Origin of the sequence: Tabrizicola sp. (assembly GCF_041913445.1) — a bacterium.
In the GTDB taxonomy this organism is placed as follows: domain Bacteria; phylum Pseudomonadota; class Alphaproteobacteria; order Rhodobacterales; family Rhodobacteraceae; genus Tabrizicola.
Window position 1 is genome coordinate 1 of the sequence record NZ_JAYSFG010000019.1, and the last position, 52,337, is coordinate 52,337.

The 52,337-nt window shown below is 66.3% G+C and carries 63 protein-coding genes and 1 tRNA gene (1 of these 64 running past the window's edge); 42 read left to right on the forward strand and 22 right to left on the reverse strand.

The features are described from left to right. The 3 genes from ACE3Q6_RS17450 to ACE3Q6_RS17460 all read left to right on the forward strand — a co-directional run. Nucleotides 1-458 (forward strand): AAA family ATPase (locus tag ACE3Q6_RS17450; RefSeq protein ID WP_374435223.1); only part of this gene is annotated, 458 nt, incomplete at its 5' end. Continuing rightward, complete coding sequence (locus tag ACE3Q6_RS17455) at nucleotides 433-1,029, forward strand: energy-coupling factor transporter transmembrane protein EcfT (RefSeq protein ID WP_374435225.1); 597 nt, start codon at nucleotides 433-435, stop codon at nucleotides 1,027-1,029. The genes ACE3Q6_RS17450 and ACE3Q6_RS17455, both read left to right, overlap by 26 nt. Before the next feature lie 24 nt (nucleotides 1,030-1,053). Beyond that, a complete protein-coding gene (locus tag ACE3Q6_RS17460; RefSeq protein WP_374435227.1) occupies nucleotides 1,054-1,596 on the forward strand; it encodes a biotin transporter BioY in 543 nt (180 codons plus the stop codon). On the opposite strand, the gene ACE3Q6_RS17465 is transcribed toward ACE3Q6_RS17460, so the two are convergent. From ACE3Q6_RS17465 to metF, 4 genes are all read right to left on the reverse strand, one after another. Further along, on the reverse strand, nucleotides 1,585-2,658 hold the full coding sequence (locus tag ACE3Q6_RS17465) for a thiolase family protein (RefSeq protein WP_374435229.1): 1,074 nt from the start codon (nucleotides 2,656-2,658) through the stop codon (nucleotides 1,585-1,587). The two genes, ACE3Q6_RS17460 and ACE3Q6_RS17465, sit on opposite strands and share 12 nt — an antisense overlap. Further along, on the reverse strand, nucleotides 2,646-3,833 hold the full coding sequence (locus ACE3Q6_RS17470) for an AMP-binding protein (protein WP_374435231.1): 1,188 nt from the start codon (nucleotides 3,831-3,833) through the stop codon (nucleotides 2,646-2,648). Before ACE3Q6_RS17470 ends, ACE3Q6_RS17465 begins: the two co-directional genes overlap by 13 nt. Continuing rightward, complete coding sequence (gene aroQ / locus ACE3Q6_RS17475) at nucleotides 3,830-4,270, reverse strand: type II 3-dehydroquinate dehydratase (protein WP_374435233.1); 441 nt, start codon at nucleotides 4,268-4,270, stop codon at nucleotides 3,830-3,832. Before aroQ ends, ACE3Q6_RS17470 begins: the two co-directional genes overlap by 4 nt. A 145-nt stretch (nucleotides 4,271-4,415) precedes the next feature. Beyond that, complete coding sequence (gene metF, locus ACE3Q6_RS17480; protein ID WP_374435235.1) at nucleotides 4,416-5,282, reverse strand: methylenetetrahydrofolate reductase [NAD(P)H]; 867 nt, start codon at nucleotides 5,280-5,282, stop codon at nucleotides 4,416-4,418. Nucleotides 5,283-5,368: 86 nt separating this feature from the next. On the opposite strand from metF, the gene ACE3Q6_RS17485 reads away from it, so the two are divergent. Further along, on the forward strand, nucleotides 5,369-6,274 hold the full coding sequence (locus ACE3Q6_RS17485) for a LysR substrate-binding domain-containing protein (RefSeq protein ID WP_374435237.1): 906 nt from the start codon (nucleotides 5,369-5,371) through the stop codon (nucleotides 6,272-6,274). Nucleotides 6,275-6,354: 80 nt separating this feature from the next. Here the strand turns inward: ACE3Q6_RS17485 and ACE3Q6_RS17490 are convergent, their stop codons facing one another. The 5 genes from ACE3Q6_RS17490 to putA all read right to left on the reverse strand — a co-directional run bounded on the left by ACE3Q6_RS17490 (nucleotide 6,355) and on the right by putA (nucleotide 12,721). Beyond that, nucleotides 6,355-7,140, reverse strand: a complete 786-nt coding sequence (locus tag ACE3Q6_RS17490; RefSeq protein WP_374435239.1) for an inositol monophosphatase family protein — start codon at nucleotides 7,138-7,140, stop codon at nucleotides 6,355-6,357. A 75-nt stretch (nucleotides 7,141-7,215) separates the two neighbouring features. Beyond that, the gene (locus ACE3Q6_RS17495) at nucleotides 7,216-7,638 is read right to left on the reverse strand and encodes a L,D-transpeptidase (RefSeq protein WP_374435241.1); all 423 of its coding nucleotides are present in this window, start codon (nucleotides 7,636-7,638) and stop codon (nucleotides 7,216-7,218) included. Between the two features lie 108 nt (nucleotides 7,639-7,746). Then, complete coding sequence (locus ACE3Q6_RS17500; protein ID WP_374435244.1) at nucleotides 7,747-8,442, reverse strand: DUF1194 domain-containing protein; 696 nt, start codon at nucleotides 8,440-8,442, stop codon at nucleotides 7,747-7,749. 54 nt (nucleotides 8,443-8,496) lie between these two features. Then, entirely contained in the window at nucleotides 8,497-9,240 is a 744-nt protein-coding gene (locus ACE3Q6_RS17505; protein WP_374435246.1) for a rhomboid family intramembrane serine protease, read from the reverse strand. Nucleotides 9,241-9,271: 31 nt separating this feature from the next. Further along, the gene (putA, locus tag ACE3Q6_RS17510) at nucleotides 9,272-12,721 is read right to left on the reverse strand and encodes a bifunctional proline dehydrogenase/L-glutamate gamma-semialdehyde dehydrogenase PutA (protein WP_374435249.1); all 3,450 of its coding nucleotides are present in this window, start codon (nucleotides 12,719-12,721) and stop codon (nucleotides 9,272-9,274) included. 105 nt (nucleotides 12,722-12,826) lie between these two features. Between putA and ACE3Q6_RS17515 the strand changes: the two genes are divergently transcribed. Together ACE3Q6_RS17515 and ACE3Q6_RS17520 are read left to right on the forward strand one after the other, a co-directional pair. Then, nucleotides 12,827-13,288, forward strand: coding sequence for an Lrp/AsnC family transcriptional regulator (locus tag ACE3Q6_RS17515; RefSeq protein WP_374435251.1), 462 nt, complete (start codon nucleotides 12,827-12,829; stop codon nucleotides 13,286-13,288). Nucleotides 13,289-13,372: 84 nt separating this feature from the next. After that, on the forward strand, nucleotides 13,373-14,491 hold the full coding sequence (locus ACE3Q6_RS17520; protein ID WP_374435253.1) for an SRPBCC family protein: 1,119 nt from the start codon (nucleotides 13,373-13,375) through the stop codon (nucleotides 14,489-14,491). 42 nt (nucleotides 14,492-14,533) lie between these two features. On the opposite strand, the gene ACE3Q6_RS17525 is transcribed toward ACE3Q6_RS17520, so the two are convergent. Beyond that, the gene (locus ACE3Q6_RS17525; RefSeq protein WP_374435256.1) at nucleotides 14,534-15,454 is read right to left on the reverse strand and encodes a DMT family transporter; all 921 of its coding nucleotides are present in this window, start codon (nucleotides 15,452-15,454) and stop codon (nucleotides 14,534-14,536) included. A 361-nt stretch (nucleotides 15,455-15,815) separates the two neighbouring features. After that, nucleotides 15,816-16,520, reverse strand: a complete 705-nt coding sequence (locus tag ACE3Q6_RS17530) for an endonuclease/exonuclease/phosphatase family protein (RefSeq protein WP_374435258.1) — start codon at nucleotides 16,518-16,520, stop codon at nucleotides 15,816-15,818. 41 nt (nucleotides 16,521-16,561) lie between these two features. Between ACE3Q6_RS17530 and ACE3Q6_RS17535 the strand changes: the two genes are divergently transcribed. Continuing rightward, a complete protein-coding gene (locus ACE3Q6_RS17535; protein ID WP_374435260.1) occupies nucleotides 16,562-17,209 on the forward strand; it encodes a hypothetical protein in 648 nt (215 codons plus the stop codon). A gap of 24 nt (nucleotides 17,210-17,233) precedes the next feature. Here ACE3Q6_RS17535 and ACE3Q6_RS17540 read toward each other — a convergent pair whose 3' ends face one another. Next, nucleotides 17,234-18,064, reverse strand: coding sequence for an SDR family oxidoreductase (locus ACE3Q6_RS17540; protein ID WP_374435262.1), 831 nt, complete (start codon nucleotides 18,062-18,064; stop codon nucleotides 17,234-17,236). A 97-nt stretch (nucleotides 18,065-18,161) separates the two neighbouring features. On the opposite strand from ACE3Q6_RS17540, the gene ACE3Q6_RS17545 reads away from it, so the two are divergent. After that, nucleotides 18,162-18,551 (forward strand): winged helix-turn-helix transcriptional regulator, encoded by a 390-nt coding sequence (locus ACE3Q6_RS17545; protein ID WP_374435264.1) that lies wholly within the window; start codon nucleotides 18,162-18,164, stop codon nucleotides 18,549-18,551. Between the two features lie 3 nt (nucleotides 18,552-18,554). Here ACE3Q6_RS17545 and ACE3Q6_RS17550 read toward each other — a convergent pair whose 3' ends face one another. The 7 genes from ACE3Q6_RS17550 to ACE3Q6_RS17580 form a co-directional block, all read right to left on the reverse strand. Then, nucleotides 18,555-18,953, reverse strand: coding sequence for a low molecular weight phosphatase family protein (locus tag ACE3Q6_RS17550; RefSeq protein WP_374435266.1), 399 nt, complete (start codon nucleotides 18,951-18,953; stop codon nucleotides 18,555-18,557). A 62-nt stretch (nucleotides 18,954-19,015) separates the two neighbouring features. Continuing rightward, nucleotides 19,016-19,492 carry a UPF0262 family protein gene (locus ACE3Q6_RS17555; RefSeq protein ID WP_374435268.1) on the reverse strand — a complete coding sequence of 159 codons (477 nt, stop codon included), beginning with the start codon at nucleotides 19,490-19,492 and terminating at the stop codon, nucleotides 19,016-19,018. Between the two features lie 49 nt (nucleotides 19,493-19,541). Further along, a complete protein-coding gene (locus tag ACE3Q6_RS17560; RefSeq protein WP_374435270.1) occupies nucleotides 19,542-20,186 on the reverse strand; it encodes a glutathione S-transferase family protein in 645 nt (214 codons plus the stop codon). A 53-nt stretch (nucleotides 20,187-20,239) separates the two neighbouring features. Beyond that, complete coding sequence (gene hisD, locus ACE3Q6_RS17565; RefSeq protein ID WP_374435272.1) at nucleotides 20,240-21,541, reverse strand: histidinol dehydrogenase; 1,302 nt, start codon at nucleotides 21,539-21,541, stop codon at nucleotides 20,240-20,242. A gap of 137 nt (nucleotides 21,542-21,678) precedes the next feature. After that, nucleotides 21,679-22,152 carry a DUF2948 family protein gene (locus tag ACE3Q6_RS17570; protein ID WP_374435274.1) on the reverse strand — a complete coding sequence of 158 codons (474 nt, stop codon included), beginning with the start codon at nucleotides 22,150-22,152 and terminating at the stop codon, nucleotides 21,679-21,681. Continuing rightward, the gene (gene murA / locus ACE3Q6_RS17575; protein ID WP_374435276.1) at nucleotides 22,149-23,417 is read right to left on the reverse strand and encodes a UDP-N-acetylglucosamine 1-carboxyvinyltransferase; all 1,269 of its coding nucleotides are present in this window, start codon (nucleotides 23,415-23,417) and stop codon (nucleotides 22,149-22,151) included. Before murA ends, ACE3Q6_RS17570 begins: the two co-directional genes overlap by 4 nt. A gap of 4 nt (nucleotides 23,418-23,421) precedes the next feature. Continuing rightward, a complete protein-coding gene (locus ACE3Q6_RS17580) occupies nucleotides 23,422-23,595 on the reverse strand; it encodes a hypothetical protein (protein ID WP_374435278.1) in 174 nt (57 codons plus the stop codon). 111 nt (nucleotides 23,596-23,706) lie between these two features. Between ACE3Q6_RS17580 and ACE3Q6_RS17585 the strand changes: the two genes are divergently transcribed. From ACE3Q6_RS17585 to ACE3Q6_RS17595, 3 genes are all read left to right on the forward strand, one after another. Beyond that, nucleotides 23,707-23,781: transfer RNA gene (locus tag ACE3Q6_RS17585), tRNA-Thr, on the forward strand. 91 nt (nucleotides 23,782-23,872) lie between these two features. Then, nucleotides 23,873-24,163, forward strand: coding sequence for a DUF6538 domain-containing protein (locus ACE3Q6_RS17590; RefSeq protein ID WP_374435280.1), 291 nt, complete (start codon nucleotides 23,873-23,875; stop codon nucleotides 24,161-24,163). Nucleotides 24,164-24,544: 381 nt separating this feature from the next. Further along, on the forward strand, nucleotides 24,545-25,447 hold the full coding sequence (locus tag ACE3Q6_RS17595; RefSeq protein WP_374435282.1) for a tyrosine-type recombinase/integrase: 903 nt from the start codon (nucleotides 24,545-24,547) through the stop codon (nucleotides 25,445-25,447). On the opposite strand, the gene ACE3Q6_RS17600 is transcribed toward ACE3Q6_RS17595, so the two are convergent. Next, nucleotides 25,380-26,075, reverse strand: coding sequence for an ATP-binding domain-containing protein (locus ACE3Q6_RS17600; protein ID WP_374435284.1), 696 nt, complete (start codon nucleotides 26,073-26,075; stop codon nucleotides 25,380-25,382). The two genes, ACE3Q6_RS17595 and ACE3Q6_RS17600, sit on opposite strands and share 68 nt — an antisense overlap. 175 nt (nucleotides 26,076-26,250) lie before the next feature. Here ACE3Q6_RS17600 and ACE3Q6_RS17605 point away from each other — a divergent pair, with 175 nt between their 5' ends. From ACE3Q6_RS17605 to ACE3Q6_RS17680, 16 genes are all read left to right on the forward strand, one after another. Next, a complete protein-coding gene (locus ACE3Q6_RS17605; protein WP_374435286.1) occupies nucleotides 26,251-26,559 on the forward strand; it encodes a DUF2282 domain-containing protein in 309 nt (102 codons plus the stop codon). Between the two features lie 54 nt (nucleotides 26,560-26,613). Continuing rightward, complete coding sequence (locus ACE3Q6_RS17610) at nucleotides 26,614-27,471, forward strand: DUF692 family multinuclear iron-containing protein (protein WP_374435289.1); 858 nt, start codon at nucleotides 26,614-26,616, stop codon at nucleotides 27,469-27,471. After that, nucleotides 27,455-28,204 carry a DUF2063 domain-containing protein gene (locus tag ACE3Q6_RS17615; protein WP_374435291.1) on the forward strand — a complete coding sequence of 250 codons (750 nt, stop codon included), beginning with the start codon at nucleotides 27,455-27,457 and terminating at the stop codon, nucleotides 28,202-28,204. The genes ACE3Q6_RS17610 and ACE3Q6_RS17615 overlap by 17 nt, the downstream gene beginning before the upstream one ends. A gap of 6 nt (nucleotides 28,205-28,210) precedes the next feature. Beyond that, nucleotides 28,211-28,642, forward strand: coding sequence for a DoxX family protein (locus ACE3Q6_RS17620; RefSeq protein WP_374435294.1), 432 nt, complete (start codon nucleotides 28,211-28,213; stop codon nucleotides 28,640-28,642). Then, nucleotides 28,642-29,352 (forward strand): cytochrome c biogenesis CcdA family protein, encoded by a 711-nt coding sequence (locus tag ACE3Q6_RS17625; protein ID WP_374435296.1) that lies wholly within the window; start codon nucleotides 28,642-28,644, stop codon nucleotides 29,350-29,352. The genes ACE3Q6_RS17620 and ACE3Q6_RS17625 overlap by 1 nt, the downstream gene beginning before the upstream one ends. An 18-nt stretch (nucleotides 29,353-29,370) precedes the next feature. Continuing rightward, complete coding sequence (locus ACE3Q6_RS17630; RefSeq protein ID WP_374435298.1) at nucleotides 29,371-29,778, forward strand: thioredoxin family protein; 408 nt, start codon at nucleotides 29,371-29,373, stop codon at nucleotides 29,776-29,778. Between the two features lie 97 nt (nucleotides 29,779-29,875). Beyond that, nucleotides 29,876-30,418 carry a sigma-70 family RNA polymerase sigma factor gene (locus tag ACE3Q6_RS17635; RefSeq protein ID WP_374435301.1) on the forward strand — a complete coding sequence of 181 codons (543 nt, stop codon included), beginning with the start codon at nucleotides 29,876-29,878 and terminating at the stop codon, nucleotides 30,416-30,418. Further along, a complete protein-coding gene (locus tag ACE3Q6_RS17640; protein ID WP_374435303.1) occupies nucleotides 30,415-31,053 on the forward strand; it encodes an NrsF family protein in 639 nt (212 codons plus the stop codon). Before ACE3Q6_RS17635 ends, ACE3Q6_RS17640 begins: the two co-directional genes overlap by 4 nt. A 63-nt stretch (nucleotides 31,054-31,116) precedes the next feature. Next, the gene (locus ACE3Q6_RS17645; RefSeq protein ID WP_374435305.1) at nucleotides 31,117-31,251 is read left to right on the forward strand and encodes a hypothetical protein; all 135 of its coding nucleotides are present in this window, start codon (nucleotides 31,117-31,119) and stop codon (nucleotides 31,249-31,251) included. A gap of 160 nt (nucleotides 31,252-31,411) precedes the next feature. Further along, a complete protein-coding gene (locus ACE3Q6_RS17650; protein ID WP_374435307.1) occupies nucleotides 31,412-31,729 on the forward strand; it encodes an XRE family transcriptional regulator in 318 nt (105 codons plus the stop codon). Further along, nucleotides 31,719-31,910, forward strand: a complete 192-nt coding sequence (locus tag ACE3Q6_RS17655; RefSeq protein ID WP_374435309.1) for a hypothetical protein — start codon at nucleotides 31,719-31,721, stop codon at nucleotides 31,908-31,910. The genes ACE3Q6_RS17650 and ACE3Q6_RS17655 overlap by 11 nt, the downstream gene beginning before the upstream one ends. 677 nt (nucleotides 31,911-32,587) lie before the next feature. Further along, a complete protein-coding gene (locus ACE3Q6_RS17660) occupies nucleotides 32,588-33,358 on the forward strand; it encodes a recombinase family protein (protein WP_374435311.1) in 771 nt (256 codons plus the stop codon). Between the two features lie 30 nt (nucleotides 33,359-33,388). Then, entirely contained in the window at nucleotides 33,389-33,817 is a 429-nt protein-coding gene (locus tag ACE3Q6_RS17665; protein ID WP_374435314.1) for a hypothetical protein, read from the forward strand. Between the two features lie 89 nt (nucleotides 33,818-33,906). Next, a complete protein-coding gene (locus ACE3Q6_RS17670) occupies nucleotides 33,907-35,277 on the forward strand; it encodes a GAF domain-containing protein (protein ID WP_374435316.1) in 1,371 nt (456 codons plus the stop codon). 277 nt (nucleotides 35,278-35,554) lie between these two features. After that, complete coding sequence (locus ACE3Q6_RS17675; protein WP_374435319.1) at nucleotides 35,555-36,958, forward strand: FAD-binding oxidoreductase; 1,404 nt, start codon at nucleotides 35,555-35,557, stop codon at nucleotides 36,956-36,958. A gap of 11 nt (nucleotides 36,959-36,969) precedes the next feature. Continuing rightward, complete coding sequence (locus tag ACE3Q6_RS17680; RefSeq protein WP_374435321.1) at nucleotides 36,970-37,500, forward strand: cytochrome c; 531 nt, start codon at nucleotides 36,970-36,972, stop codon at nucleotides 37,498-37,500. A 161-nt stretch (nucleotides 37,501-37,661) separates the two neighbouring features. Here the strand turns inward: ACE3Q6_RS17680 and ACE3Q6_RS17685 are convergent, their stop codons facing one another. Next, nucleotides 37,662-38,138, reverse strand: coding sequence for a universal stress protein (locus ACE3Q6_RS17685; protein WP_374435323.1), 477 nt, complete (start codon nucleotides 38,136-38,138; stop codon nucleotides 37,662-37,664). Nucleotides 38,139-39,029: 891 nt separating this feature from the next. Here ACE3Q6_RS17685 and ACE3Q6_RS17690 point away from each other — a divergent pair. The 11 genes from ACE3Q6_RS17690 (at nucleotide 39,030) to ACE3Q6_RS17740 (ending at nucleotide 49,158) form a co-directional block, all read left to right on the forward strand. Continuing rightward, nucleotides 39,030-39,896, forward strand: a complete 867-nt coding sequence (locus tag ACE3Q6_RS17690) for a PhnD/SsuA/transferrin family substrate-binding protein (protein WP_374435325.1) — start codon at nucleotides 39,030-39,032, stop codon at nucleotides 39,894-39,896. 7 nt (nucleotides 39,897-39,903) lie between these two features. Continuing rightward, nucleotides 39,904-40,704 carry a phosphonate ABC transporter ATP-binding protein gene (locus ACE3Q6_RS17695; protein ID WP_374435327.1) on the forward strand — a complete coding sequence of 267 codons (801 nt, stop codon included), beginning with the start codon at nucleotides 39,904-39,906 and terminating at the stop codon, nucleotides 40,702-40,704. Next, entirely contained in the window at nucleotides 40,701-41,495 is a 795-nt protein-coding gene (gene phnE / locus ACE3Q6_RS17700) for a phosphonate ABC transporter, permease protein PhnE (protein WP_374435329.1), read from the forward strand. Before ACE3Q6_RS17695 ends, phnE (ACE3Q6_RS17700) begins: the two co-directional genes overlap by 4 nt. Further along, nucleotides 41,492-42,160 (forward strand): class I SAM-dependent methyltransferase, encoded by a 669-nt coding sequence (locus ACE3Q6_RS17705; RefSeq protein WP_374435331.1) that lies wholly within the window; start codon nucleotides 41,492-41,494, stop codon nucleotides 42,158-42,160. Before phnE (ACE3Q6_RS17700) ends, ACE3Q6_RS17705 begins: the two co-directional genes overlap by 4 nt. Further along, a complete protein-coding gene (locus tag ACE3Q6_RS17710; RefSeq protein WP_374435333.1) occupies nucleotides 42,157-43,392 on the forward strand; it encodes an alpha-D-ribose 1-methylphosphonate 5-triphosphate diphosphatase in 1,236 nt (411 codons plus the stop codon). Before ACE3Q6_RS17705 ends, ACE3Q6_RS17710 begins: the two co-directional genes overlap by 4 nt. Before the next feature lie 10 nt (nucleotides 43,393-43,402). Then, nucleotides 43,403-44,311, forward strand: a complete 909-nt coding sequence (locus tag ACE3Q6_RS17715; RefSeq protein WP_374435335.1) for a lysophospholipid acyltransferase family protein — start codon at nucleotides 43,403-43,405, stop codon at nucleotides 44,309-44,311. A gap of 84 nt (nucleotides 44,312-44,395) precedes the next feature. Next, nucleotides 44,396-45,214 (forward strand): phosphonate ABC transporter ATP-binding protein, encoded by an 819-nt coding sequence (gene phnC, locus ACE3Q6_RS17720; protein WP_374435338.1) that lies wholly within the window; start codon nucleotides 44,396-44,398, stop codon nucleotides 45,212-45,214. A gap of 49 nt (nucleotides 45,215-45,263) precedes the next feature. Next, complete coding sequence (gene phnD, locus ACE3Q6_RS17725) at nucleotides 45,264-46,160, forward strand: phosphonate ABC transporter substrate-binding protein (protein ID WP_374435341.1); 897 nt, start codon at nucleotides 45,264-45,266, stop codon at nucleotides 46,158-46,160. 141 nt (nucleotides 46,161-46,301) lie between these two features. Continuing rightward, complete coding sequence (gene phnE, locus ACE3Q6_RS17730; RefSeq protein ID WP_374435343.1) at nucleotides 46,302-47,105, forward strand: phosphonate ABC transporter, permease protein PhnE; 804 nt, start codon at nucleotides 46,302-46,304, stop codon at nucleotides 47,103-47,105. Between the two features lie 111 nt (nucleotides 47,106-47,216). Further along, nucleotides 47,217-48,539, forward strand: coding sequence for a phosphonate ABC transporter, permease protein PhnE (gene phnE / locus ACE3Q6_RS17735; protein WP_374435345.1), 1,323 nt, complete (start codon nucleotides 47,217-47,219; stop codon nucleotides 48,537-48,539). A 1-nt stretch (nucleotide 48,540) separates the two neighbouring features. Continuing rightward, the gene (locus ACE3Q6_RS17740) at nucleotides 48,541-49,158 is read left to right on the forward strand and encodes a chloramphenicol acetyltransferase (RefSeq protein WP_374435347.1); all 618 of its coding nucleotides are present in this window, start codon (nucleotides 48,541-48,543) and stop codon (nucleotides 49,156-49,158) included. On the opposite strand, the gene phnF is transcribed toward ACE3Q6_RS17740, so the two are convergent. Continuing rightward, nucleotides 49,149-49,862 (reverse strand): phosphonate metabolism transcriptional regulator PhnF, encoded by a 714-nt coding sequence (gene phnF / locus ACE3Q6_RS17745; RefSeq protein ID WP_374435350.1) that lies wholly within the window; start codon nucleotides 49,860-49,862, stop codon nucleotides 49,149-49,151. The genes ACE3Q6_RS17740 and phnF overlap by 10 nt on opposite strands. Before the next feature lie 112 nt (nucleotides 49,863-49,974). On the opposite strand from phnF, the gene phnG reads away from it, so the two are divergent. The 4 genes in view from phnG to ACE3Q6_RS17765 are tightly spaced (each overlapping or abutting the next) and all read left to right on the forward strand, a layout consistent with a single transcriptional unit that may run on beyond the window. After that, nucleotides 49,975-50,424, forward strand: coding sequence for a phosphonate C-P lyase system protein PhnG (phnG, locus tag ACE3Q6_RS17750; RefSeq protein WP_374435352.1), 450 nt, complete (start codon nucleotides 49,975-49,977; stop codon nucleotides 50,422-50,424). Continuing rightward, nucleotides 50,421-51,002: a phosphonate C-P lyase system protein PhnH gene (phnH, locus tag ACE3Q6_RS17755; RefSeq protein ID WP_374435355.1), complete on the forward strand. Its 582-nt coding sequence runs from the start codon at nucleotides 50,421-50,423 to the stop codon at nucleotides 51,000-51,002. The genes phnG and phnH overlap by 4 nt, the downstream gene beginning before the upstream one ends. Continuing rightward, the gene (locus ACE3Q6_RS17760; protein ID WP_374435357.1) at nucleotides 51,002-52,108 is read left to right on the forward strand and encodes a carbon-phosphorus lyase complex subunit PhnI; all 1,107 of its coding nucleotides are present in this window, start codon (nucleotides 51,002-51,004) and stop codon (nucleotides 52,106-52,108) included. Before phnH ends, ACE3Q6_RS17760 begins: the two co-directional genes overlap by 1 nt. Continuing rightward, nucleotides 52,105-52,337, forward strand: partial view of a histidine phosphatase family protein gene (locus tag ACE3Q6_RS17765; protein ID WP_374435359.1) — the start only. 358 nt of this gene lie beyond the right edge of the window; the window shows 233 of its 591 coding nt (coding positions 1-233); its start codon is at nucleotides 52,105-52,107; its stop codon lies off the right edge, out of view. Before ACE3Q6_RS17760 ends, ACE3Q6_RS17765 begins: the two co-directional genes overlap by 4 nt.

Below are 52,337 nucleotides of genomic sequence, written 5' to 3' on the forward strand. Positions count from 1 at the left end.
TCCTTTTCCCGACGGTCGAAGAGGAGCTGTCCTTTGGCCTCGCGCAGCAGGGTGTGCCGCAAGCCGAAGCCCGGGACCGCGCGCGGGAGCTGCTTGCGGCAGAGGGGCGCGCCCACTGGGCCGAGGCTCCGGTCTCGACGCTCAGCCAGGGGCAGCGCCATTACCTATGCCTTCTCGCGATCCTGCTGATGCAGCCACGGACAATCCTGCTGGATGAGCCGCTGGCGGGCCTCGACCTGCCCACTCAGGCGCGGCTTGCGCGGCGGTTCGCCGGGTTGCCGCAGCGGCTGGTGACCATCACGCATGATCCGGCGGTGCTGGAGGCGGCAGACCGGGTCCTGTGGCTGGAAGCGGGTCGGGTCGTCGCCGATGGCCCGCCCGCCGCGGTACTGCCCGCCTTCACCGCCGAGATGGCCCGGATCGGAGAGCACGATGCTGACGCTGACCTCGCCGGTTAGGACCTGGGCGCATCCCTTGCCAGCCGGAGGGAAACTTGCAGCCCTGGCGGTGGCAACGACGGCGCTGTTCCTGGTGGACGCGCCCTGGGTGCTGACAGCCGCCGGCGCGGCAGTCGCGGGGCTTTATCTTTCGGCGGGACCAGGCTTTGCGCGGACCGGCCTGCGGCAGCTCTCGCCGCTTTGGCCCTTCGTGGTGATCGTCGGGCTTTGGCACTTCTGGACCGGGGACGTCGCGGACGGAGTGGCGATCCTGCTTCGGATGGTGACCGCAGTGGCGCTGGCGAACTTCGTCACCATGACCACGCGGCTGTCGGACATGCTGGCGGTGTTCGAGCGTCTGGCGCGGCCGATTTCACCCATCCTGCCGCCAAGGAGACTGGCCCTGGCCTTCGCGCTGGTAATCCGGTTCATCCCGGTGATGCTGGACCGGATGGCGCTGATCCGGCAGTCGTGGTCGGCGCGGTCTCCCCGCAGCCCGCGCTGGCGGGTGATGGTCCCGGCAACGCTGGCAGCCCTCGAGGACGCGGATCGGGTGGCCGAGGCCTTGCGGGCGCGGGGCGGGGCGGGGTAAGGGGTCTGACCGACGGAGGACCCCATGGAACGCAGCCTGACCCACATCGCCCTGTTCGCCGCGCTGATCGCGGTCCTTGGACTGGTTCCGAAGATCGATCTTGCCGCCGGGGTGCCGATCACCGCGCAGTCGCTGGGGATCATGCTTTGCGGCACGGTGCTGGGCGCCAAGCGCGGTGCGCTGGCGGTGCTGTTGTTCCTCGCGCTGGTTGCTGCCGGCCTGCCGCTCCTGTCGGGCGGACGCGGCGGGATCGGCGTCTTTGCGGGTCCCTCGGTCGGCTTCCTCGTGGGCTTCCCCGTCGCCGCCTTCGTCGCGGGCTGGGTGATGGAGCGGACGACGCTTTCCCCCGCCGTCGCTGCCACTGCTGCCTCGGTCATCGGCGGGATCGGGGTCATGTACGTCTTCGGGATCATCGGCATGTCGGTGATGCTGGACAAGACGCTGTCGGAGGCGGCCTTCCTGTCCTTCGCCTTCCTGCCGGGCGATGTGGTTAAGGCCGTGATCGCGGGCCTCGTGACGCAAAGCCTGTCGCGGATGCGCCCGGCCTCGCTCTTGTCACGCGCCTGAGGCTTCCACCAGAAGCGCCGTCCCGATCCCCCCCGCCGCCGCGATGGCGGCGAGGCCCCTGCCCTGCTTCAACCCGTGGAAAAGCCGCACGCCAAGTATCGCGCCTGACGCCCCGATCGGGTGCCCGCGTGCAAGCCCGCCGCCGCTGGGGTTGACGATCTGCGGATCAAGCCCCGCGCCATCGATCACGGCAAGCGCCTGGACGGCATAGGCCTCCATGACCTCGGCCTGTGACAGCGGCTCGCCCCCCCAGATGCGCCGGATCGCGGCGACGGGGGCGAGGCCCGGTTCCTCGGGCCTGCAGCCCAGCGTGGCACCGGCGAGGAGCGCGAGGCCCCTGCCCTTTGCGACGCGGTCGCTGACGACAAGGCAGACGGCGGCCGCGTCAGCGGCAACGGCAGCGGTGGCGGTGGTGATGCTGCCCGTCAGGACCGGGGCCTTGGCGAGAAGCCTTGGGCCAAGGTCGCGCGGGAAGGTGTCGCGGGTCACACCGTTCAGCGGGACGATCTCGGCCGAGAGGTCGGCGGCAAGCGCCTTGGCGTGGCTTTGGGCCGCCCAGGCCTCCTGGCGGTCGCGGGGGATATGCAGGCGGCGGGCCAGCGCCTCGGCCGCTTCGGCCATGTCGGGGTCGCGGTCGGGCCAGGGGGTGAACGGCGCCTGGTCATAGGGCTGCGGCAGGCCGCCGTCCGGGTCGGTGGCAAGGCGCAAGGGCCGGCGGGAGTAGCTTTCCACGCCCCCGGCCAGGACGACCTCGGCGGCCCCGGAGTCGACCAGGGCCTTCGCCAGCAGGATCGCGTCCAAGCCCCCCGCGCATTGCCGGTCGGTGGTGAGGCCGGCGACGGTTTCTGGCAGGCCCGCGGCCAAAGCAGTTCGGCGGGCGGGGTTGCCTCCCGCGCCGAGGGCGTTCGAGAGGATGACTTCGTCGACCTGGGCCGGGTCGACACCCGCGTCGGCAAGGCAGGCTTGCAGGACGGGGGCGGCGAGATCCTCGATCCTGAGGCGCGCAAACGCCCCGCCCCGCGGAACCACGGCGGTGCGGCGGGCGGCAATCAGGCGAGCCAAAGCGTTGCCTCCAGCGCCTTGAGGTCGGTCTTGCCGGAGGGGAGCACCGGCCAATCCTCGCGCCAGATCAGGGCCTTGGGGGATTTGAGCGGGCCGAGTTGCTGGCGGAGGGTGGTGAGGATGGCGGCCTCTTGTGCGGGGTCGCCTTGCAGGATGGCGATCAGGGCGTGGCCGCGTTTTGCGTCTGGGACGGGCAGGACGGCAGCGCGGGTGATGCCGGGAAGGCTGTGGAGGAAAGCCTCGATCTCTTCGGGAAAGACGTTCTGGTCGGCCACGGTGACCATCCGCCCGGCGCGGCCTTTCAGGATGAGGAAGCCGTCCTGCATCTCGCCGATCTCGCCCACGGAAAGCCAGCCGTCGCGCCAGCGGGTGGTGGGGGAGCCTCCGGCGGGGATATTTGGACAAAGATGAAAGGCGTAGCCGAGGAAGAGGTAGGGGCTCTGGACCCAGACCTCGCCACCGGAGTCGAGGTGGAGGTCGACGCCGGGATAGGGGCGGCCGACGGAATCCTGGGGTGTGGTCTCGTCGGCAAGGGTGATGAAACTTGTCTCGGCGGCGCCGTAGAACTCGCGGATCTGGGCGTTGGGGGCGAGGGTGGCGAGGGCGGTGCGGAGCGCGGGGTCAAGCTTGGAGCCGCCGACGAGGATCAGTCGCAGGTCCGGAAGCGCGCCGGGCCCGAGGAGCAGGCGCAGTTGGGCCGGCGTGGCGTAGAGGTGGGTGATCTTCCGGTCGCTGAGCGCGGTGCGCTGGCGGTCGGGGCGGAGGTCGGCAAGGAGGTGGACCTCGGCGCCGAGGTGCAGGCCCTCGATCGCGCCGTAAAGCGAAAGCGAGTGGATCAGGCGGCCAAGGGTGGCCATGCGCGCGCCCGGGCCGATGCCGAGGTCCGCATTGACCGCGAAGCTCGCGGTCCAGGAGGCTTGCGTCCGCCGGATGCGGCGCGGTTGACCCGTGGAGCCGGAGGTCAGGGTTTCCAGGATCGGCTGCTCGTGCGGGTCGGGTGGCGGCAACTCGTTCGCGCCGATCCGGAAGGCCGGGCGGCCGATGGCGGCAGCGAGTCCCTGAGGGGTGTCGGGGAAGGTGGTGCCTTCTGGCGACCGGGCGCTCTCTCGCAGGATTTCCGTCCCCGTGCTGTCGAACAGCCGGGCCTCCGGGTGCCAGCGGAAGCTTTCGCTCATGCCTTCAGAAGCGAGGCGATCCGGCGCAGCGCCAGGAGATAGCCCTCGGTCCCGCAGCCGACGATCACCCCGTCCGCGCGGTGGCTGATGTAGGAATGGTGCCGGAAGGGCTCGCGCTTGTGGATCTGCGAGATGTGCACTTCCATCACGATCCCGTCGAAGGCGTTCAGCGCATCAAGGATCGCGACCGACGTGTGCGAATAGGCGCCAGGGTTGATGATGATCGCGGCCGAGGTCCCCCGCGCCTCCTGGATCCAGTCGACCAGCTGGCCTTCGTGGTTGGAATGCAGCGCCTTCAGGGCAAGGCCCAACTCCTCGGCCAGATCGGAAACCTTGTCTGCCACATCCTCCAGTGTCTCGCGCCCATAGATCTCGGGCTGGCGGAGGCCAAGGAGGTTGAGGTTCGGGCCGTTCAGAAGGGTAACGAGCTTGGGCATGGCGGCGTCCGGTCAGGGTCCGCGCGAGATTAGCCGATATGTCCGGGGCGGCAACGGCCAAAAAGATGGCGGCTTTCCGGGGCCCTGCCCAAGGACAGGTCGGAAAGCCGCCCAGGGAGACCACGGTCACCCAAAAGGGCCGATGTCAGGCCACTTTCTCCAGCACCACCTCGGGCTTGATGCCAAGGGCATGGACCACTTCCCGGGTCAGGTGCGGGCGGTTCAGGGTGTAGAAATGCAGATCCTCGACCCCGCCCTGGATCAGGCGGTCGCAGAGCTGGGTGCACTGGGTCAGCGCCAGGAGGTCCTCGCGTCCGTCGCGCGCGGCGGTGGCGAAGGCCTCGTCCAGCCGGGCGGGGACCGAAGTGCCGCAGCGGCGGGCGAATTTCTTCGCCCCTTCCCAGGAGGTGATCGGCAGGATGCCCGGGATGATCGGCGCGGTGATCCCGGCCTTCACGCAGGCATCGCGGAAGCGGAAGAAGGTGTCGGCCTCGAAGAAGAATTGGGTGATCGCGCTGGAGGCACCCGCATCGATCTTGCGCTTGAGCCAGGTCACGTCGGCGCTACTGTCGGCGGCGTCCGGGTGCGGCTCGGGGTAAGCGCCCACGCGAATCTTGAACTTGCCGGTTTTCGCCAGCTTCTCGACCAGTTCGACCGAGTTCGCGAACCCCAGCGGGTGCGGGACGAAGCGCTGCGCGCCCTTTGGGGCGTCACCGCGGAGCGCAACGATTTCCGTGACGCCGGCCGCCGCATAGGCTTCGGCGATGGCCAGCGTCTCGGTCTGGGTGGCATCGACGCAAGTCAGGTGCGCCGCGACCTTCAGGCCATAGTTGCGGTGGATGGTCGAGACGGCCTCATGCGTCAGCGTCCGGGTCGTGCCGCCCGCGCCATAGGTGACCGAGACGAATTCGGGCTGCATGGGGGCGAGCGCCTGCACCGTCTCCCACAGGCGGAACGAGGCGTCCAGCGACTGCGGCGGGAAGAATTCGAAGCTGATGCGGGGGCTGGGCATGGTCGTCTCCTTGATTGCACCCCTTGTCGCAGATTCAGGGATGTGAGACCAATTCATAATACTCACCATCTTGATGAGGTTCGTTCATGTATATCGAGCTGCGCCACCTGCGCACGATCCGCGCCATCCAGCAGGCCGGGGGCCTCGCCCGCGCCGCCGACATGCTGAACATGACGCAGTCGGCGCTTTCCCATCAGGTGAAGGGGCTGGAGGACCAGGCCGGGATGGAACTGTTTGTCAGGCGGTCCAAGCCGATGCGGCTGTCGGCGGCGGGGGTGCGGATGCTGCGCGCGGCGGAACGGATCCTGCCCGAGATCGACGCAATGGAGGAAGAGTTCCGCGCCCTTCGCGCCGGGCGCACGGGCCGCCTTCACATCGCCATCGAATGCCACGCCTGTTTTGACTGGCTGTTCCCAGTGCTGGAGATGTTCCGCCACGCCTGGCCGGAGATCGACGTGGACATCCGGGCGGGTCTGGCCTTCGAGGCGCTGCCGGCGCTGAACCGCGAAGATGTGGACCTGGTGATCTCGTCCGACCGCGAGCCGCCGCCGGGGATCGTGTTCAACCCGCTTTTCGACTATCACCCGACCTTCGTCGGATCGTCGCAGAACCCCTTGGCATCCAAGGATTTCATTACCGCCGAAGATTTCCGCGACCAGGTGCTGATCACCTACCCGGTCAGCCGGGACAAGCTGGATGTGTTCACGGAAATCCTCACGCCCGCCAAGGTAGAACCCCGCGCCCAACGCACGGCGGAACTGACGGCGGTGATCCTGATGCTGGTCGGGTCGAACCGGGGGGTGGCGGTGCTTCCCGACTGGGTGATGCGCGAGGTGAAGACCAACGCGGATTACATCACGCGGCCCCTGGGGCCGGAGGTGGTGACGAAGCGGATGTATGCCGCGACGCGCGAGGAGGATGCGGCCAAGCCCTATATCGCGCATTTCCTGCGGCTCGCACGGTCCGAGCCGGTGAAGCTGCAGCGCGGGTGATCGGCCGGGGCCGGAATTTTTGAGAATTCCGGTTCGGAGCCTTCAAAGGCTCCGGTCCGATTTCTTCGAAGAAATCGGCGTCAGGCCCGGATCGTGTCCGCCATCGCCTTGAAGAGCGAATCGTTCGCGGCGATCAGCGCGCCGTCCAAGGGGTCGGTGCCTTCGCGCAGGCCCTCGACCAGTCCGCCGGCTTCCTTCACCAGCAGCACCCCGGCCGCGACGTCCCAGGCGGAAAGCTCACGCTCCCAGTATCCGTCGAAGCGGCCCGCCGCGACATAGGCGAGGTCCAGGGATGCTGCCCCCCAGCGGCGGACGCCGGCACAGGCCGGCATCAGGCGGCCGAGGTCCTTCAGCATCGCCGGCAGCGTGGATTTCGCGCCGAACGGCACGCCGGTGGCAAAGACCGCCTCATGCATCGCCCGGCGGGCCGAGACGCGGAGGCGGCGGTTGTCGTTCAGCCAGCAGCCCGCGCCCTTCTCGGCCCAGAACATCTCGTCCTTGGCCGGGTCGTAGACGACGCCCGAGACGATCTCGCCCTTGTGCTCCAAAGCGATCGAGACGGCCCAATGCGGCATGCCGTGAAGGAAGTTGGTGGTCCCGTCCAAGGGATCGACGATCCAGCGCCGGGTCGGGTCGGCACCCGCCGCGCCGCCGGTTTCCTCGCCCAGCCAACCATAGGTCGGGCGGGCGCCCATCAGCTCTTCCTTGATCAGCCGCTCCGCCTCACGGTCGGCCTTGGACACGAAATCGCCCGGCCCCTTGGTCGAGACCTGCAGGTTTTCGACCTCGCGGAAGTCCTTGACGAGGCTGCGGCCCGCCTTGCGCGCAGCCTTGATCATCAGGTTGAGGTTGGCCGAGCCCTGCATGTATCCGCTCCACGTCGTTCCAAGCCCGGCGCTATAGCGGGTCGGGCGCTGGAAAGGAAGGGGGCCGGACGGGGCCTACTGGACGATCACCACACGCATGTTCTCCATGCCCTCGGCCTTGACCATCTCGAACAGGATCTTCGCGTTGTCGGGGTGCAGCCTTACGCAGCCATGGCTGGCGGGCTGGCCCAGGCGCTTGATCTGGTCGGTGCCGTGGATGGCGTAGTTGCCGTCGTAGAAGATCGCGAAGGGCATCGGTGCGTTGTTGTAGCGCTTGGACCGGTGGTGCCGCGACAGGAACTCGGGCGAATAGGTCCCAGGCGGGGTGATCTTCCCGGCCTTGGCCGTCGACACCGGCCAGGTAAAGAGAAGCCTGCCCTCGTGATAGACTTTCATCAGCTGCGAGGTGATGGAAACATGGGCCACGATACGCTCGGCCAGGGCAACGCCGGGCATGAGGATCAGGGCCAGGAAAAGCGCGGCAAAATGGCGGCGCATGGCGACCTCCGAATGCGTCGATGAATACATCCGGAAGAATTCCCGGACCCCACCATCAGTCAATGAAAAACCGGCGGATTTCGGGTCGGGATTTCCACATCTTTGACGTTATCCGGGCCAACCGCCCGACGCCCCTCCGCGCATGAGGCCGATCATCGGGCCCTCCAGCTCGCGCAGAAGCTTGCGGCGAAGTGTCTGGGGATAATCCTCCTGCCGGGGCGCGAGTTCCACAAACGCCCCGGGGCCGCGTATCACCTCGCCCGCGTAGTAGTCGAGGATGTCCGATTCATGCTCGCCCACGGCAAGGCCATTGACGGTGATCCCGGTGAAATCCTCGCGCTCATAGGTGCGCGCGACCGAGATGCCGTCGTTGTTGCGCCCGTCGCCCGCCACGTCGATGACCCGGCGGTCGCAGTCCGGCGCGTCGCCCATCAGGTCAAGCCCGTAACTCAGCGCATCGCCCAGCGCGGTGGCCAGCGGCGCGGCGGGGCGCGGGGTGCGGCGGACCTCCCAGATGGCGGCGTCCAACGCCTCGGGGCTGTCGAGGATCACCCAATCCTGCACCAGGTCCTGATAGCCCCGGCCCGACCAGTAATAGATTGCCAGCGCCACATGCCCCTCGGGCCCGAAGATCGCGGCGCGGACGTCCCGATCCTGCAGCGCGCCGGCCAGCCCCTCGGTCTGGATCACGTAATCCTGCGAATCGATGGACCGCGAGACATCGACCGCCAGGGCCAGCGCAAGGCGGCAGTCGGCCCCGGCGGGCGTGGCAAGGCAGGTGGCGCAGAGGACAAGGCGCAGCATCGGCGGACCTCCCCACGCGCGATCCTACGTCGGGACTGCCGGCGCGCAAAGAGCTCAGCGCTTGCGGCGGACGAGGGGGATGTTCGACCGGGCGGCCTCGAACTGGGTTTCGGGATGTGGTGGATGGCCCTCGGTCTTTTGCCAGAAGGCCTGCGCGCCGCGCCGCAGCCAGACGGGCAGCGCCAGGACCAGCCCCGCGACGAAGCCGCCGACATGCGCCCAATAGGCGACGCCGCCCGCATCGCCGGGGATCGAAACGCCCGAGAAGATCTGGATCGCCAGCCAGATGCCCAGGACGATCCATGCCGGAATCGCGAAGATCCGGAAGAAGATGACGAAGATGAACAGGACGTCGACCTTGGCCTTCGGGAACAGCAGGAGATACCCCCCCATCACCCCCGCGATGGCCCCCGACGCGCCGACCATCGGGATCACCGACCCCGGGTCCGGCAGCGCCTGCGCCAGCCCCGCGGCGATGCCCGCCGCAAGGTAGAAGACCAGAAAGCCCAGATGCCCCATCTCCTCTTCCAGGTTGTCGCCGTAAATCCACAGGAACAGCATGTTGCCCGCCAGGTGGAACCAGCCGCCGTGCAGAAACATCGAGGTGAAGATCGTCTCCAGCCCGTCTCCGGACAGGAACCGGGCAGGGATCAGGCCCCAGGTCCAGAAGAACTCGCCCAGCTGGTATTCGGACAGGGTCGTGAAATAGCCCAGGAACACCAGCACATTGATCGCGATCAGCGCGAAGGTGACGTAGGGCGTCTGGCCGGACGGGTTGTGGTCGCGGATCGGAAACATGCGGTCAGCCTTTCCGATCCGCGGGTTGCGGTCAAGCGTCGGCCACGGCGGCCAGAAGCTGCGCGTTGCCGCCCGATGCGGTGGTGTCGATGCACAGATGCCGCTCAAGATGCACATGGCCCGCGTCGGGCGCGGCGATCAGCGGCAGGATCGGGCCTTGGCGCCCTGCCAGTGCCTGGGCGTAGGGGCGGCCCGCCTCGGCCTCTCCCCACCAGAGCGCGCCGGAGAAGCCTTGCAGGTCCTTCAGCGCACCGGGTGACAGGCCGGGGGCTTCCACCGCGTGACCGCCAAGCTTGCGGATGGCTTCGGCCTGCTGCAGCGCGGTGGCCCGGCCGGGGCCGAGGCAGAGGAGCGGCGCACGGGGGGTCATCGTCAGCCGGTTCGACTCGCCGGTGGGGCCGGGCATGTCCTCGGCCTGCGGGGCAGTCGCCGCAAAGGGGGCGGAAAGGGCCTTGGCGACCTGGGCCGCCGTCGTCGTCGCATCGTCCGGCTGCGCCGCAGGGGTCGGAGCCAAGGTGAACCGCGCAAGGTAGTGCGGCCCGCCGGCCTTCGGTCCGGTGCCCGACAGCCCCTCGCCGCCGAAGGGTTGCGACCCCACGACCGCGCCGATCTGGTTGCGGTTGACGTAGGTGTTGCCGACGCGGATGCCGTCGACGATGTGCTGGACCCGGTCGTCGATGCGGGAGTGGAGGCCGAAGGTCAGGCCATAGCCGGTGGCGTTGATCGACGCGATGACCCTGTCTATTTCGGAGGCCTTGAAGGTGGCAATGTGCAGGACCGGACCGAAGATCTCGCGCGGCATGTCCTGGATGCCATTCACCGACAGGACCGTGGGGGCGATGAAAGTCCCCTGCCCCGGCGCTCTCAGCTCTTTCAGCACCCGCCCCTCGGTCCTTGCTGCATCGACATAAGCGCGGATGCCGGCCTGGGCCTCGGCGTCGATGACCGGGCCGATGTCCGTGGCAAGGTGCCAGGGATCGCCCAGCGACAAATCCTCCATCGCGCCGAAGAGCATCTCGGTGACGGTATGCGCCACGTCCTCCTGCACATAGAGACAGCGGAGCGCCGAACAGCGCTGACCGGCGGACTGGAAGGACGACGCAATGATGTCGCGGACGGCCTGTTCCGGGAGCGCGGTGCTGTCGACCAGCATGGCGTTCAGCCCCCCGGTCTCTGCGATCAGCGGGGCGGTGGGGTCAAGGTGGTCGGCCATGGACCGACGGATAGCCTGCGCCGTTTCGGTGGACCCGGTAAAGGCCACGCCGTTCACGCGCGGGTCGCGGGTGATGGCAGCGCCGATCTGCCCGTCGCCGGGGAGGAGTTGCAGCGCGTTCGCGGGCACTCCGGCCGCCAGCAGGTGATCGACGGCGACACAGGCGATCAGCGGAGTCTGCTCGGCGGGTTTCGCAAGGACGGCGTTTCCGGCGGCAAGCGCGGCACCGATCTGGCCGCAGAAGATGGCGAGCGGGAAGTTCCAGGGGGAGATGCAGGCGAAGACACCGCGCGCCGGGTGTGGTTGGGCGGTCTGGGAGGCATAGTAGCGCAGGAAGTCCACCGCCTCGCGCAGTTCGGCGACGGCATCGGACAGGGTCTTCCCGGCCTCGCGGGCGAGGAGGGCGAAGATGCGGCCGAAGTCCTGCTCCATCCGGTCGGCGGCGCGGTTCAAAACCGTGGCGCGTTCCTGAGGGGCGGCAGACCAGGGTTCGGCGAGGCGCAGCGCAGTGTTCACATCCGGCAGGCCCGCCGTGGTGACATGGCCTACCAGCGCTCCGGTTGCGGGGTTCAGGACCGCCAGTTGCGGGCCGCCGACGACGCGACCGGCCAGGCGGGGGGCGGCGTCGATCCGGGCCTCGGCAAAGGGCGTGCGGGCGGCCTCGATGGCCGCAAGGTCGGCGGCATCGGTCAGGTCCCAGCCTTGGGAGTTCTTCCGTGCCCCGAACAGCGCCGGGCCAGTCCTGAGCGCCGGGCTGGGGATCGCGATCAGGCCCTCGACCACCGTCAACGGACAGGCCGCGACGGTTTCCGGCGCGACGTCTTCATCGACGATCTGGTTCACGAAGCTGGAATTCGCGCCGTTCTCCAACAGGCGGCGGACGAGGTAGGCCAGCAGGTCCCGGTGCGCCCCCACCGGCGCATAGATGCGGCAGCGGGTGCCGTTGTCAGTGAGGACAATGTCATGCAGCCGCTCACCCATCCCGTGCAGGCGCTGGAATTCGTAGTCCATCGGCGTCAGGCCCTGGTCCCCCGCCATATGCAGGATCGCGGCGACGGTATGGGCGTTGTGGGTGGCGAACTGGGGATAGATGCGGTCGGTCAGGGACAGAAGCTTCCGGGCATTGGCAATATAGCTGACGTCCGTGGACTGCTTGCGGGTGAAGACCGGGAAGCTCTCCAGCCCCATCACCTGCGCCCGCTTCACTTCGGCATCCCAATAGGCGCCCTTGACCAGCCGCACCATGATCTTGCGGTCAAGCCTTGTGGCCAGCGCATGGAGCCAGTCGATCACCGCTCCCGCACGGCGTCCGTAGGCCTGGACCACGACCCCGAACCCGTCCCAGCCCTTCAGCGCGGGGTCCGACAGCGTGGCCTCGATCACCTCCAGCGACAGGGCGAGGCGGTCGGCCTCTTCGGCGTCGATGTTGAACCCCAGTCCCGCAGCCTTGGCCAGCGTCGCAAGCGCCCGGACACGGGGGACCAGCTCCTCCATCACGCGGTCCCGCTTCGCCACCTCATAGCGCGGGTGCAGCGCCGAGAGCTTCACCGAGATGCCGGGGTTGGTGCGGATGTCGTTACCCTTGGCGGCCCGCGCAATGGCGGTGATCGCGCGGGAATAGGCCAGGTGATAGCGGCGTGCGTCACCTTCCGTGCGCGCGGCCTCGCCCAGCATGTCGTAGCTGTAGGTATAGCCCTTGGCCTCCAGCTCCTCGGCCCGGTCCATCGCCTTGTCGATGGTTTCGCCCAGCACGAAGTTACGGCCCATCTCCTTCATCGCGCGCGAAACGGCCGTCCGGATCACCGGCTCGCCCAGCCGCCGCACTGCGCCCCGCAGCGTGCCGACGATCCCGCCCTCACGGTCGTCCAGCACCTTCCCGGTCAGCATCAGCGCCCAGGTCGAGGCGTTCACCAGGCTGGAGGCCGACTTCCCCAGATGCCGCCCCCAGTCGGATGGAGCGATCTTGTCCTCGATCAGCGCATCCATCGTCTCGGCGTCCGGCACGCGCAGGAGCGCCTCGGCCAGGCACATCAGGGCAATGCCTTCGTCGGTGGAAAGGCCGTATTCGGCCAGGAAGACCTCCATCAGCCCGGGCCGCGAACTCGCCCGGATGCGCTTCACAAGGTCCGCTCCCTGCGCCACGATGGCGGCCCGCGCCGGGGCGTCCAGCGCTGCCTCGGCCACCAGACGCTGGACCAGCGCGGTCTCATCGGTCAGCGTGCCGGTGGTGATGACGGACCAGGCGGCGGGGGCGGTCGGTTTATTCATGGCAGGCACCTTTCTTTCCGCCCAGAATAACCGGAAAATCGCAGGCTGTTCTCCTGAAGATCGTGCTATATGCGGGCGGGAAGCAATGCAAAGCGGGGAAATCAAATGCCGAACGACCGGGTCGATCTTGACCGCTTCGACCTAGCCATTCTGCGGGTTCTGCAGACTCAGGGACGGATCGCTGCAGTCGAGCTGGCCCGCAGGATCGGCCTGTCGAAATCCCCCACCCAAGCGCGGATGAAACGGCTGGAGGAGATGGGGATCATCACCGGCTACCGCGCGATCCTGGACCCGATCAAGATGGGCCAGGCGCATGTGGCCTTCGTGGAGGTGCGGCTTTCCGACACGCGCGAGGCGGCCTTGACCGCGTTCAACAAGGCGGTGCTGACGGTGCCCGAGGTCGAACAGTGCCACATGATGGCCTCGTCTTTCGACTACCTGTTGAAAGTTCGCACCTCGGACATCCAGTCCTACCGTCGGGTCCTGGGCGAGGTGATCAGCGCGCTGCCCCATGTCGCCTCGACCTCGACCTATGTGGCGATGGAGGCGGTGAAGGATGTCTTCTGACGTAGGATGGGCGCGCCGCCCCCTGCGCTGGCCCTTGCCCGACTCACGTCCCGCAAGCAGTCTGGCCAGCGAAGGAGACCCCGAATGAGCCTGGACCGCGCCGAGATCGAAGCCGCCACCCAACCCCTGAACCGTGCCCGCTCCATGCCCGCGGGCTTCTACACCGACCCCGCGATCTTCAAGGCCGAACGCGAAAAGCTGTTCCTCAAGCACTGGTTCTTCCTGTGCCGCGCGGAAGAGCTGCCAACCCCCGGCGACTACCGCGCCTTCGACAACCCCGGCGGCCCCATCGTGCTGATCCGCGGCAATGACGGGCAACTGCGCTGTTTCGCCAACTACTGCCGCCATCGCGGGTCAATCCTGCTGGAGGGGTCCGGCAACGTCGGCGGCCGCATCACCTGCCCCTACCACGCCTGGAGCTACCTGAACGACGGCCGTCTCTACGGCTGCCCGGACATGAAGGACGCCGAAGGATTCGACAAGGTCGAGAACGGGATGGTGGCCCTCGACCTCGACCAGTGGGAGGGCTTCGTCTTCGCCCGCTTCACCAAGGACGGCCCGTCCTTGCGAGAGCACCTGGGCGACTTCCCCGACCGGATGGCATCGCACAAGCTTGGCGCCATGCGCTGCACCTGGCGGGTCACGCTCGACGTCGCCTGCAACTGGAAGCTCATCCTCGAAAACGCGGTCGAGACCTATCACACTGGCATCGTCCACCGCGACACCGTGGGCGCGCAGCAGTCGCGGTCCCCGGAGACCCGCGGCAACTGGATTACCATCCAGGTCATTTCCGGCCGCTCCATCGCGACCCTGGGCACCGACCAGCCCCCCTTCCCGCCCATCGACGGCCTCGACGACGACGCGCGGATGGGCACCTACTTCACCGTCATCTTCCCCACCGTCCAGTTCGCCGTGGCGCAGGACTGCCTGTGGTGGCTGAACACGATTCCGGTCAGCGAGTCCCGCACGATCCTTGAAGTCGGCGGCTGCTTCCCCGAGGACCGGCTTGGCCTTCCCGACTTCCAGGCCCGCGCCGAACCCTATTACGACCGCTGGGAGCGCGTCGCCAAAGAGGACGTGGGCATCCTGGAAAAGCAGCAGCGCGCCTTGGGTTCGGCACTTTACAAGCCCGGACCGCTGTCGTGGCGGGATGACATGGTGCAGGCCATGGGCCTTTGGGTGGTGGACCGGCTGGGCCTCTGAGGGCAGCCGCTGGACCGCCCGGAAGGCCCCGACGCGCGGCCCTCAGCCCTGCGGCGTCATCGCCTTTCTTTGCCGGGCGCGTTCCAGGCCAAGCTTGCGCTCGCGCCAGATGATCAGGATCCCGGCAGTCATGATCAGCGCCGCCCCTCCCAGCATCGGCCAAGTCGGAACCTCGGCAAAGACGAAGTAGCCGATCCCCAATGCGAAGATCATCGAGGCGTAATCGAAGGGCGCAACCAGCGAGGCATCGGCCTCCCGGTAGCTGGAGGTCAGGAGGATCTGGCCAAGCCCGCCCAGAAGGCCCGCAAGGACCAGGATCGCTGCCTCTTTGCCCGTGGGCCAGACCCAGCCGAACGGCAAGGTGGTCAGGGACATCGCCGTGGCGGTGACGGAAAACCAGAAGACGATGGCCGAGGTCTGCTCGGTCGTCACCAGTTTCCGCACGAACACCTGCGCCAGAGCCGCGAAGACCGCCCCGCCAAGGACCAGCATCGCCCCAAGCGCCTCCGCCACCCCTGCGGCTCCGGGGTCGATGGACAGGCGCGGGGCGAGCACGATGAGCACGCCCACCATCCCCAGGATGACGGCCGAGATGCGGAAGGCGCGCACCTCTTCGCCCAGGAACATCGCGGCGAAGACCACGGTCAGAAGCGGCGCGGCATAGCCGATGGCGGTGACTTCCGGCAGGGGCAGATAACCCAGCCCGGCGAAACCAAGCCCCATCGCCATCGTGCCCACCACGCCCCGCCAGACATGGCCCAGGGGCTGCACCGTCTTCAGCCCCGTCCGCAGCTCGTGCCGCCAGGCGAGCCAGGCCATGATGACGGGGATGGCGAAGAAGGACCGGAAGAATACCGCCTGCCCCGCCGGGACATGGTCGGCGGTGGACTTGATCAGACTGGCCATGACGATGAAGACCAGGACGGAGGCCAGTTTGAAAGCAATGCCGCGCAGGGGGCGCATGGAGGGGTCCACGGAAATCACGGCAAAAAGACGCCGCACCGGGCTTGAGGTTCCACGATCGGCGAGGAGAATGCCATGCCCAAAACGCCCGAACCCAGCGGAATTGAGCGGGGGCAGCCCTGGAGGCGCGACGGTGGAGGGGTCCGAAGTCTTCCGGCTGTCCACGGTGGACATTTCCGGTTTTTCATTCGGAGGCAAAGGTTTGCCCGCGGACGTCAGGGGTTTGTTAACCCTGTTACCCCGCCTTCCTCTTGCCGCCTCGCGTGCAAGCCGCAAGGCGGCCGCGGTGGGGGTTTTCCACCCCCACACCCCCGGAGGATATTTGGGCAAATGTGAAAGGTCTGACGGCGGCTGGGTTGGCCTAGCGCCAGCGAAGCTCGGCCAGGAGCGGCAAGTGGTCGGAGGGCTGATGGCCCGGCGCCGGCGGGTGGCCGAGCGGCACGAGGTCGAGGTCGGGGGAATGGACGATCCGGTCTAGGGGCAGGAAGGGCCGCCGCGCGGGAAAGGTCGGGTCGGTCGGCAGGATCACGAAGGGAGTGGCGATCCGGCCAAGGCCCACCCGCCGCGAGTGTTCGTTGAAGTCGCCGAGGATCACCGTGGGCCGCGTCGGGTGGCGGTTCAGCGCGGCCTTGATCGCGTCAAGCTGGCGGCGGCGCGCGGCGCGCAAGAGGCCGAGATGCACCGCCACGACCCGAAGCGGCGCGGGCGTGTCGAGATCGACGATCACCGCGCCCCGCGGCTCATGCCCCGGCAGGTCCAGGTGGTCGACCCCAGTCAGGTGGATGCCGGGTCGGGCGAGGAGCGCGTTGCCGTGCCAGCCAAGGCTGACGGCATTGCGGCCGATGGGCAGCGGCTCGAGCCCGGTGAGCGCGCCGATGCGGTCGCGCGGCAGGGCCGAGGGGCGGTCGCCAAGGCGGCGGTCGGCTTCCTGCAAGGCCACGATGTCGGCCTGGAGGGCGGCGATCGCGGCGAGCACCCGGTCGGCGTCGCGGCGCCGGTCGGTGCCGACCGCCTTGTGGATGTTCCACGAGGCGACCCTGAGGCTGGGCTTTGAATCCGGGGTCATGCCCCCAATATAGAGATCAGGACCAGGATCGGGAGAGGGCAATGCCGGCACCATCGGCCATCGTTCTGAACGGGATCCGCCTGCTTCTGGCCGGCGAGGCGCTGGTGGCGGCCTGGAATGGCGTCTGGCCGGCGGTCTTCGTCACGCTGGCGGCGCTGGCCCTGACGGCGCTGCCGGGCCAGATCGCCAGCCGCGTCGGCCTGCGCTTTCCGCCGAGCTTCCTGGCGGCAATCGCGCTGTTCGTGCTGGCGACGCTTTACCTTGGCGAGGTCTATGATTTCTACGACCGCTTCTGGTGGTGGGACCTGGCGCTGCATTTCGGATCCGCGATGGGGTTCGGGATCCTGGGTTTCCTGATGGTCTTCATGATGTTCCAGGGCGACCGCTACGCCGCGCCACCCTGGGCGGTGGGCGTGCTGTCCTTCTGCTTTGCCATGACGGTGGGCGTGCTGTGGGAAATCTTCGAATACGCCATGGACACGCTTTTCGGCTTCAACATGATGAAGTCCGGCCTGCCCGACACGATGGGGGACTTCATGGTCAACACGCTGGGCGCGGCGCTCGCGGCGGTGGCCGGGGTGATCTACCTTCTGGACCGCGCAGGCCGGCTGGGCGCGCCCTTCGACGTCTTCATCGAGACCAACCGCACGCGGTTCCGCAAGGTCTTTGCCCGGAAGAAGCGTGGGTGAGGGGGCGCAAGGCCCCCTGCCCTGTCAAAGCGCCGCAGCGATGGTTTCCGCAATCGGCGTCGTGGGCCGGCCGATCAGCCGGCTGAGCGTGCGGCTGTCATCGGCCAGTGCGCCATCGCCCGCGCGGGCATCGCTGTCGGCCAGGACCTGGGCGAAGCCTTCGGGCAGGCCGAAGCCGGTCAGGGCCTTGGCATAGTCGGCCTGGCTCATCGGGACATAGGCCACGGGCTTGCCGGCCGCCTTGGCGACAGCGGCGGCGAAATCGGCCCCGCTGTGGGCGGTGTCGCCCGCAAGCTCATAGGTCTTGCCCGCATGAGCCCCGTCCAGCGCGGTGACGGCGATGGCCTCGGCATAGTCCTTGCGGGCGGCCGAGTTCACCCGGCCCTCCCCCGCCGCCCCGATGATCGCGCCGTGCTGGACGGCCGCGCCAAGCGCGCCGGTGTAGTTCTCGGTGTACCAGCCGTTGCGCAGGATCGTGGCGGGGATGCCGCTGTCGCGGATGGCAGCCTCGGTCGCGATGTGGTCCTGCGCGAGGATCATCGGCGAGGCGTCGCCCTTCAGGATCGAGGTGTAGATCAGCCGCTTCACGCCCGCGGCCTTGGCGGCGGCGATGGCCTTGCGGTGCTGGCCCGCACGGTCGTTGAAGTCGTTCGAGGAGATGAGGACCAGTGTCTCGACCCCCTTCAGCGCGGCCGGGTCGGCGGTGGTATAGTCGAAGGCGCGCGTCTCGACGCCCAGGTCGGCGGCTTTCGCCGGGTCGCGGGCAAGGGCCACGGGCGTCGCGCCGCGGGCCTTGAGGGCGGCGATGGCGAGGCGTCCGAGCTGGCCGGTGGCCCCTGTGATGGCGATGGTCATGGGTCTCTCCATTGGTTGACGGTGGAGAGATATCGGATTACTTACGAAAAGGAAGTACGTACAAATTTGTTAGTATACCGAAAGGCTGCACAGCATGATGGAACGCGATGCACAGGGGCTTCTGGACGGCTGGCAATTGGGCAACGTGCTGGCGGCGGACTGCCCGTCGCGCGTGGTGTTGAACCACCTGACCAACCGCTGGGGCACGCTGGTGATGGTGGCGCTGGCCACGGGGCCGCACCGCTTTGCCGAGTTGCGGCGAAAGGTCGGGGGCGTCAGCGAGCGGATGCTGAGCCAGACACTGAAGGAGCTGGAGGCGGACGGGTTCGTGTTGCGGACCGCGCATCCGGTGGTGCCGCCGCACGTGGATTACGAACTGACCCCGCTGGGGGTGGAGGCCGCAGGGCACGTGGTGGCGCTGGTCGGCTGGATCGAGGGGGCATTGCCCCGGATCATGGCCGGGAAACTGGCGGTCGCGGCGGAGTAGCGGTCAGGCGGGTTCGGTGGGCGGTCCGAAGCGTTCCAGCATTCGGGTCCGGATCTGGTCGCGGGCCTGCCGGTAGGCGGCAAGTTTCGCCTCCCGTGTCTCGCCCAGGCCCGTGGGGTCCAGGATCGGCCAGTATTCGATGTCGAGGTGGTGGAAGCGCGTCAGCTCCAGGGCCATGCGCTGGCTGGCGGGGGAAAGCGCGATGATCAGGTCGAATTGGGACAGGTCGTCGCCCCAATCCTGCATCTCGTCGAAGGAGCGCGAGCGGTGGCGGGAAAGCTCGATCCCAAGCTCCTTGCAGACCGCGACGGAAAACCCGTCGATCTCCATGTCGTTCTTCACGCCCGCCGACTGCACATAGGCGCGCTGGCCGTACATCTGCTTCATCAGCCCTTCGGCCATCGGGGACCGGACGGCGTTGTGATCGCAGCAGAAAAGGACGCTTTGGGGGAAGTCGCCCAACGTCAGCCCCAGTGCAGGACGCAGATCAGGGTGAAGAGCCGGCGGGCGGTGTCGGTGTCGACCTCGGCCTTGCCGTCAAGGCGTTCGCGCAGGATCGAGGCGCCCTCGTTGTGGATGCCGCGCCGGGCCATGTCGATGGCCTCGATCTGAGACGGGGGCAGTCGTTTCACCGCGTCGAAGTAGGATTCGCAGATCTGGAAATAGTCCTTCACCACCTGCCGAAAGGGGCCGAGCGAAAGGTGGAATTCGGCTGCCTTCTCGCCGGCTTCCGTGGCGATGTCGAAGACGAGGCGGCCCTCGCGGATCGCCAGCAGCACGCGGTAGGGGCCTTCCGGCATCTCGCGGTCGGGCCGGCGGGCGGGGGTGAAGGAGTTCTCCTCCAACAGGTCGAAGATCGCGACGCGGCGTTCCTGTTCGATCTCGGGCGTCGGGCGGGCAAGGCCCTTCTCGTCGATCTCGATGTGGCAGATGCGGTTCATGTGGTGTCCCTGCGGTTCCGCCCGTGATGCAATGCCACGGGGTCGCGGGTCAAGCGGGGATGGGCGGAAGCTCTGGCGCCTCAAGGCCCTGGAACGGGTCGGCCCAGGCCGGGATCGCCTCCAGCCGGGCGTACCAGGCGGCAAGGGCGGGGTAGTCCTGCAGGGGAAGGCGCATGTTGGCGTTCCAGGGCAGGAAGGTCGCCATGCGGAAATCGGCGTAGGAGGGCGTGGCGCCGGTCAGCCAGTCGCGCGTTGCAAGGTGCAGTTCCAGGATCGGTGCCGCGTCGTGGAACAGGCGGTGCCCCTCGGCGATGGCTTCGGGGTCCTGCGGGCCGATGTGGTAGCGCAGCTTGGTGCCGGTCTCGAAGCTGACCATGTCGCAGGCGCGGACGAAGTTTTCCTTTCCCCAGCTGATCCAGCGGATCATGTCGGGTTGCCCCGCGCCCTGCCGCCAGAAGTCCGATCCGACCATCTGCGACAGGCGGCAGGCGATGGCGTCGGCTTCCCAAAGCGGCTCTGCCCCCTCCTCCACGAGGATCGGGATGCGCTGGGTGGGGTTCAGCTTCAGGAAGTGCTCGGCTTGGCCGGGGGCGAAGGGCGCGGCCCATTCCAGAGTGACCGGGGCGTCCAGATAGCGGGCCACGGCCACCGCAAGGCGGGGATTCGGGTTGCGGGAATAGTAGAGCGTGGGCATGGGGCCTCCGGGTCGGGGCCAGCCTGCCCGTCCTGCGCGAGGGCGTAAAGACGCTATTCGTTCAGCCGGTCCAGCCTTGCGCGCACGGACAGGCCATGCGCCTGCAGACTCTCCGACTTTGCCAGCCGCTCGGCCGCCGGGCCAATCGCCTTCAGCGCCGCTGGCGTCATCTTGGCCAGCGTCGTGCGCTTCATGAAGTCCAGCACCGACAGGCCCGAGGAGAAGCGCGCCGACCGGGCGGTGGGCAACACGTGGTTCGGCCCGCCGATGTAGTCGCCGATGGCCTCGGGCGTGTACTGTCCCAGGAAGATGGCGCCGGCGTGGGTGATCTGCTGGCTCAGTGCCTCGGGGTCGGCCACGCAAAGCTCCAGGTGTTCCGGCGCGACGCGGTTGGAGAGGCGTGCCGCTTCGGCAAGGTCGCGGGTAACGATCACCGCGCCGTGCTGCGCCCAGGAGGCCCCGGCGATAGCGCGTCTTTCCAGTGTTTCCAGGCGCTTGGCGACCGCTCTTGCGACGGCGTCTCCGAAAGCGGGGCTGTCGGTGACCAGGATCGACTGCGCGCTTTCGTCGTGTTCGGCCTGGGACAGGAGGTCCAGCGCGATCCAGTCCGGATCGTTGTCCCCGTCGGCGATGACGAGGATCTCCGAAGGGCCCGCGATCATGTCGATCCCCACCCGCCCGAAGACCCGGCGCTTGGCGGCGGCGACGAAGGCGTTGCCGGGGCCGGTGATCTTGTCCACGGGCGCGATGGTTTGCGTCCCGTAGGCCAGGGCCGCAATGGCTTGCGCCCCGCCGATCCGGTAGACTTGGTCGACCCCGGCGATCTTCGCGGCGAGGAGGACGAGCGGGTTCACCTTCCCGTCCGGCGTCGGGCAGGCAATGACGAGCCGCTCCACGCCCGCAACCTTGGCCGGGATGGCGTTCATCAAGACGCTGGAGGGATAGGAGGCAAGGCCGCCTGGTACGTAAAGCCCTGCCGCCGAGACCGGCGTCCAGCGCCAGCCGAGCGTGGCTCCAGCACTGTCGGTCCAGCTTTCGTCCTGCGGCTTCTGGCGGACGTGGTACGCGCAGATGCGGTCCGCCGCGAGTTCGAGGGCCGCGCGGTCCTCTGTCGAGACCTTGGCGATCTCAGCGTCCATCTCGGCCTGGGAAAAGGCGAGCGTTTCGGGGGTCAGGTTCAGCCGGTCAAAACGGGCGGTCAGGTCGATGACGGCCTGATCCCCCCGGGCCCGGACATCGGCGATGATGGCGGCGACGGCCTGGTCCACATCCTCGGCCTCTTCGCGCTTTTGCCCGAGAAGCGTCTGGAAAGCCGCTTCGAAGCCTGCGTCGGCGGTGTTCAGGAAAACGGGCATCGGGGCCTCCGGCTGGTCGCGGGTCAGATAGCGCGGGAGGGCCGGGCGCTCAAGCCGGGAAACCGGGACCGATTTCTTCAAAGAAATCGAAACGGAGCCTTTGAAGGCTCCGGTCCGGAGTTTTCGAAAACTCCGGTTCAGTCGTGGCGTGGAACCTTGCCCGAGGGGGCGCGGTATGGGCGGGTGACGTCATCCAGCCGGACTTCCAGCGCCTCGACGTCCAGCGCAATGGCCCCGTCCCCGGCCAGAATCATCGTCAGGCGACCAGTACCGTCCTCGCCCGGCTCGAAGGAAATGGACAAAACGGACAATACGAGGTCCTTGCCGCTGCGATCAAAGCCGAAGGATTGCACTTTTCGCACATCCTCGACCACCAGCACCGAGCGCACGCGCTCATAGGCCCGGCCCACGCGCTCGGCCTCGGACCGGTCCTCCCAGCGGAAGCGGTTCACCAGCGCGGCGAAGCGGCGGCGCTTTGCGTCATACTTCAGTTCGGTCACCGGCAGGACGGCATCCTGGACCAGCGAGGAGAGAACCTTCAGGTCCTCGGCATCCTGGGCGATTAGCCGCAGCGGTTCCTCGCCGCCCTCCTCGAACCGTGCATCGGTCATGCGCTGATCCGCTCGATATGCGCCCCGCAGGCGCGGAGCTTCTCTTCCACCCGCTCATAGCCGCGGTCGAGGTGGTAGACGCGGGAGACGACCGTCTCGCCTTCCGCCGCAAGGCCCGCCAGGATCAACGAGACGCTGGCGCGCAGGTCCGTCGCCATCACCGGCGCGCCCTTCAGCTTTTCGACGCCCGTAACCTTGGCCGTTCCGCCGTGTACGTCGATCTTGGCGCCCATCCGCATCAGTTCCGGCGCATGCATGAAGCGGTTCTCGAAGATCTTCTCTTCCAGCACCGAAACCCCCTCCGCCGTGCACAGCAGCGCCATCATCTGCGCCTGGAGGTCAGTGGGGAAGCCCGGGAAGGGTTCGGTCGTCACATCCACCGCCTTCACCCGGCCGTTCTTGCGGGAAACCTTGAGGCCCCGGTTGGTCTGGGTGACCGAAACCCCCGCCGCGTCCAGCTTTTCCGCAAAGCTTTCCACCAGGTCGAGTGTTCCGCCGATGCATTCCACCTCGCCACCGCAGATCGCGGGGACAAGCATGTAGGTGCCGAGCTCGATCCGGTCGGTGACCACCTGGTGCGTCGCGCCGCCCAGCCGGTCAACGCCCTCGATGGTGATGGTGGACGTGCCCTCGCCGTCGATCTTCGCGCCCATCTTGCGCAGGCAGCGGGCCAGGTCGACGATCTCCGGCTCCCGCGCGGCGTTCTTGATGACCGTGGTGCCCTTGGCCAGCGTGGCGGCCATCAGGGCGTTCTCCGTGGCCCCGACCGAGACGAAGGGGAACTCCACCACCGCGCCCTTGAGCCGGCCGCCGGGGGCCTTGGCATGGACATAGCCGTCGCGCAGGTCGAGGTCCGCCCCCATCGCCTCCAGCGCCTTGAGGTGCAGGTCGACGGGCCGCGCGCCGATGGCGCAGCCGCCGGGAAGCGAGACGGTCGCGGCACCGTAGCGGGCGAGCATCGGGCCGAGGACCAGGATCGAGGCCCGCATCTTGCGGACGATGTCGTAGTCGGCCTTGAAATTGGTGATCGAATGCGAAGACAGCGCCAGCACCAGCCCATCCTGCAGGCTGGCGACTTCGGCCCCAAGCGACTGGAGGAGCTGCGTCATCGTGCGGATGTCCGACAGGCGCGGCGCGTTGGTCAGCGTCAGCGGCTCATCGCTCAGCAAAGTCGCTGGCATCAGCGTCAGGCAGGCGTTCTTCGCCCCCGCGATCGGGATCGCCCCCGAGAGCGCCCCGTTGCCGCGCACCAGAATCGAATCCATCCGCCTACTCCTTGTCCCCGGTTTCCCCGGCCGCGTCTTCGGCGGTCCGAGCCCTTGCCTGTGCCTTCCGCCGCGCCATGTTGGCCTTGAGCGCCGCCTTCAGCCGGTCTTCCCGGGTGGCAGGGCGTTCAGGTTTCCGGGACTTTTCGCCAGGCGAGGTGTCCGAGGGGCTGCGCATGGGGAAGGCTTCTACCCCAAGGTCGCCTGTGGGTCCAGAGAGGGTCGGAATTCCCTCCCCTACCCCCTTGCGCCCCGTTTCGATTGCGTCTAATCACCCGCCACCAACGGCGCTGCAGTAGCTCAGTGGTAGAGCACTCCCTTGGTAAGGGAGAGGTCGAGAGTTCAATCCTCTCTTGCAGCACCATCTATCCCCTTGATCTTGAAGAAAACCCTTGCATCGTTGGGCTTCTGCCCATTCTGATGTTACAAAATGCGTTACAAAACGGGTTCCGGACGTGGCGAGGAAGGTAAGGTATCTGCTGGAGCGAGATGGGCGCTACTATGCCAGACTCGTCGTCCCGGTGCATCTTCGAAGCTACCTGGAGGGCAAGACCGAGCTCAGGGTGCCGCTTGGTGCGGACTACCGAGAAGCGACCAAAGCGATACACGGCGCAGTCGCAGACTTGCAGTTCAGATCAAGCAGGCTGAAGTCAGAGCGGCCGACGCGGGCGTCGGACCACGATCTACGTCTCCGTTTGAACTTTCCGCAGAGCAGATGGCCCTGCGCCTGTATCGAATCCGCATAGATCAGGATTCGGAAGGTCGTGAATCAAGCGAGACCTATTCGTCCATTTTGGTGGACGACACATATGCGGCCGTTCCGAGAACTTGTTGGAGACCAGATCGAATACTTTCGTAGTCGAGGGCACACCTCGGTCGAGTTCGGAACTGAAGGCTGGCGGAAGCTGGCGATGGCGTTGTGCGCGGCAGAATATGAAGCGCTCACACGGGTCGCCGCGCGAGATGACGGAGGTTTCACCGGGCAGCCGGTCCACCCCATCCTGGTTACGGCGGAGCCAGTTGTCCCTGACCTGCCTCCTGTGTCCCTCAGCGGCCTTTTCGATGACTATATTGCATCGCGAAGGCGCCTCGGCCGAGGATCCGAGGTAGAACGCTGCTGGGCCCCAGTGTTCGCGGATCTGCGCAAGTTTCTCAGGCACGACGACGCACGGCGGCTGACAAAGAAGGACGTGCTGCTGTGGCGCGACCGGCTGCTGAAGTCGAAGTCCCCAAAAACGGTGCGAGATGTCTGGCTGGCGTCCCTGCGTGCAGTGTTAAACTGGGCAGTCAGTGAAGATCGTATTCCGCAGAACGTTGCATCCGATGTTAGGCAGGACGTTCCGAAGCGGTTGCAGACGCGAGAAAGAGGATTCACTGAGCAGGAAGCTATCGCGATCCTTCAAGCTGCAATGGATTACAAAAAAGGCGAAAAGGAGAGTGAGAAGACGGCAGCCGCCAAGCGTTGGGTGCCGCTCCTTGCGGCTTTCTCAGGCGCGAGGGTGACGGAGCTCACCCAACTCAGGAAACAAGACGTTCGCACCGAGAACGGTCGCAGGTTTATCAGGATCACACCTGACGCGGGTAGCGTGAAGACAGGGATCTATCGCGATGTGCCGCTTCACAGTCAGGTCGTTGATCTCGGCTTCGGCGAATTTGTCGATAACGCTCCTGACGGCCCCCTGTTCTTCTTGGCCAGCTCCACGACAAGCGCACTCTCCGGTGCACGAACAGTGTCCGGCCGCCTGAGTGAATGGCTTGGGTCCTTGAAAATCGTGCCGCCGGGGGTTCAGCCCAATCATGGCTGGAGGCACAGGTTCAAGACCCTAGGGCGTGAACTAGGCTATTCAGATCGGGTGGTGGATGCGATCTGCGGTCATGCAGGCCGAACCGCCGGTGATGGATATGGTGATGTCACTCTGGAAGCAAAGCTGCGAGTAATCGATGCGTTGAAGCCTTATGCACTCAAGACGCATACGGCCCGTGGACATCAGCAAGCTGATCTTTCTCCGCTGTCGTGTGCTGCGTCTTAAGTTTTCCGAAACACGAACTCCGGCAGGACTGTTTGCGCCAGCACACAACGGCTCCGACCTTGCCTGAGAAAGATGCGTTCGCTCCGGCGGCGCCCAGTTTCCGGACATTCGCCCAAGCACCCTTCGCTTCGAGTCGAGGATAAGCCACTTGCGCTGCAGCGATGGCGGCATGTGTCGAGCTTGTGTCGGGCAGCCGCCCCGCATAGGAAAGGTCCACGGTCGACAGGTCTGGCAAAATGTATTGATCCAGATCGGGCAGGTGGTCTCCGGGTGGCGTCTCAACCTTTCGCAGTAGTTCGCTTTCACTGTCTGCGCGCACGAAGGCGTGCGACCCGCTTGTCACGACTGAGAGACTCCGGCGCGCTCGCGTCATCGCCACATAGAACAGCCGGCGCGGTGCTTCTCCATCCTCGCCTTTCGAAAGGGCCTGCCAGCCGCCATTCAGGATGACCACGTGATCAAACTCCAGTCCCTTGGACCGGTGCGCAGTCAAGAGCAGGAGCCCTCTCTGCGCGGTGCGGATGTTCTGCGCCCATTCTGCTAGCCACTCGATCGCGTCAGGGACCGGAGTAGTCTTGTTGCCAAGCTCGCGCGTGAGGCTTGCAATGTCCTCGGCGATCAGATCCACCCATTGGTTCGGGGTCTGGGCCCATAGCCGAAATTCGATGGGTCAATGAACGAGGAAGTTCCCGCGTTCACACATCCCTGATCACGAAACCGCGACCGACGTAACGCACCGTCCCCTCTCTACGAACTGCCTGGTGAAGGGCAGATGGCCTTTCCGGTTTGACAGGGAGATTGACATGACTGCGACGACGTCCCGCTTCGTTCTTGGTGCTTCTCTGGCCTGCGCGCTTGGCGCGGTGGCCGTGACGCCCGTGATGGCCGAAGAGATGGAGAAGTGCTTCGGCGTGGCACTGGCCGGGCAGAACGACTGTGCGGCGGGACCGGGCACGACCTGTGCCGGCACGTCGAAGGTCGACTATCAGGGCAATGCCTGGAAGCTGGTTCCGGCGGGCACCTGCCTGACCATGGAACTGCCCGCTGCCGAGGATGGCATGGCGCGGAACGGCTCGCTCGTGGCGCTGGAGGGGTTTGTTCCTACGGCCTGACCCCGGGGGGCGCGGGGGTCGTCCGCGCGCCCGTTTCCATCTATCGGACGCGCTATGACCATAGCTTCGCTTCCCCCTATGCCCGGTGTCGGCTTCAAACCCGAGCATTTTGCCGCGATCCGCGACGACGCGACGGGGATCGGCTTCTTCGAGGTGCATGCCGAGAATTACATGGGCGCGGGTGGGCTGCCCCATGCGCACCTGTCGGCGATCCGCGCGGATCATGCGTTGTCGGTGCATGGGGTGGGCCTGTCCATCGGCGGGGCGCGAGGGTTGGACCGTGACCATCTGGCCCGGGTGAAGCGCCTTTGCGACCGCTATCAGCCCGAAGGTTTCTCCGAACATCTGGCGTGGTCCAGCCACGGGGCGGAGTATCTGAACGACCTCTTGCCGCTGCCCTACACGGAGGAGACGCTGCAGCTGGTCTGCGATCATGTCGACCAGGTGCAGGCCGTTCTGGGGCGGCGGATGCTCATGGAAAACCCGGCGACCTATTTGCGTTTCGCGCAGTCGACGATACCCGAGACGGAGTTTCTGGCCGAGGTGGCGCGGCGGACGGGGTGCGGGCTCTTGCTCGACGTGAACAACGTCTTCGTGTCCTGCACCAATCACGGCAGCGATCCCCGCGCATGGCTCGCGGCCTTCCCTCTGCATCTGGTGGGAGAGGTTCACCTTGGCGGGCATGACGCGGAAGAACTGCCGTCCGGTCCGCTCCTGATCGACAGCCACGGCGCGGCGGTGGCCGATCCCGTCTGGACGCTGTTCGCCGAGGTGATCGCACGGGCCGGGCCTTTGCCGACGCTGGTCGAATGGGACAATGACCTGCCCGACTGGCCCGTATTGGCGGCCGAGGCGGCGCGGGCGGGCGAGATATTGGCGAAGGAAGGGATGGGCCTTGCGCGCGCATCCTGATTTCGTCGCGGGTTTCGACGCGGCGCTGCGGGGCGGGGCGGTCCCTGCCGGGCTGGTGGCGCGCGATCCGGCGGAGGTGGAGCGGCGCTTCGCCGTCTATCGCAACAACGTGGCCGTGGGTCTGGGTGAGGCTTTGGCGAGCCGTTTCCCCGTGGTCCGGCGGTTGGTGGGCGAGGCGTTCTTTGCTGCAATGGCGCGGATCTATGCCGAAACCGACCGCCCGAGATCGCCGGTTCTGGCCGAATGGGGTGCGGGGTTTGCCGGGTTTCTGGAGGCGTTTCCGCCGCTCGCGGCCTATCCCTATCTGGGGGATGTGGCGCGGATCGAATTCGCGCGGGGGCAGGCGTTCCATGCGGCGGATCGGGGGCCGGTCGATCCGGCTGCCGTTCTGGGGGCTGATCCTGGACGGGTGCGACTGGTGCTGCATCCCTCGGTCACGCTTTTGCCGCTTGCCCATCCAGCAGTGTCGATCTGGGCGCGGAACCAGCCGGGCGGGGAAGGTCTGGCGTTGGCCAGGGGACCGGAGACCGCGCTGATCCTGCGGGACGCTGCGTTTCAGGTGCCGGTGCGGGCCGTGGGCGCGGGGGATGCCGCGCTCCTGCGGGCGGTTCTGGATGGGGAAGGTCTGGCCATCGCAGCGGCCAAGGCGCTGGGTGCTGAGGCGGGGCATGATCCGAAGCCGCTGCTCGTGTCGCTGATGCAGGCAGGGGCCATTGTCGATGCAAAGGAGTGAGGCGCGATGATCCGGAAGCTGAACCTGACCCTGTCCGCCATTCCCGACGCGCTGGTCGCGCTGATGCTGCGGGTCTTTCCGGCGCTCGTCTTCTGGCAATCCGGGCAAACGAAGGTCGAAGGGTTCGCGATCAAGGATTCCACGTGGTTCCTGTTCGAGCATGAATACGCCCTGCCGCTGATCCCGTCGGAACTTGCGGCGGTGATGGCGACGGTGGCCGAGCACCTTTTGCCCGTGCTGCTGATCCTTGGCCTTTTCACGCGTCTCTCGGCGCTTGGCCTCTTGGGCATGACGGCGGTGATCCAGATCTTCGTCTATCCCGATGCCTGGATGACGCATGGCCTCTGGGCCGCGCCGCTTCTGGCGGTCGTGGCGCGGGGGCCGGGGCGCTGGTCGGCCGACCATTTGGCGGGGATCGACCGCAGGGCTACGGGCTGATGGATCTGGCTTTGGCCTATCTCGCGGGGCTCCTGACGCTGATCAACCCCTGCGTCCTGCCGGTCCTGCCTATCGTGGTGGCGAGCAGCCTGCAGACCGATCCGCGCGCGCCGCTGGCCCTTGCGGCGGGGATGGGTTTGTCCTTTGTCGCGGTCGGCACGGGCCTGGCGGCCATCGGTCCTGCATTAGGCATTTATCCCGAAGACGTCACGCGCCTTGCGGCGCTGGTCATGGTGGGGTTCGGGCTGGTGATGGTCCTGCCCGCGCTGGGACGCAGGTTCTCCATGGCCTCGGCCGGGATCGCGGCGGCAGCGGATGCCCGCATTGCCGCCGCTCCGCGCGGCATAGGGGCGGAGTTCGCGGGCGGCGCGCTCCTGGGCGCGGTCTGGAGCCCCTGCATCGGCCCCACCCTGGGCGCTGCCATCGCCTTGGCCAGCACCGGCGAAAGCCTTGGCCACGCAGCCGCCGTCATGGCGGCGTTCGCCGGGGGAGTGGCGACGCTGATCCTTGCCGCAGCCTATGGCCTGCGCGGCTGGCTCAGGCGGCACATGGGCCCTGCGGTGGCGCTGTCTGCCCGTGCGCGGCCCGTGATGGGCTGGGTCTTCATCGCCGTGGGGGCCGCCTCGTTCCTCGGCCTGAACCACATCCTCGACGAGGCCGCGCTCCGTCTTCTGCCCGCGTGGCTTGTCGATCTTTCCGTCAGCATCTGAACACCTGAAGGGCATCCCATGAACCGCCGAACGCTGCTTCTGTCCTCTGCCGCCCTCCTGCTCGCCCCTCCGCTGCGGGCCGAGGAGCGGGTCTTCTACACCCCCGGTCTGGCCGAGGCGGCGATGGATGCGGGCGAGGTGGTGGTGCTGGATTTCTGGGCCAGCTGGTGCAGCACCTGCGCGACGCAAGAGCGTGTGATCGCGCAGCTGATGGCCGAGCACCCGGAGTATGCACAGAAGATCCGCTTCATCGTGGTGGATTGGGACGAACATGGCGAGGGTGAGTTGTCCCGCGCTCTGAAGATCCCGCGCCGGTCCACCCTGGTCGCGCTGAAGGGGCGCGAGGAGATCGCGCGCATCGTCGCGGGCACGGGCAAGGCCGAGATCAAGGCCCTCTTCGATGCAGCCCTGGCCGCGGCAGGATGACAGCCCCATGACCGCCGCTTTTGCCCTTTCAACAAGGATTGACTGTGCCGGGCGGCCCGCCTCGGCTAGGCTCGCCGCGTCTGGGGGGGAGGGTCGGTTGCAGCAGGACGAGCTTTGGGAAGTGCTGCTGGCCCGCGCCAATGACGGGGATGGTGCCGCCTTCGCGCGGTTCCTCCTTGCCGTGACGCCGACGCTGCGCACCGTGATCCGCCGCAGGGGTGACGGTTTGCCGCCGGATCAGCACGAGGACGTCTTGCAGGAAGTGCTGCTTGCGATCCACCTGAAGCGGCAGACGTGGCGGCGGGATGCCCCGGTCAGGCCCTGGCTTTACGCGCTGGCCCGCTACAAGGTGGTCGATGCGTTCCGCCGGCGGGGCGCAAGGGTCGATCTGCCGATCGAGGAGTTTGCCGATGTGCTGCCCGAGGAGGAAGGTTCTGCTCCCCTGTCCGGACGGGATGCCGAAGTGATGCTGCGCCTGATCGACACGCGATCCGCCATGCTGGTCAGGGCGGTTGCGCTGGATGGAAAGACGGCCGAGGAGGCGGGCGAGGCAGTCGGAATGACGGCGGGCGCGGCGCGGGTCGCGCTGCACCGGGCGATGCGGCGGCTGTCGGGGATTGCCGAAAGGATGATGAAATGACGGCCAGGCGAAGCACAGAAGACCTTATCCGGGACCTCGCGGCGACCCCAGTGCCCGCGCGGTTTTCGCCGGGTTTTGCGGGTTGTGTCCTGGGGGTCTTGATGCTGGGCGGACTGGCCCTGTATTTTGCCGTATTTGGCCTTCGACCCGATCTCGGTTCCGCCTGGACGCATCTGCCGGTGCAGGCCAAGAGCATCCTTCCCGCGCTGCTCTCCCTGTTGGCCATCTGGTTGGCCTTTGCATCCGCAAGGCCTGAAGGGCGCGTTCTCCTGTGGCCGCTTGCCATTCCGGTCCTGCTGGCATTCGTATTGGTCCTTTTCCGCATCGCGACCGCTGATGGGGCGCTGGTCGCCGAAGCGATCGGACAGACGGCGCTGGCCTGTCTTTCCTCCATCGCAATGATATCTGCGCTTCCGCTGGCCATCGGCATCGCCTTCCTCCGCCGGTCCGCTCCGACGCGGCCCGTCCTGACCGGCGCTCTGCTTGGCGTGGCAATCGGTGCGGGCGTGGCGGCGGGCTACGGCCTGCATTGCGCGGAGGACTCGCCGCTGTTCTTTCTGTCCTGGTATGGACTTGCGATAGGTATTGTTGGCGGGGTCGGCGGATTGCTGGGGCATCGGTTCCTGCGGTGGTGATACTGCCGAACATACACCAGTGTCACCCATGATCCGGAGGAGGCGATCTTCCTCTCCGACTGCGTGCTGGTCATGTCGAAGGACAGCAGCCTCTCGACGCAGCTGATCGAGCTGGACTTGTTGCCTCCCCGCGACTGCAGCGCTCCAGCCTTCGTCGCGCTGCGAAAGCGGCTGATGTCGGAGTTCGGGCTGCATTGAGGTGGGGCGAAGGTCCGCCTCCGTCCCAAGTTGCCTTAGATCGCCTCAGTAGCTCACTCGCAAAAGGTGCGTTCGCCAATCACCCCTAAGCACTTCCCATACTGTCGAACACTATCTTGAAACATCGCACAACAACGTGCTGATTTCTCAAGGAGAATACATGCCCACGAAACCCTACGCGTCCACCCGCCTCGCCCAGTTCATTGACCAGCGCATCGGCGAGCTTCACCACAAGACCCAGGCTGACATCGCGAAGGAAGCCGGGTTCAGGAATGCGAACTTCATCACGATGCTGAAGACAGGATCGTCGAAACTGGCGCTGGATCGGGTCCCGCAGCTTGCAAAGGCACTCGAGGTGGAACCCGCGTTCATGGTGCGTTTGGCGATCGATCAAAGCTTCGGCCCAGAGATGCTGCGGACCCTAGTCCAGATGCTCAGCGTGCCCCTCTCCGACGATGAGCGCTCACATGGCGTGTAATGACGGCAAATGCATCGTAGCCGACAGCGGGATGCATCCGGATACCCAACTGACTGAAAACGAGTGGCGGTGGATCGAGATCCTGCGGATCATCTGCGATAATCAGGTGCCGGCGCCGAACTTCCCGGCTGGCATGTCGATGAAAGAGTTCTTCGGCGGCACGAAGGAAGATGGCCACTAAGCCGGTGGCCGCAAGCCTGCGACCAGGTGCCCAGCCATGCATGGGCATCATGGCCTCGCGGCCCGTGCAGGTTTACAGCAGGTTTACGGATGGTTGTCGTTGGGGGTGCGTTCTGGTTTACACGATTCTCGAAACGGCGACGAAAACGACGAAATCCGGTTTTCGTTTTCACCACGGTGAAGGTGTTAAACCCTGAAAAACAAGGGCTTTCCGCCTTCATGATGCAAGAATCGTGGCCACCCTGGAAAAGTGCGAGTTGGTAAACCTGCTGCCCTGCATTTAGTGCATAGGTCGCGACCGTGTTGCGGAACGCAACGCCACAAGGCAGACCAGAGCAAGATTGTCGTGTCGGTGCGCCGAAACCATCGAGCGCACCCGATATAGCTCGATCCTGAAGTAGCTATCTGTGTAGAACGAGTTTCAGAGGGATAGCGTGCGTGGCGCTGCCGACCTGAACTGCGTCCGCAAGCCAGCGCCAGCGGCCCTCCCACATCCGATGGGCAGCCACAGGAAACCGCACCTTCGCGGTGTATGGACTCCTAGGGGAGATCGGATAGGTCTCCTAACACCCCTCTGCCTCCCCCACTCCCTCACTCTCAGCACATTATCCTCCAATATCCTTCTTCACATTCTACGGGACGGCTGGCAGGCATCGGCTTGGAAGCATGGAGTCGGTGATGGCGAAGAGATCGGTGGGCGGGCGCGACGGCGCGAAAGTGATCGTCGGCTACGTGCGGGTGTCTACTGACGATCAGGGCAAGAACGGCATCAGTCTCGCCACCCAAGAGATCGCGATCCGGGAGTTTGCGGCGGCTCTTCAGTGTCCGGTGACGCATGTTTACCGCGATGTTGGGACAGGGGCCGGCGCAACCAGCGTGGATGATCGCGAGGGTCTGCAGATGGCGCTGCGAAAGTGCCGTGAGCAAGATGGCCTTCTGGTTGTCTGGGAGTGGTCTCGGCTCTCCCGGAATGCTGACGCGATTGACCTTATCCGGACGCAGTTGCCTGGTCGCGATCGCATCTTCTCGATCGAGGAAAGCGAAGACTTCGAACTAGCTGCAAAGTGTGCCCGGTTCGCAAAAGCTCAGCACCAACGAGATCTGATTTCACAGAGAACGAAAGAGGGTATGGCGAAAAAGAAGCGCGACGGCGCCGTCTTTGGAAACCCGAACATCAAGGAGCTGCAAACTTCCGGCGCACAGGGCATGAGTCGCGAGGCTGACGCCCGAGTGAAGAAGATCGCCAACACCTTGCGCGACGTGCCGGATCACTCGAAGCCTACTCACCAGGAGGTCGCTGACCTCCTCAATGCGCGTGGACTGAGGACGGGCCACGGCGAGCCCTGGACAAGGAGCCGCGTTCGGACCCCGCTGCGTAAGGCCCGAGCAGTCGAAACCGTCTTCCCGACATGCGTAACAGGCTTTGCGACTCTGCTGCGGAAATCGTAGCCTTTTCGGCATGAGCTGGGTCATGCACTGATGCGGAAATCTACGGAAGACATCCGTAACCAAGATGTCACGGCATCCAGAAATGGCGCCGGATTTTCCCACCAGATCGCCGCCTTCATAGAAAGCGGGGTCAGCATCGTCATGGGAGTCGCTGGGCCAGCGGGCCAGGCGCGCACCGGTCGAGCGCTTGCCGCGCGCGTAGTCGGGGATGGGACGATCCGCATTGTCTATGTGGAGGACGGCAACACGGCAATCACATCAGCCGCGCGGTCGGGCGGCCCGATCGCGGTGACCTTCAGCGCGCCGCTTTCGCATCGCACCGTCCAGATCAAAGGGTTCTCCTCCAAAACGGAAGAGCTGCAGCGGGAAGACGAGGACTATGTCCGGCAGCAGACCGAAGCCTTCGCCCAGATCTTGGCCGCAGTCGGAGAGCCGCCCCGGTTCGTGCAGGCCTTTTGAGACTACAGCACCTCGCCCTTGTCCGTCCTGAGCTTCCCGGCACAGGAGGCTTTCGAACAGACCCCCGGGCCAGGCGCGGGACGGGCGCTATGAACGGCAAGCCCGTTGCAGGCGTCGACGCGGACGGTGAGCCGGTCACTCTCGATATGATCCGCGACTGTTTCGATGGCATCGTGCCCGCCACGCTGGCGACCGTCGATCCCGCAGGCATCCCGAATGTCTCGTTCATCAGCCAGGTCCACTATGTCGATCACGGCCGCGTGGCGCTTAGCTACCAGTTCTTCAATAAGACGCGGCGCAACATTCTTTCGACCCGCTTCGCATCGGTGGAACTGATCGACCCGATGACCGTGGCCTTCTACCAGCTCGACCTCGACTTTGAGGCCACCGAATCTGAAGGTCCGATCTTCGAGACGATGAAGGCCCGTCTCGCAGGGATTGCCTCGCATACCGGGATGGAAAGCATCTTCCGGCCGATGGGCGCGGATATCTTCCGTGTTCGAGAGATCCGCTGCGTCGCGCCGCCCCGGCTCGTGCGCCCGCAACCGCCCGTCCCCGCGCTTCCGGCCTTGCGGCGTGTCCTGGCTGACATGGCCCGCGCCACGACCCTGGGCGAGCTGTTCGACCTCACCCTGGACGCTATTGCACGGCATCTCGGCATTACCAATCTGATGATCCTTGTTCCGGACGACTCCCGCGGCGCGCTGGATGCGGTGGCGACCTGGGGCTATTCCGCCTCTGGTATCGGGGCGGAGGTGCGCATCGGCGACGGGGTGATTGGCGTGGCCGCGCGTGAGAAGGTTGCCATTCGCATCGACCACATGTCTTCTGCCTACCTTTACGGGAGCGCAGTGCGCGACAAGGTTCTCGCCGAAGCCGGGGTGGGAGCGCCGGAAAGTCGGCTTGTTCCGTTCCCCGGGCTGTCCAAGCCGCAAAGCCAGATAGCACTGCCGATGCTTTGGCAGCGCCAGCTGACCGGGGTGCTTTTTGCAGAAAGCACCCAGTCTTTGCGTTTCGGGCATCGCGAGGAGGACATCCTGGGATGCATCGCTTCGGCCCTGTCCGCGAGCGCTGCAGCTCTTGCGGGCGAGGACGAGGTCCCGCCATTGGTCGCATCGCATTCGCAAAGCAGACACAGCGATACGCTGGTCTTGCGTCACTACGCTGCCGATGACAGCGTCTTCGCCGCAAGCGACTATGTCATCAAGGGCGTCGCAGGGGCGATTTTGTGGAAGCTGGTCCGGGCGCATGTCACCACGGGCGCGAGCGAGTTCACCAACCGCGAACTGCGACTATCGCCAGAACTGCGCCTGCCGTCGCATGCCGAGAATCTCGAGGCCCGGCTCGTGCTTCTGGAGCGGCGGCTTCGCGAAAAGGCGTTGCAGATCCAAATCGAGAAGACTGGCCGGGGGCGCTTTCGACTGGACGTCCGGGCCAATTTAGTCTTGCAGGAAGACTGATCCCGTCAAACCGCTTTCGGCAGTTAAGAACCTTTTAAGGATCCTTGCCGAAACACTTAGCGAGACCTCTGCCGCCTCGCACAGTAAGTGTGCAGCCGTTCACCTGAACACCGCGACGGGGATCAGATGGCCAGCATCCGGCACCGTAAGGGTGGCCCGGAGAGGCGCTGCCCCTTTCGCGATGCTCTTGGACTAACGGCCTTGAAAAGGCCGGCGTTTCAGTGCCTTGGCCGGCGTATTCCCGGCACCCACACATATATCAGCTAGGAACTTGACCATGCATATTGAAGATCTCCGCATTCAGGTCGGCGGCACCGTGATCGCCGAGGGAGAGGCGGGTTTTGCCGCCGCGCACGAGGGGTTCGTCTGGAACGGGCGCAAGCCGCAGGCGACCCCTCGCGTGATCGTCCAGGCGACCTCGACCGCCGATGTCCAGGCCGCCGTCCGTTACGCCGCAGCCAATGGCTATCGCGTCTCGGCGCGGTCGGGCGGACACAACTGGTCGGCGATCGCGCTCCAGGACGGGGTGGCCCTTGACCTCTCTGCGCTGAACGCCGTGTCCATCGACCGCCTGTCCCGCATCGCCGAGATCGAACCCGCGGCCAAGAACCTGGCGCTTTCGGTGGCGCTGACGGCCGAGGGGCTTGCCTTCCCGGTCGGCCATTGCGGCGACGTCGCGATGGGCGGCTATCTCCTCGGCGGCGGTTTCGGCTGGAACGAGGGCACCTGGGGCCCGGCCTGCCACCTGATCGAGAAGGCCGAGGTCGTGCTGGCCGACGGCAGCGTGGTGATCGCCAGCGCCACCCAGCACGCCGACATCTTCTGGGCGCTGCGCGGGGCGGGACCGCTCTTCTTCGGGATCGTCACCCGCTTCTGGCTCCGCCTCATGCCGTTGCCGCCCGCGATGGCGGTCAGCACCTGGACCTATCCGATCGCCCGCGTGGCCGATGTGACGGCCAGCATGAAGCGCCTCGCCAATGTCCTGCCGAGCTATGCCGAAATCTCGCTGTCGCTGGCTGCGGCCCCGCCGCACCTGGGCCTGGGCGATGCAAAGTTCGCCACGGTGATACTATCCGTTTACGGCGGCTCGATGACCGAGATCACCGGCATCGCCCGCAACGTCGGGGACATGGTGCCCGCGGGCGCGCTTACCATGACTCCCGCCACACCTATCGACTTTGCCACCCTTTACGCGATCGTCGACCAAAGCTTCCCCGACGGCGCGCGCTATGGCGTCGACTGCCTGTGGAGCCAGGACCCCGAGACCACTTTCGAAGGCCTGGCCCGCATGGTCGTTGAGGCGCCCTCGGCAATGTCGAACGCGATCGGCGTGATCTACGGCCGGAACTCGGCCCTGACGCGCAACCTGCCCGATGCGGCCCTGTCCCGGATTGGCCCGGTCTGCGGCATCATGCACGGCACCTGGACGTCGCCCGCGGACGACGCGGCGAACCTCGCCTGGCTCCGCGAGGGGATGGACCGGCTGGCCCCCGTCACCACGGGCCGCTACGTCGGCCACGCCGACCTCGCCCGTCCCGGACGGATGGAGGATTGCCTGAGCGCCGCCGTCCTTGACCGGATCGCCGCGCTCGCCCGGATCCATGACCCGAAGGGCCTGTTCGCGGGTCGTGGTGTCCGCGACGCGCTTGACATCCGCACCGCTGCGCTGGCCGCGGAATAATGGAGACGACGATGAGGAAACTCCGAACCCCACGCCACGGCCGCCAGCCCGAGCTTCTCGCCTCGGCAATCTCCCTCCTCCTGGCCGTCTTGATCCCCGGCACCTCCCGCGCAGACGAGGCGCAACTCGAACGTGGCCGCTATCTCGTGCAGATCTCTGGCTGCAGTGACTGCCACACGCCCGGCTATTTCCTGGGCCAGCCCGACCACACGCGCTTCCTGGGCGGGTCGGAGGTGGGATTCGAGATCCCGGGCCTTGGTATCTTCTACGGCCCGAACCTGACGCCCGACGCGTCCGGACTCGGAAACTGGACCACGGACCAGATCGTCGCCGCGATCCGCACCGGCGCCACACCAGAGGGGCGTGGACTCGTCCCGGTCATGCCTTGGCCGAACCTATCGGCGCTCAGCGACGAGGACGCCTACGCGATCGCGGCCTACCTGCAATCACTGGATCCAGTGGCGAACGAAGTTCCCGGACCGGTCGCGCCAGGTGAACCCGCACCTTCATTTGTCATGCGAGTGGTGCCGCCGGGCAAATGATCGAGCGACTGCGCGAGCCCGTTGTTCGGCTCGCGCAGACTTCCTTCGACTTACCTAGTTGACGACCAGGTCGGTGTGGTTCTTGCACTCCCCAGGCACTGCTTATCGTCAGAGCCTTGCGCCAGCTCGTCGTGTGAAGATCCGCGATGCTGATGTTCTTTTCAGCGGGGCGGATTATCCGCACCCGCTGTGAACAGCTCCGCCTCCGTGACTTCAAGTCGCGCGACCAAGAGGCTGCAGGCGAGCATGTTGCTTAAGTCTGTGGTCACCGAACCATTCAGCCACCGAGCCAGGACACCCTGTTTGTGATGTCCTACGACCACCAGGTCAGCTGCCACGTCCTTGGCGACACTTGTGATACGTTCTGCGGGTGCACCTCGCTCAAGCCGTCCCTCCGGAGAAAGGCCCATTCGCTTCAGGCGCTCCAGACCCTCGTCCAGGATCTTCTGCACCCCGGGGCTGCGGTCCGCTGAAGCGTAGATCGCGCCAAAGTCGCTGGCGTAGACTTCTGGGCCCACCTCGACCACTGCGACGAGAACAACGCGAGCCTGACAAAGTTTTGCGAGACGCGCACCCTCTCGAAGCGCAAGTCGACCTTCCAACGAGCCATCATAGGCCAGAAGGATCGTGCGATACATGGCGGCCTCCCACGGGTGGTGACGCATGTCCGAGTAGGGAGCAGTTTACTCCTTCAGCACGTGTTGAACAACCATGCTTGCCGATAGCGTCCCCAAGACACTGCTTCTAATGGGAATGCCGCTCAGACTCGTCGTGACAGTTTAATCGCTCTGATGAGTGCAGGACGACCAAACTATGCGCGAGCGACCACCGGATCGTGCACAACGGTTAGCGCGGCAATGGCGAAGCGCATCGTTCCTCTACTGCGGACCACCTCGCTTCCAAGCCCGGACAGGCGAAAGCCCGATCACGGTCACGTGGGAGCTACAAGACCAAGTGCCTGCCCATCTGCGTGCGGGTCTGCGGATCCGTAGTCATGCCATAGAAGCCCGGGTCTCACTTCTGCGACGGGACCGAGCTTGAGCCCCTTCGTGCCACCTGATCCTGCGTCCCTGTGGGGTTCAAGCGATTAACAACACTGAATAGGGCGTCCAAGACTTCCTGACTATGGTCGTCCACGCATGGAATGGCTCGACATCCCCAGGGGCACCGGTCGTGCGGGAGAGTAGCGAAGTCCTAGAAAGAACCGGACTCAGCGAGGGAGATGCGTTTTGCGCCAGCCGATCCGGGGCACCCGTAACTCCCATGTTCCACGGTCGCGCGATCGGCGGCATGATCCACAACGGGGAGAAGCACACGCTTACAGAGACCGCAGTTGGCGGGTCGCCTACCGTTTCAGCGCGGCTTCAACCCTCGCCAGCAACTCGTTCGTGGGCAGCGCCTTTAGTAGACCCATGGGTCCGTGCGGTCGGCGAATATCTGTTGCATCGCTGTGAAGCAGATGTCGCTTCTCTGTCATCCCTAGGTGCTACCACCTGTTCAGTTTCAACTTGAACAGGAAGCCTTGCCAAATGAAGCATCTGCTTGCCTCCGGTCTCGTGGTTCTCGGTCTTGCCACAGCGACCCCGCTCGCTGCACAGGACACCATCCGCTTCGCTGTCACCGACATCGACGGAATGGAAGCGCTCCAGCGCGAGATGGGGCCGTTCAAGGAGGCATTCGAGGCCGCGTCCGGGCTGAAGGTCGAATTCTTCCCGGTCTCCGGCCGCACAGTCGCAGTCGAGGCGATGGCCGCTGACCAGATCGACTTCGTCCTGACCGGCCCGGCGGAGTATGTGGTGTTCAACGCCCGACTGGACGCCCAGCCGGTCGTGACCTGGGTGCGCCCGGACTACTACTCGACCGTCGTGGTTCTGGACGGCAGCGCCGTGAAGGCCCCCGCTGACCTGAAGGGCCAGAAGATTTCGTTCGGCGAGATCGGATCGACTTCGCAGCACCTCGGGCCGGTCGACCTGCTGGCAAAAGCCGGCTTGACCTATGCCGTCGACTACGAGCCCGTGTTCCTGAACCGCAACGTCGCGGTCGAGGCGCTCATCAAGGGCGAGATCGCCGGGATCGGCCTGAACCGCACCCATATCGACAGCATCACCGAGAAGTTCCCCGACCAGAAGTTCCGCGTCCTCGTGAAGGGCGAGCAACTGCCCGACGACATCCTCCTTGCCTCGTCCAAGGTCGCGCCCGAGGTGGTCGAGACTGTCCGCAAGGCCTTTGCCGACCACGGCACGGAGATCCTGGCCGCGCTGACCAGCACGGAAGAAAACGCCAAATACATCGGCGGCAAGTTCAACCCGACCGTGACGAATTCCGACTACGACGTGGTGCGCGAGATGTTCAAGAACATCGGCATCACCGAGTTCACCGAGTTCGTGGGCGAGTGATCCCGCGATGAACGCGCCTCTCTCCCCACAGGCGCTGGCCGGTTCTGCCCTGGCAGAGCCGGTCCTTTCCGTCACTGGCCTGACCAAGGACTTCCCTGGCCGCGAGGTCCTGCGCGGGCTCGACTTCACGCTTCCGGCCGGACAGGCCACGGCGCTGATCGGCGCCAACGGGTCGGGCAAGTCGACCCTTCTGCGCTGTCTTGTGCGTCTGGTCGAGCCGACATCGGGCAAGATCAGGCTTCTGGACCGCGACATGACCGCACTTGCGCCCCGGGCCTTGCGCCAGGTCCGGGCCGAGGTCGGGATCGTCTGGCAGCGCCACAACCTTGTTCCCCGGCTATCAGCGCTGTCGAACGTCATCCACGGTGTCCAGGCCAGGATGTCCGGCCCCCGCGTCTGGGTGCAGTCGCTTGCCCCCGCCGCCGTCCGCGACGAGGCGATGGCCTGCCTTTCCCGCGTGGGCCTGGCCGAGCGGGCGCTCGTCCGGGTCGACAGCCTTTCGGGTGGCCAGCAGCAGCGTGTCGCCATTGCCCGCATGCTGATGCAGCGTCCGCGGCTGATCCTGGCCGATGAGCCCGACGCCAGCCTTGATCCGCAGACGGGGGAAGAGGTCATGTCCCTTCTTCTGAACCTTGTCCGCGACGACGGGCTCTCGCTTCTCGTGATCTCGCACCGGCTGGAGCACACGCTGCGCTACTCCGACCGGATCCTCGGTCTCGCCAATGGCCGCATCGCACTGGACACGGCCACCAGCCGCGCCGACGCCACCGGCCTGCGCCACTTCTTCGACCACGCCGAGGCCGCATGACCACCGTCACCACCACCCGCTTCCAGCACCGCAGTCTTGCGGAATACGCGGCCCTCCTCGCCGTCCTGGCGCTGGTGGCCACCTCGGTCGCCGCCACCGCGCCGCCCCTCGACAGGCTGGGCAGCGGTCTTGCCCGGCTCTTCGCGCCGTCGGGGATGCTGACGCAGATGTTTCCCCCGGACTTCACCCGAATTGTCCCGATCGGCTGGAAGCTTCTGGAAACGCTGCAGATGGCCGTCGCGGGCTGTTTCCTGGGCCTGATCCTTGCGTTCCCCTTCGCGATCCTTGCCACGGACCGTCTCTCGCCCCACCCCATCATTCGTCACGCCGCCCGCGCGGTGATCGCGCTTTTCCGCACGGTGCCGGACCTGGTCTGGGCGATCATCTTCATCATCATCGTCGGCCTTGGCCCCGCCGCCGGCGTCATGGCGATCATGGTCGACAAGATCGGCTTCGCAGGGCGCTTCTTCGCCGAGGTGATGGAGGAGACCGACCCCGGTCCACAGGACGCGCTGCGCGCCATCGGGGCTTCGCGGCTTGGCATCATCGGGTCTGCCGTGATCCCCGCCTGCCTGCCGTCCTTCACCGCCACCTCGCTTTTCGCGCTGGAGAAATCCGTGCGGGGGTCGGCCGCCTTGGGGCTGGTCGGTGCCGGTGGCATCGGGGTCGATCTCAAGGTCGCCTTCGACCTTTTCAACTACGACGAGGCGCTTGCCATCATCCTGATGATGCTCGCGCTGGTCATCGCCGTCGAGCAGGGCTCGGGCTGGATCAGAAGGAAGCTGATATGAACCGGATGGTCACGGATACCGCGCATCTTTACTGGAATGCGGAATGGCAGAAAGCCGATGGCACCAGCCCCTGGGCGATGCCCGAGCCCTGGGCCATCGACCATGCCAGCACGCTGGCTTTGGGGTCGCGGATCCTGGACCTCGGCGCCGGGATCGGCCGCCACGCGCTGGCCTTTGTCGAAGCGGGGCACGAGGTCACCGCGCTTGACGCGTCGGAGGCCGCGACCGCCGCCGTCGCTGCCGCCGCCTTCGCCAAGGGCCTTACCGTCCAGACAGTGCAGGCCCCGATGACGGATCTCCCGTTCGACAGCGCCAGCTTTGACCATGTGCTCGCCTGGAACGTGATCTACCACGGCGACGAAAGCGTCGTCCGGCGGACGCTGGCCGAGGTCGCCCGGGTCCTGCGGCCCGGTGGCACCTTCATGGCGACGATGCTGTCGGCCCGCCGCCTGCCGGTCGAACAGGCTAAGGCCAAGGGGCGCGAGATCAGTCGCAACACCTGGGTCTTCGAGGGCCCGGGTGACAAGGTCCACCCGCATTACTTCTGCACCGCGCCCGACCTTCTTTCGCTGATGTGGGGATTCGAGGTCTTCACTCTGTTCGACCGCCCGCATGAAAAGCCCGGCTCCTGGCACTGGCACCTGTTGGCGGAGCGTCTGGCATGAGTGCCGAGCTGATCGAAGGCGCGCGCGTCATTCTTGAAGACCGGGTGGAGGTCGCCTCGATCCGGATCGAAGCCGGCCGGATCACCGGGATCGACGTGGCGCGCGACGGGGCGAATGTGATCCCCGCGCGGGGTCGCCTGCTTGCCCCGGCCTTCGTGGACGTCCACGGCGATGCGTTCGAACGCCAGATCATGCCGCGTCCCGGTGTGATGGTGCCGGTGGAAACCGCGCTGCTGGAAACGGACCGCCAGTTGGCCGCGAACGGCATCGCCACCGCCTACCACGCCTTGACGCTAAGCTGGGAGCCGGGCCTCCGCAGCGTCGATACCGGATGGCAAGTGGTTCGCGTGCTGGAGGCCCTGCGCCCGCGCCTTACCGCCGAGAACCGCCTGCAGCTCAGGTGGGAAACCTTCTGCAAAGAGGCGGAGCCCCTGATTGTCCATGTTCTTGCCGGACCGGACCGTCCGGCGCTGGCCTTCAACGACCATACCACCGCGATGCTTCTGCATCCCGATCTTGCCCTGCAAGACCGGCCCTTCGACCATGTGCCCGATTACCCGGTCACTCCCTTCGACGCCCCACGTTTTCTGAAGAAAATGGCCGACCAGGCACGCCGCGCCAATGTCTCGCCCGAAGCTTATGTGGCTCTTCTCACCCGCGTCTGGGACCGGCGTCCCGAGGTTCCCGCCCATATCGCCCGCATCGCCGAGCTGGCCCGGGCGCAGAAGGCACCGATGCTGTCCCACGACGACAGTCAGGTCGAGACCCGCACCTACTACCGCGGTCTGGGCGCGACTGTGGCAGAATTCCCGATGCACGAACGCGTCTTTCTCGCTGCCCGCGACGCTGGCGACCCCATCATCCTCGGGGCGCCGAATGCGATGCGCGGCGGCAGTCATCTGGGCAGCCCGGGCGCGGCCGAGATGATCGCGCGCGGGCTGTGCGACATCCTGGCTTCGGACTACTTCTACCCCGCGATGCTGGGGGCGATGGTGCGCCTTCATGCAGATCGGGTGGCTCCTCTGGCTGCGCTGTGGAAGCTTGTCTCCCTGAACCCCGCCCGTGCGATGGGCCTCACCGACCGCGGCCGCATCGCCCCCGGCCAGCGCGCCGACCTCCTTCTGCTCGACTGGCCCGATGGCCAAGTCCCGGCACCCTTGCGCACATGGGTCTCCGGTCGCCCCGGCTACTCCGCACTGCCCCTGGTTCCGCAACCCGAGCCTGCCCTCTAAGGAGAGCCCGATGTTCGACGCGCTTGCCAACTTCACCACGCTGCCCGCCGCCCCGCAGGTCGATTTCACCTATGCCCACCCCGGCCAGAGCCGCTTTCGCCGTGGCCTCATCCGCGCGGTCGAGGCGTTGACCGGCCAACCGAAACTGCGCCGGCTCTACCTCGACTGGGCCTGGGGCGACAGCTTGCCGGGCGTACCCGCCTTCTCGGCCGCGCTGAGGCAGCTCGGCATCACGCCGCAGGTCGTCGCAGGGGCGGACCATCTGCAATCGGTTCCAGCGACAGGCGGCCTCCTACTGGTGGCGAACCACCCGTTCGGCGTGGTGGACGGCCTGACCCTCGGTCACCTGGGGATCCAGCTTCGTGGCAATGTCCGCATCCTGACGAACAGCCTCCTCTGCCGGGTGCCGGAGGTTGATCCCTATCTTCTTCCGGTCGACTTCTCGGGCACGCCCGAAGCGCGCCGCCTGACCGCCGAGACCCGCCGTCGGGCAGCCGAGCTTCTGGCGGCAGGGAAGGTCGTCGCGGTCTTCCCGGCGGGCGGGGTGGCCACGGCGAACAAGCCGCTGACCGGTCGCGCCGTGGATTCCCCTTGGCACCCCTTCGTCGGGCGACTGGCAACGATCCCCGGCGTCACGACCCTGCCGGTGCATTTCGCGGGCCAGAACTCCCGCCTCTTCCAGATCGCGAGCCATACGTCCTACCCGCTGCGCGTCGCGCTGATCTTCCACGAAACCCGCCGCCGGATGGGCCGCCCGGTCGAACTGCGGATCGGGGCACCAATTGCAGCGTCGGAGCTTGCTCACCTTGACCGCGACCAGATCGCCGCAAACCTTCGCCGCCGGTGCATGGCGCTCGCCGCGCCGGCGCTGAAGGACATCGACGAGACCTACATCTGGCCCCGCCATGTGAAGTGGTAGCGTCACACAAGCTTCATTCAGCTTTCGGAGACCTGTCACATCCAGCCGCTAGGACCGTCCCAGACCAAAGCGAAGGGACCACCGATGCTGGAAGTGGCAAACGTGACGCGGATGTTCGGCCAGAAGGCCGCCGTCGACAACATCAGCTTCCAGATCGACCGCCCCGCCTTTGTGGGTATCATCGGCCGCTCCGGCGCGGGGAAGTCCACCTTCCTGCGCATGATGAACCGGCTGCTTGACGCGACTGCAGGTCAGATCCGTGTCGAGGGCCGCGACGTTCTTTCCCTGAAGGGCTCCGAGGCCCGCGCCTGGCAGTCCAACTGCGCGATGATCTTCCAGCAGTTCAACCTCGTGCCCCGGATGGATGTCGCCTCGAACGTGCTCCACGGTATCCTGAACCGCCGTTCCACCCTGCAGACGATGTTCAACCTCTGGCCCCGCGCCGACATCCTGCGGGCGCTGGAGATCCTCGACCGCCTCGGTATCGCCGAACAGGCCACCAAGCGGGCCGAAGCCCTGTCCGGAGGCCAGCAACAGCGCGTCGCCATCGCCCGCGCGCTGATGCAGGACCCGAAGATCATCCTTGCTGACGAACCCATCGCCAGCCTCGACCCGATGAACGCGCAAGTGGTGATGGACACCCTGAAGCGCATCAACGTGGAAGACGGGCGCATGGTCATCGCCAACCTCCACACGCTCGACACCGCGCGGCGCTACTGCGACCGCGTCATTGGCATGCGCGACGGCCGCATCGTGTTTGACGGAACGCCCGACCAGCTGTCCACCGGCGTCGCCCGCGACATCTACGGCGCCGACGCCAGCTTCAACGAGGCCGCCACCTCGACCTCGATCCCCACCGACACCAGCCCGGACCGCACCTACGCGGACCTCATGCTGTCGTGACCCGCCCACTCGTTTCCCGGCCATCCGGCCACAACCTCATGGAGACCCCATGCAAAAGCTGCTGACTGCAACCGCCCTGGCTGCCCTGCTCGCCTCTGCCGCGACGGCGCAGGAGATCAAGGAATTCAACATCGGCATCCTCGGCGGTGAGAACGCCCAGGACCGCCTGACCTCGAACGAATGCTTCCGCGCCAAGATCGAGGCCGAGCTTGGCGTCCCGGTCAAGCTTTTCACCCCGGCCGATTATGACGGCGTGATCCAGGGACTGCTGGGTGGCACGCTCGACTATGCCTGGCTCGGCGCCTCGGCCTACGCCAAGGTCTACCTGACCGACCCGGAAGCGGTGGAGGTCAAGCTCACCAAGCAGAAAGTTGACGGCTCGACCGGCTACTACTCGATCGGCTTCACGCGCAAGGACACCGGCATCACCTCGATCGAGGATGCCAAGGGCAAGGTCTTCGCCTTCGCCGACCCGAACTCCACCTCGGGCTACCTGGTGCCCGGCGCGGAACTGGCGGCCAACTATGGCGACCTGAAGACCTATTTCGGCGAAGTGAAGATGTCCGGCGGGCATGAGCAGACCATCGTCGGCGTCGCCAACGGCGACTTCGACGCGGGGGTCAGCTGGGCCGACGGCCTGGGCAACTGGGAAGACGGCTACAACTCGGGCGCCTTCCGCAAGGCCGCCGACGCGGGCCTCGTCGACATGTCGAACCTCGTGGAAATCTGGCGCTCGACCCTGATCCCGGAAGGTCCGATGGTCGTCCGCAAGGCTCTGCCGCAGGACGTGAAGGACAAGGTCACCGAGCTGACAGCGAACCTCTGGGAAACCGACCCCGAATGCGCCTATGCGGTCGCCGCGGGCGAGGCAAAGGACTTCGTCCCGGTCGAGCACAAGGCCTATGACGGCATCCTCGCCGCCCGGAAGATGCAGGAAGGCACCTGAGCCATCCCACCGGCCGGACCCCGACGCTCCCCGGGGTCCGGCCTTTTCCATTTCTTGGACCCCTTCATGGTAGACGCCGCATTCGGACCCGAACCGGGTCGACGCCCCAACCTTGCCGACCCGCGCGAGGCTTATTTGGACATGGTCCGCCGCAAGCGGATGTATGGCGGCATCCTTCTGGTCGTCTTCGTGGCGCTCATGGCCTCGGGCTGGGCGCTGGCCGAGGACCGCAATGCCGGCGGCTTCCTCGACGGTCTGCACCAGATCTTCGCTTTCCCGTCCGAAGTCCTGTCGGAAGCCTGGGAAAAGCGCGCCCTTCTGCCTGCGATCTTCTGGGACCACATCCCGGCCCTGATCGAGACGCTGAACATCGCCGCCGTCGCCACCCTGATCGGTGCGCTGATGGCCGTGTCGCTTTCGCTGCTGGCCACCCGCGGCCTTGCCCGCTGGCCCGCCCTCATCCCCGTCTTCCGCCGCACGATGGACGGCCTGCGCGCCATCCCCGAGATCGTCATCGCGCTGGTCCTGATCTACATCCTCGGCGGCGGCCCGGTCCCCGCCGTCATCGCCATCGCGCTGCACACCGGCGGCGCCCTGGGCAAGCTCTTCTCCGAAGTGGCCGAAAACGCCGATCTGAAGCCCGTCGAGGGATTGGCCTCGGTCGGGGCGAACTGGTCGCAGCGCATGTGGCTGGGCGTGATCCCCCAGGTCGCGCCGAACTGGCTCAGCTACGCGCTCCTGCGGTTCGAGATCAACGTGCGTGCCAGCGCGATCCTGGGTTTCGTGGGCGAGGGCGGCATCGGCCACGACCTCAAGCTTGCGATGCAATGGGGCCAGGGGCGCTATGACGAGGTCGTGGCGATCTTCGCGCTCCTTTTCGTGACCATCGTCGTGATCGACCAGATCTCCGACCGCTACCGCCAGAAGCTGGTGAAGGGGGTCTGATGTCCCGCCTCGCCGCCCCGTCGCGCAACCTCTGCCACCTCGCGCCTCCCTCCCCCCGCGTGGGGGAGGGATGGGGTGGGGGGCACCCACGCCAGCCCAAGGGCCGCACCAATGACCGCCACCCTCTCCCCCAGCCTTGCCGACACCGTCACCGCCAGCTTCACACGGAAACGCCGCCTGGCCTTCGCCATCCCGGCGGCGATCATCGCCTACCTCGTCTATGCGGCGATCAGCTTCGACCTTGCGGGCCTCGCCCAACGCGCCCGCTTCGACAATGCGGCGATCCTTCTGGGCGATTTCTGGTCGCACAAGACCCATGTCACTCGCGACAACCGGACCGACAAGGTCACCGTCGCCATCGAGGGCGAGAACAAGGGGACCTATCCCGACGGCATGCTCCCCGACTGGGTGACCATCGTCGGAGCAACGACGACCATCGACCTCGGGCAAGGTCACATCGTCACCTACGACGACCAGGGCGCGCGCTACGTGGTTCCCGGCTACGGCACCATCGACATCCGGCCCGAGGGCGGCAAGCCCGTCCTGACCGCTCCCGAGCCCATCCCCGACTGGATTTCCGTGGCTGAGAACAAGGTCTCGGTCACCACCGAGGCGGGGCGCTTCAACTACTCCCGGTCCAAGGTCGAGACCTTCAAGTATGAACCCGGCTGGGAGCTGTGGTTCTTCACGCTCGACAGCCCGTTCTACGGCAAGGGGTTCGGAGAGCTGGTCGTCCTGGCCACCACGGGCGACCGGATCGACCCGGACCGCACGAACCTCGGCTACATGGCCTCGGAATTCTGGACCAACAAGATGTGGCGGCATGGCGACGTGGCCTGGGCGATCTTCGAGACGATCCTCATGGCCTTCCTCGGCACGATGACCGCCGCGCTGGTGGCGCTGCCGCTGGGCTTCCTCGCCGCCCGGAACTTCATGCCGCTTGGCCCCCTGCGCTTTGCCGCCCGCCGCGTTTTCGACTTCATCCGGGGCGTCGACGGGCTGATCTGGACCATCATCCTGTCCCGCGCCTTCGGGCCGGGGCCGATGACCGGGGCCATCGCCATCGCGATCACCGACGCGGGCACCTTCGGCAAGACCTTCTCGGAGGCGCTGGAGAACATCGACGAGAAACAGGTCGAGGGCATCCAGTCCACCGGCGCGAACACCCTGCAGCGCGCCCGCTTCGGGGTGATCCCGCAGATCACGCCGGTTCTTCTTTCCCAGATCCTCTACTACCTGGAATCGAACACCCGCAGCGCCACCGTCATCGGCGCCATCGTCGGCGGCGGGATCGGGCTTCTTCTGACCCAGGCGATCATCACCCAGAAGGACTGGGAGGAAGTCGCCTACTACATGGTCCTGATCGTGCTGATGGTGATGCTGATGGACAGCCTCTCCGGCTGGCTGCGCCGCAAGCTCATCAAGGGGGCGTAAGGTGCCGAAACTCTCCGCCACCGAGCCCTTCGTTCATCCCGGCTGCATGATCGTGAATTCCACCTTCGGTGCCTGGTGCGAGGTGGGTGAAGGCAGCCGCGTCCTGAACTCGAGCTTCGAGGACTATGCCTACTGCGACCGGCTGTCGGACATCGCCAACACCACCGTGGGCAAGTTCGCCAACATCGCCGCAATGACCCGGATCGGGCCAACGGACCACCCGATGGAGAATGCGAGCCTGCACCACTTCCTTTACCGCTCGACGAGCTACTGGGACGACATTCCCGACGACGCAGAGTTCATGGCCCATCGCGCCAGCCGCCGGACAGTGATCGGGCCGGATACCTGGCTAGGCCACGGCGTCATCGTGAAGCCCGAGGTCACCATCGGGGCAGGAGCCGTCTTTGCCTCGGGAGCCGTCGTGACCAAGGACGTGCCGCCCTACATGATCATGGCCGGCATCCCGGCCCAACCCCTGCGTCCCCGCTTCGCCCCCGGCATCGCTGACCGGCTGATGGCGCTGGCCTGGTGGGATTGGAGCCACGAACGCCTCCGCGCCGCGCTCCTCGATTTCCGTGCGCTGAAGGCCGAGGCGTTCCTGGAGAAATATCAGGGCTGATCCGCCACCGTCAGTGTCACCCTCTCCCCGGCAAACCAGGTGGTGCCCAACTCCACCGGTTTGCCGCCTGGGTCCACATTCACGGCCACCGTCCGCATCACCGGTGCACCAGCCTTCACGGCAAGCGCCACAGCAAGCACCGGGTCGGCCAACTGCGCCGTCAGCCGTGTCTCGGCCCGGGTGTAGTCCGGCAGCCCGGACGCCGCGAGGGATTGGGTGATCGAGCCGGTTTCCTGCACGCGCGCCAGAAGTGCGGGGAACCGTCCTGCCGGGAACACCGACCGGAAAGTCGCGATGGGCTGCCCGTCCGCCATCGAGACGCCTTCCACCACATGCACCGCCTCGCCCGGTTTCAGCCGCAGTGCCCGCGCCTCTTCCGAGTCGCAGGGGCGGGTCTCGGCCCGGGCGATCCGGCGCGAAGGGGTCTGGCCGGCTGCCAGCACGTTCTGGTGGAAGCGGACCCGGCGACCCAGGGGATAGTCGGTGGGCCTCTGCGCCACGAACACCCCGGCCCCGCGGCGGGAGTGGACAAGGCCCTGTTCCGCCAGCGACGCCAAGGCCTGGCGCACGGTGTGGCGGTTCACCCCGAAACGTGCCGAAAGGGCGGCCTCGGTCGGCAGCTTGTCCCCGGGCCGGTAATGCCCGGCCTGGAGCTCATCGGTCAGCGTCGTCGCAATCGCCGACCAGAGAGTGTCTTTAGCCAAGCGCTTCTCCTGTCATCAAAAATTCACAACTCTTCGGTTGGCCAAAGGTCGTGCGTCAGGTAAGATTTGTATAGTTGTATAGGAAGCTAGACAACCCCCTTAACCTGTCGAGATGACGATGACCGACGCAGCGCCGCTTGTCCGCAAGACCTGGATGGCAACACTTGCAAAGGCCCCGCCGGCTCGGCTGGTCCTGCTTTTCCCAGACCTGCCTCCCCACCACGTCCTGCGCCAGCCCGAGATCGGAGCGGTGATGGTGCGGGGTCGGGTTGGCGGCACCGGGGCGGCCTTCAACCTTGGCGAGATGACGGTCACCCGTGCCTCGGTCCGGCTGGAGACGGGAGAGGTCGGTCACGCCTGGGTGCAGGGTCGCGACAAGGCCCATGCGCTGCGTGCAGCAGCGGTGGATGCGCTGATGCAGACCGACCGGGCGGCGGAACTGGCCGAGCAAGTCCTGCGCCCATTGGAGACCGAGGCGCAAGCCGCCCGTGCCACCCGCGCCGCAAAGGCAGCCGGCACCAAGGTCGATTTCTTCACCATGGTCCGGGGAGAGGACAAATGAACGCCCCACGACTGAACGACGCCCTCGAAGGCGGTTTCACCGAAGCCCCCGTCCAGTCCGCCCGCGCCTTCCGCGAGATCCTCGAGGCGATGGCGCGCCCCGGCACGATCCGTCGGATCCAGGGTGCAATTCCTCCCGAACCTTTGTCGATTGCTGCCGGGACGGCTCTCCTCGTCCTGACCGACCCGACGACGCGCCTGCACCTTGCCGGTCCCGCCGACTGCCCGTCGGTCCGCGACTGGGTCGCTTTCCACATCGGCGCGCCGATCTCTACCGCTGAAGAGGCCGATTTTGCGGTGGGGACTTGGGACACCTTGCAGCCCGTCACCCGCTTCCGGATCGGCCTGCCGGACTATCCCGACCGCTCGGCCACGCTGATCGTCGAGGTGGACCGGTTGGTAAACCACGGCCCCACCCTGACTGGTCCCGGGATCGAGACGGCCACCTGGCTGAACCTGCCCGAAACGGCGGCCTTCCGCGCGAACCGGGCGCTCTTCCCCCTGGGGTTCGACGCGCTTTTCACCGCCGGCGACCTCATCGCCGGTCTGCCCCGGTCCACCCGCGTGGAGGCGATCTGATGTATGTGGCCGTCAAGGGTGGCGAACGCGCCATCGACAACGCGCACGAGTGGCTGGCCGACGAACGTCGGGGCGACCCGGCCGTTCCCGAGCTGACCATTCCGCAGATCCGCGAGCAGATGAGGCTGGCGGTGAACCGGGTGATGGCCGAGGGCTCGCTTTACGACCTCGACCTCGCCGCGCTGGCGATCAAGCAGGCGCGCGGCGACCTGATCGAGGCGGTCTTCCTGATCCGCGCTTACAGGACCACGCTTCCCCGCCTTGCGGGTTCGCGCCCGGTGGAGACGGCCGCGATGACCGTCGACCGGCGCATCAGCGCCACGTTCAAGGACCTGCCGGGCGGCCAGGTGCTCGGACCGACCTTCGACTACACGCATCGTCTGCTGGATTTCACCCTGATGGCCGAGGGTGAGACGCCGCGCAGCGCGCCTCCCTCTCCCCTCGGGGGAGAGGGCCGGGGTGAGGGGGCAACCCGCGTTCCCCATGTCACCAGCTTCCTCAACCGCGATGGCCTGATCGAAACCGCCGAGGCGTCCGACGCAACGCCACCCGACCTTACGCGGGAGCCGATGGAGCTTCCCGCCGACCGCCCCCTCCGTCTCCAGGCACTGGCCCGGGGCGACGAGGGATTTGTCCTCTCGATGGCCTACTCCACCCAGCGCGGCTACGGCCGGACCCATGCCTTCGTGGGCGAACTGCGCATCGGCACCGTGGCGGTCGAGGTGGAGATCCCCGAACTCGGCTTTGCGGTCGAGATCGGCGAGATCGAACTGACCGAATGCGAGACGGTCAACCAATTCAAGGGCTCGCGCAGCGAACCGCCGCAGTTCACCCGGGGCTATGGGCTCGTCATGGGCCAGTCGGAACGGAAGGCCATCGCCATGTCCCTCGTCGACCGGAGCTTGCGTTGGCAGGAACTGGGCGAGGACTTCACCGGCGCCCCTGCGCAGGACGAGGAGTTCGTCCTGATGCACTGCGACAACATCCAGGCCACGGGCTTCCTCGAACACATCAAGCTGCCCCACTACGTCGACTTTCAGGCAGAGCTTGAGTTGGTCCGCAAGCTGCGCGCCGAGGCGATGGCCATGCAGGAGGCGGCGGAATGACTACGCCGGACCAAGCGTCCCGACGGATCATCTTCGTCACCCATGCGCAGGTCGAGATCGACCCCTTGCGTCCCGTGCCGGACTGGCCGCTGAACCAACTCGGGCGGTCACGGCACGAAACCTTCTCTCGTAGCCCCCTCCTTGCTGCGGTCACCTCGGTCTACTGCAGTGACGAACGCAAGGCGCGCGACGGGGCGGCCATCCATGCGGCCCACCTTGGGCTGGAGCC

What these genes read in the sequence shown, in the direction of transcription:
- ACE3Q6_RS17455 (WP_374435225.1), top strand. Translation starts at nt 433, where the DNA reads ATGCTGACGCTGACCTCGCCGGTTAGGACCTGGGCGCATCCCTTGCCA.
- ACE3Q6_RS17460 (WP_374435227.1), top strand. Translation starts at nt 1,054, where the DNA reads ATGGAACGCAGCCTGACCCACATCGCCCTGTTCGCCGCGCTGATCGCG.
- ACE3Q6_RS17470 (WP_374435231.1), bottom strand. Translation starts at nt 3,833, where the DNA reads ATGAGCGAAAGCTTCCGCTGGCACCCGGAGGCCCGGCTGTTCGACAGC.
- aroQ (WP_374435233.1), bottom strand. Translation starts at nt 4,270, where the DNA reads ATGCCCAAGCTCGTTACCCTTCTGAACGGCCCGAACCTCAACCTCCTT.
- metF (WP_374435235.1), bottom strand. Translation starts at nt 5,282, where the DNA reads ATGCCCAGCCCCCGCATCAGCTTCGAATTCTTCCCGCCGCAGTCGCTG.
- ACE3Q6_RS17485 (WP_374435237.1), top strand. Translation starts at nt 5,369, where the DNA reads ATGTATATCGAGCTGCGCCACCTGCGCACGATCCGCGCCATCCAGCAG.
- ACE3Q6_RS17490 (WP_374435239.1), bottom strand. Translation starts at nt 7,140, where the DNA reads ATGCAGGGCTCGGCCAACCTCAACCTGATGATCAAGGCTGCGCGCAAG.
- ACE3Q6_RS17495 (WP_374435241.1), bottom strand. Translation starts at nt 7,638, where the DNA reads ATGCGCCGCCATTTTGCCGCGCTTTTCCTGGCCCTGATCCTCATGCCC.
- ACE3Q6_RS17500 (WP_374435244.1), bottom strand. Translation starts at nt 8,442, where the DNA reads ATGCTGCGCCTTGTCCTCTGCGCCACCTGCCTTGCCACGCCCGCCGGG.
- ACE3Q6_RS17505 (WP_374435246.1), bottom strand. Translation starts at nt 9,240, where the DNA reads ATGTTTCCGATCCGCGACCACAACCCGTCCGGCCAGACGCCCTACGTC.
- putA (WP_374435249.1), bottom strand. Translation starts at nt 12,721, where the DNA reads ATGAATAAACCGACCGCCCCCGCCGCCTGGTCCGTCATCACCACCGGC.
- ACE3Q6_RS17515 (WP_374435251.1), top strand. Translation starts at nt 12,827, where the DNA reads ATGCCGAACGACCGGGTCGATCTTGACCGCTTCGACCTAGCCATTCTG.
- ACE3Q6_RS17520 (WP_374435253.1), top strand. Translation starts at nt 13,373, where the DNA reads ATGAGCCTGGACCGCGCCGAGATCGAAGCCGCCACCCAACCCCTGAAC.
- ACE3Q6_RS17525 (WP_374435256.1), bottom strand. Translation starts at nt 15,454, where the DNA reads ATGCGCCCCCTGCGCGGCATTGCTTTCAAACTGGCCTCCGTCCTGGTC.
- ACE3Q6_RS17530 (WP_374435258.1), bottom strand. Translation starts at nt 16,520, where the DNA reads ATGACCCCGGATTCAAAGCCCAGCCTCAGGGTCGCCTCGTGGAACATC.
- ACE3Q6_RS17535 (WP_374435260.1), top strand. Translation starts at nt 16,562, where the DNA reads ATGCCGGCACCATCGGCCATCGTTCTGAACGGGATCCGCCTGCTTCTG.
- ACE3Q6_RS17540 (WP_374435262.1), bottom strand. Translation starts at nt 18,064, where the DNA reads ATGACCATCGCCATCACAGGGGCCACCGGCCAGCTCGGACGCCTCGCC.
- ACE3Q6_RS17545 (WP_374435264.1), top strand. Translation starts at nt 18,162, where the DNA reads ATGGAACGCGATGCACAGGGGCTTCTGGACGGCTGGCAATTGGGCAAC.
- ACE3Q6_RS17550 (WP_374435266.1), bottom strand. Translation starts at nt 18,953, where the DNA reads ATGGCCGAAGGGCTGATGAAGCAGATGTACGGCCAGCGCGCCTATGTG.
- ACE3Q6_RS17555 (WP_374435268.1), bottom strand. Translation starts at nt 19,492, where the DNA reads ATGAACCGCATCTGCCACATCGAGATCGACGAGAAGGGCCTTGCCCGC.
- ACE3Q6_RS17560 (WP_374435270.1), bottom strand. Translation starts at nt 20,186, where the DNA reads ATGCCCACGCTCTACTATTCCCGCAACCCGAATCCCCGCCTTGCGGTG.
- hisD (WP_374435272.1), bottom strand. Translation starts at nt 21,541, where the DNA reads ATGCCCGTTTTCCTGAACACCGCCGACGCAGGCTTCGAAGCGGCTTTC.
- ACE3Q6_RS17570 (WP_374435274.1), bottom strand. Translation starts at nt 22,152, where the DNA reads ATGACCGATGCACGGTTCGAGGAGGGCGGCGAGGAACCGCTGCGGCTA.
- murA (WP_374435276.1), bottom strand. Translation starts at nt 23,417, where the DNA reads ATGGATTCGATTCTGGTGCGCGGCAACGGGGCGCTCTCGGGGGCGATC.
- ACE3Q6_RS17580 (WP_374435278.1), bottom strand. Translation starts at nt 23,595, where the DNA reads ATGCGCAGCCCCTCGGACACCTCGCCTGGCGAAAAGTCCCGGAAACCT.
- ACE3Q6_RS17605 (WP_374435286.1), top strand. Translation starts at nt 26,251, where the DNA reads ATGACTGCGACGACGTCCCGCTTCGTTCTTGGTGCTTCTCTGGCCTGC.
- ACE3Q6_RS17610 (WP_374435289.1), top strand. Translation starts at nt 26,614, where the DNA reads ATGACCATAGCTTCGCTTCCCCCTATGCCCGGTGTCGGCTTCAAACCC.
- ACE3Q6_RS17620 (WP_374435294.1), top strand. Translation starts at nt 28,211, where the DNA reads ATGATCCGGAAGCTGAACCTGACCCTGTCCGCCATTCCCGACGCGCTG.
- ACE3Q6_RS17625 (WP_374435296.1), top strand. Translation starts at nt 28,642, where the DNA reads ATGGATCTGGCTTTGGCCTATCTCGCGGGGCTCCTGACGCTGATCAAC.
- ACE3Q6_RS17630 (WP_374435298.1), top strand. Translation starts at nt 29,371, where the DNA reads ATGAACCGCCGAACGCTGCTTCTGTCCTCTGCCGCCCTCCTGCTCGCC.
- ACE3Q6_RS17640 (WP_374435303.1), top strand. Translation starts at nt 30,415, where the DNA reads ATGACGGCCAGGCGAAGCACAGAAGACCTTATCCGGGACCTCGCGGCG.
- ACE3Q6_RS17650 (WP_374435307.1), top strand. Translation starts at nt 31,412, where the DNA reads ATGCCCACGAAACCCTACGCGTCCACCCGCCTCGCCCAGTTCATTGAC.
- ACE3Q6_RS17655 (WP_374435309.1), top strand. Translation starts at nt 31,719, where the DNA reads ATGGCGTGTAATGACGGCAAATGCATCGTAGCCGACAGCGGGATGCAT.
- ACE3Q6_RS17660 (WP_374435311.1), top strand. Translation starts at nt 32,588, where the DNA reads ATGGCGAAGAGATCGGTGGGCGGGCGCGACGGCGCGAAAGTGATCGTC.
- ACE3Q6_RS17665 (WP_374435314.1), top strand. Translation starts at nt 33,389, where the DNA reads ATGCGGAAATCTACGGAAGACATCCGTAACCAAGATGTCACGGCATCC.
- ACE3Q6_RS17670 (WP_374435316.1), top strand. Translation starts at nt 33,907, where the DNA reads ATGAACGGCAAGCCCGTTGCAGGCGTCGACGCGGACGGTGAGCCGGTC.
- ACE3Q6_RS17675 (WP_374435319.1), top strand. Translation starts at nt 35,555, where the DNA reads ATGCATATTGAAGATCTCCGCATTCAGGTCGGCGGCACCGTGATCGCC.
- ACE3Q6_RS17680 (WP_374435321.1), top strand. Translation starts at nt 36,970, where the DNA reads ATGAGGAAACTCCGAACCCCACGCCACGGCCGCCAGCCCGAGCTTCTC.
- ACE3Q6_RS17685 (WP_374435323.1), bottom strand. Translation starts at nt 38,138, where the DNA reads ATGTATCGCACGATCCTTCTGGCCTATGATGGCTCGTTGGAAGGTCGA.
- ACE3Q6_RS17690 (WP_374435325.1), top strand. Translation starts at nt 39,030, where the DNA reads ATGAAGCATCTGCTTGCCTCCGGTCTCGTGGTTCTCGGTCTTGCCACA.
- ACE3Q6_RS17695 (WP_374435327.1), top strand. Translation starts at nt 39,904, where the DNA reads ATGAACGCGCCTCTCTCCCCACAGGCGCTGGCCGGTTCTGCCCTGGCA.
- phnE (WP_374435329.1), top strand. Translation starts at nt 40,701, where the DNA reads ATGACCACCGTCACCACCACCCGCTTCCAGCACCGCAGTCTTGCGGAA.
- ACE3Q6_RS17705 (WP_374435331.1), top strand. Translation starts at nt 41,492, where the DNA reads ATGAACCGGATGGTCACGGATACCGCGCATCTTTACTGGAATGCGGAA.
- ACE3Q6_RS17710 (WP_374435333.1), top strand. Translation starts at nt 42,157, where the DNA reads ATGAGTGCCGAGCTGATCGAAGGCGCGCGCGTCATTCTTGAAGACCGG.
- ACE3Q6_RS17715 (WP_374435335.1), top strand. Translation starts at nt 43,403, where the DNA reads ATGTTCGACGCGCTTGCCAACTTCACCACGCTGCCCGCCGCCCCGCAG.
- phnC (WP_374435338.1), top strand. Translation starts at nt 44,396, where the DNA reads ATGCTGGAAGTGGCAAACGTGACGCGGATGTTCGGCCAGAAGGCCGCC.
- phnD (WP_374435341.1), top strand. Translation starts at nt 45,264, where the DNA reads ATGCAAAAGCTGCTGACTGCAACCGCCCTGGCTGCCCTGCTCGCCTCT.
- phnE (WP_374435343.1), top strand. Translation starts at nt 46,302, where the DNA reads ATGGTCCGCCGCAAGCGGATGTATGGCGGCATCCTTCTGGTCGTCTTC.
- phnE (WP_374435345.1), top strand. Translation starts at nt 47,217, where the DNA reads ATGACCGCCACCCTCTCCCCCAGCCTTGCCGACACCGTCACCGCCAGC.
- phnG (WP_374435352.1), top strand. Translation starts at nt 49,975, where the DNA reads ATGACGATGACCGACGCAGCGCCGCTTGTCCGCAAGACCTGGATGGCA.
- phnH (WP_374435355.1), top strand. Translation starts at nt 50,421, where the DNA reads ATGAACGCCCCACGACTGAACGACGCCCTCGAAGGCGGTTTCACCGAA.
- ACE3Q6_RS17760 (WP_374435357.1), top strand. Translation starts at nt 51,002, where the DNA reads ATGTATGTGGCCGTCAAGGGTGGCGAACGCGCCATCGACAACGCGCAC.